The sequence below is a fragment of the Elusimicrobiota bacterium genome (assembly GCA_026388095.1).
Classification (GTDB): domain Bacteria; phylum Elusimicrobiota; class Elusimicrobia; order UBA1565; family UBA9628; genus UBA9628.
In genome coordinates, this window is the sequence record JAPLKL010000029.1 from 1 (window position 1) to 47,844 (window position 47,844).

A 47,844-nucleotide genomic window follows, 5' to 3' on the forward strand; every position below is an offset into this window, starting at 1 on the left:
GAGCTCCCTGATCTTCAGGCGCTCCTGCTCGGCCGGGCCCAGGGCCTCCTCGCTCTTGACGATCTTCACGCCGGCGCGCCCCGCGAGCTTCTCCGCCGCCTCGGTGAAGCTCAGGGACTCCATCTTCATCAGGAAGGCGAACACGTCGCCGCCGGCGCCGCAGCCGAAGCAGTGGAAGGTCTGCCGTTCGGGCGTCACGATGAACGAGGGGGTGCGCTCCTGATGGAACGGGCAGCGGGCCTTGAAGCTGCGCCCCGCACGCGCCAGCTGCGGGACGTAGTCCTTGACCAGCTCGACGATGTCTACGCGGGAGCGGATGCTTTCCAAGGCGTATTCCGGGATCAATGCCATAAATCAACGCTGCCTACCGCCCGGTCAAGGGCCGGCATGCGGTCGGTTCCGAGTCCTCTCGGAGGAACTCGCAGACGTTCAGGTGCTGCGGCGCCGGCGCCGGGCACGGCTCATCTTACGGCGCGCTTCAGCGGCCTTGAGCTTGCGCTTGACGCTGGGGGAGACGTAGTGCTGGCGCCTCTTGATCTCCCGCAGGATGCCGTTGCGCTCGCATTCGCGTTTGAAACGCCGGAGGGCTTCCTCGACGGCCTCACCCTGACGCAGTTTGACGAAAACCATTTAAGAACTCACCTTCCTGGACCTGCATGGTGCCGCGGTACGACTGTATAATAGGGCCAATTCCCTCAAAGTCGTCTCCGCCAGCCGCTTCTGCGTCTCATAATGGTCCACTACGCATCTGAGGGATTTCTCGCGCATCGCGGGACTGTGCCTTTGCCGCATGACGCTTTTGACCTTGCGCACGTTCGCTATTACGTCCAACGGAAGCCTTTCGCTATCGGGACGCACCGCACTCCGCGGGCACGCGTCCTGACAGGTGCCGCAATGGATGCACTGGTCGGCATGAATCCACGCCTTGATATCCTCCCGTATGGAGATGGCCGTCGCCGGGCATTTCTCGACGCAGGTCGTGCAGCCATCGCAGATTTCTTGTTTGATCCAAGGCATGTATTCTCTCCTTTTGTGCCGAAATCCCCCCTCCCATCCCCAGATCCGAAGTCGACTCTCCATCGGCGACAGCGGATGATAGCAGGGCCCGCACCACTGCGGCACGGGCCCCGTTTATCACCTGGTCAGTGCCTATTTCTTCGGCGGCGTCCCCTGATGGGGTTTCTGCGGCGCGGGCTTCTGGTAGCTCGGCTTCGCCTGGGACTGAGGCTTGGCGGCTGTCGCGCCGGCTGGCTGGGCTGGGGTCGCGACCGGCTTCGCTGGGGGCTGAGGCTTGGCGACTGTCGCGCCGGCTGGCTGAGCTGGGGTCGCGACCGGCTTCGCTGGGGACTGAGGCTTGGCGACTGTCGCGCCAGCTGGCTGGGCTGGGGTCGCGACTGGCTGCGTGACACTGGTGACAAGCCTCATGGGCTTGCCGCAGCACACGGGCAACTGGTTCTGGGGCAACGCGAATGTCTTTTTCGGGTGGTCTTTATTCACGGCGCACACGTAGTCTACTGACATTTGGACATCCTCCTTTCGTCATTTGAACGACATTTCTTCTTCTAATGGAGATCCTTCTGCTCGTTTATTGCCCTTCTTCATTTTGGAGTCAGGAACACATGAATGGTGCGGACGACTTTTCCTTCCATGATGATGCTTATAGGGTCTCCCAACTTGATATCGGCGAGCATGACCTCTTTGTGATTGCTCCCCTTGTCCAGTTGGGTCCCGGCGGACAGCGTGATTTTCTTGGTCTTCCCCGTTTCGGTCTTGACCACTATCTCCCGGTTCGTTGCGTCAACCGAACGCACCGTCCCGAACAGCTTGGTCTTCGTTGCTGTTTTCTGCGCCTGCGTGACGCCTGTAGGTCGCTGAATCGACGCAGACTGGGCTTGAGGACCGCCTGGCTGCTCATGTGCGACCGCGGTTTGAATCATCAGACACAAAAGGCCGGCAGCGGCGACCGCGCTTGACTTCGGCATCTCTGGACCTCCTACTTCACGGGATTGCGACTTTTCGCTGAATGCTCTGTTTGTCCGGACAAGCCAGCCGGCTCGGATGGGGTAGGCGGCGACTGCTCAGGCAAAGGGTGGTACTCCACCTCCAACCGATATTCGACATGGCATCCGCAGACTTCGCGTGATCCCGGGTGGAGCGGCTCCGGGCAAGAGACGCTGTTTTCGCTAAGAGACTGCCGGGATTTTGCGGCCTGTTCGATGACTTCTGAGAAATCAAAACAACCCTTGCCGCACCGTCCCGGGCAGTCCATCCTGGACCGGAGTGATTTGCCAGGAACCATAGTCTGGACAGAATCTTCCAGGACCTCGTTGTGGGCGCCAAAGAACTGAAGATGGAGCTTGAGGTCTTTGATGGATGGGAATCTCGCATCCAGCGTATCGCCAGCAATCTCACGATTGCGGGCAGCCTCGGCCCGCTGGACTTTCTCCTCATTCTTGTTCAAATCTCGAAGCTTCCGGCGTTTACGAAAATGTCGTCTAGCCATAACCCTCCTCGGCATGGTCCAACAACAGGGCTTCTCCCGGCGTGCTGGCTGTGCCTTTTGTCACCTGGGGGATATGAACCCCGCGGCCTTCCCAAAAACGGACTAGTCTATTTCCAGAGTTGCCACCATTGCTTCTCCTTCTGGGGAATCGTAATGCATCCCTCGTGCGTCCATAAAGCTTGGGGATTACTCGCGACGGCCGCAGTCTGCGACGGGCCTTGCGTCAGCGCCATCGGCTTGCCGCAACACACCGGCGTCTGGCTCTGCGGCTGCCCATACAACCTTTTGTGGACCTTCGCCACGGCACATACGTACTCCGGCATTTTGGATCCCTCCTTGTTGCTGTTTAGCTCTTCTGCGTCCCTGTCTTTGGCTGATGGGACGTCGACGGCTTGCCTGCCGGCGCGGCCTGAGGCTTGGCGGTTGTTGAGGTCGACGCTTGGACCGCAGCAGGTTTCACCAGACATCGCGCTAGCACCATGGGCTTGCCGCAACATTGCGGAGGCGGAGTCTGCGGCTTCCCGCAGGACTCAATATGGCCCTTATTCACGGCGCACACATATTCCACTGGCATTTTCATTTCTCCTGTTTGCTGAGAGCCCTTCTTGTCCATGATTACAGATGCCTGATTCTTGCGCAAAACCAAAAGATGGGTTATAACCATGTAGCAAACGAATCGAGCCACGGCTTTCCAATAAGGGTCATGCAACTGAAAGACATGCCTTGATGCGACATCCGCATGCAACGCGGCCATGACGGCAAGGGCCGAAATAATGGCCCCCCAGAGACCCCCGACATACCAAGCCACGAGACTGATTGGGGGGATATATAAACATGAAATAGCCAAGTCAGATCCAATGAAGCCGCCAAGGCCCCGGACCGCCGCTATCCAGACAAGTCCCGATAGCAGAACGTAAAATTGGGGTAGTTCATCCATGAAGCTCTTAAGCCGCCGGATCATGGCGCTTTCTCACCCCAAGGCATGCGGCATTTCATGGTTCCCCCAGCACTTGAAGCACCGTGGTGACGTCCGGGGCGGTTCTTAGCAGGTAGATCATCTTGTCGTTGCACATGGTTCTTCTAGCCCATATTGGGATGTCGTATCCTGGTTCGCGCGTGGACCTCAGGAATAATGCGACGACAAAGATGCGGTTCTCAATGTCCCCCTCTGGCTGAAGGCCGTTTCGGGAAATCCCCAGCGCCATCCGTTGCCCCAGGGATTCTCTGAGCCGATGGTGGAGGAAGGCCAAGCCACGATGGTACTCGACTGCGCGAAGATCGATCCCTTTCTTGAGGCTCTCAGCGATCCTTGCGCTTCTCAGGAAGATGTCGCCGGCGCCGTGCAGAGCCCTGGGCACGAGTTCATCAACGGCGTCCCTCAATGTCGCGGACTTGAGCGGCAGGATGATCGAGTTCGGGCTGAATCTCGGGGCCTGCGTTGATTCTGCATGGGAAACCCGGAATCCATCGTCGCGCATCACATCCGACTGGAACCAATTCCCGCATTGACGGCAGCCGAACTCGGTGCCGCTACTGGACAACCGGGCTAGACCCAATACCTTCCCGCAAACCGGGCAAAGATGCTGATCAGCCGGGCTTTTCAGCTCCGCGTCTTGTGAGGAGGTCCGCTTGTCATTCTTGCCGGGAGCGCTCATGGCAGCTCACTTTGAAGCTCTCGGGGGGAGTATCGCCGCCAGCGTGCCCGCGAGCAGTTTGACTTCGCGCGCGGTATAACCCTGGAGATGCGGTTGCAGCTTCGCGACTCGCTCGAGCCTTACCAAAGAAACTTCCTTGATGCCCAACACGCCGCAGACTTCTTTTTTTGTCATGATGACGGTTTGCGCTTTGTCGGACTCCTTGATGCTCGGCGACTGCTTGGCTTCCTTGTCGGCCATCGCGATATCCTCCGATTCGCAGTTTGAACTCACTCTTCCCATTCCCACCTTATCCTCTATCCCACCCGAAAGGCGTGAAGGCGGGTGGATAATCCCCTTCCATAGTCCTGGATAGTTTGCCGGAGCAAGGGATTGCCGGGATGCAGCGCCAGCACCTTGTTCCAATACTCCAAGGCCTTGCTCTCTTGGCCCATGTCCCAAAGCGCTTTCCCTATCTCAACAAGGCTCGCAACGTCCTGGGGATGGGTTTGAAGCCTCTCATCGCACAAAGCGAGAAATCGCCTGATTTTCTCCCGGTGAGTCTCCCGTGCGGGAGTAACGGGCGGCGCGCTGTTCTCCACAACTAATTCGACGGGCATTTCATTCTCTCATGAATTCTGCCTCAACGGTGTGAATCAGCCTCTTGGCCACCTCATGCCTGGGATCGACCTCCAAGATGGAGTGCCAGACTGCCAAGGCGGCTGGATAATCCTGGCATAGCCGGTACGCCATGCCGAGGGTGACTCGCGCTTCCAGGTCCTTGGGATTCGCCCTGATTCGATCCCGGTATTTCTGGGCCATGGAGGACCATGTGGACTGAGACGATTTCTTGTAGGCGTTCATATCGCGTTGCGGACTTCCGGCTTCAGGCCGGGGAATCGCGTCAGCCATGCGCGCCGTTCCTCCCGGAGGTCTCTGACCAATCCGACATAGACGCTCGGAGTGTAATGCCGCGAAGGTGTATATGCCTTCCATAGGGGAATGCCCGGCACCTCTATCGGCACTTCATATTCCCAATTCCGGTCGAGGCGCCAGCCTGCCTGCGGCCTGGATTTTTGACGGACCACGAACGACAGGAGATGGGTGGAAACGTTCTTGGTGATCTTCAGGTTGAAGGCGGCGTCCGTGGTCAAATCCGCCCCTTTGCCGATACTCCCGGTATTGAGGAGGTAGACTTCGGTCCCCGGGCTCGATTTGAGCAGTTCCAGAAGTCTGTTGCCCTCATCTTCTTCCGGCCCGATGACAAGCGGATTGAAACCAACCTGATGTTTGGTGGGGCCTTGGAATCCGGAGTCGCCACCGGCGGCCCCTGCGGATTCGCCGAGCATGAAGTAGGCTGCGGCCTGCTCCGGCGTGAGCCTGGCTAGGGGCGGCATGATCGTCTCGTGACGAGTGATGAGTATCAACTTGTGGACGCGAGCCAGATCGATGGAGTCGCCGGTGTTGGGGATGCGTGAACGTAGAGCCACGGCGCGGCCATCGGCCGAACTCGTGGCTCCCGCGAATCGGATTTTGCCTGCCGGACCGACCGGGACATTCTCGAAAATGGAACTGGGAGAGATGAGCGCATCAAAGAGGCCCGGCTGGTCATCCCGCGTCAATCCATTGGTCCTAACATAGAAATTGTCCTCCGTCCCGTATGCCTTCCCATCGGGAGACCATAGGACGATGTCGTCTTGGAGCACGGTGACGCTTTCCGGAGGAACCAGGCGGTGGTCTTCCATCGTCAAGGTCGTCTTGCCGGTCCCGGGAAGCCCCACGAGGAGCATCCCGCATTCATGGATATTGCTGTCGTCCCTCACCCATATCGTTTTCGAACCCGCATGCAGCCCGAGCCCTCCGAGGCGCTTGACTCTATGCATCGCTTGGCGGAAGAAGGATGTGCGGGCTTCCTCCGCGCAATCGGTGCCGAGGACATAGGAAATCCCGGCCTCGGGATGGACGAGGTTCAGGCGTTCGGGGATGTGGCCGCATTTGGCTTCGCCATCCAGCCAGTCCGGGAAGAAAACCGTCAGAAGATCCGGCGCATAGCGCGGGTCCCGGCGCGATGGATCGGCCGGGAAAAGCAGTTTGGACCACATCCATGCGATTCGCGCAAAGGCGCGCGGGACGAGCAATCGACAATGGAAGGTGTTCCCCGGGGAGGCACCCATGATCCTGTCCATGCTGATCCATTGGATGCTCGGCATTCGCGCCGCCACTCTCTGCAACACTTCATGGAGAAGCTGAGGCGGAAGTTCCCTCTGGGAGCGGCCCAATCTGACTCCCGCTCCAGCCAAATATACGCTGCTGGCGGTCCCACTGGCGCCCATCCGCGTGGAGAAAGCCGGAGCCCCGAAATCCGTCATCCGCGCATCAGCGACGGCGAATGAGCGGAGTTCCGCTTCGGCGGGGTTGTTGAGGGTGCCCAAGTCCGGGAAGGTCTTGGCCCAAGGAAATCCAGCCCACATTCTCGGCATGAGAGTTCCTTTATCCATGCTTCCCTCCGAATGACGGCTTTCCGGAATCGCCCCTATGGTCAGTTCATGTGCCGGGACGCTGCGACGGATCAACTCCAAAATGCATGCCCAACCCGGCGCCGGCCACGATCTCCCTGAAGCGCCTGTGCGCGCTTTCCGGATTGTTGTTCATGCCGTCCACCTCGACGCAAAATAGATCGCTCTTCGAGTTGGCTCTCGTAAGCCCCTTGACGTTCTTGAGTCTCGGGATGAGGCGTCGCTGAACACGCACCCCGAAGTACCTGGATGTGATACGGCGTACTTCCACAATCCCAGGTCCAAAATCGAGGGCCTTGTCCGTCCCGTTGCTCATCGCGGCATTCATGGTGTCGTCTTCTGGCCTGTGGTCGCCGGCATCAGAGGCTGGCCGACTGCCTGATCCGCCGGCGTCGCGGAGGGAGCCGCCGGCCCCTCGGCCTTCTTGCAGCCTGACAGGCCTACCATGATTGCGGCTAACGCCATACCCAATCCCATTGCTTTGTCCATTCGAGCCTCCCTGTTGCTCATATGCTTATATGCCCAGATAGTCATATAAAAGGTCAAAAAAAAGCATCGCCTATACTTGGCCGAGATGAGCCAATACGCCCTGGCTCTCCTTTAATTTCTTCCGCAATATCTCAGCGATGGGTCTCAAGACGTGAAAAATGTCGCTGTCGCGTACAGAGTAAAAAACAGTCGCCTTTTCCTGCCGGGAAGAGACTATCCCTGCCAACCGAAGTATGGACAAATGCTTTGACAGGCCTGACTGCTCGACCCCGATCGCTTTGACCATCTCCCCGACCGAGGCTTCTTTGTTCTTAAGGTACTCGATGATCTGCAGCCGGAGGGGGTGAGCTAAGGACTTCAGGAAGTCCGCCTTAATCTTAAAAACGAGATCTTTGTCAGCCATATGGCAGGTTGCTTATATGACCATTATAGCATATCCTGCAGATTCTTGGCTGCTGCCTCCACAGACCGCGTATGGAGAACCGGGGGCGACAAGATACGAACTTTGTTATCATATCATCGGATGGAGATCTACCTCGACAACGCCGCCACCACCAGGCCCTGCCCGGCCGCGCTGCGGGCCATGGATGACTGCGCCCGCCGCTGCTACGGCAACCCCGCCTCCTGGCATCGCCGCGGCGTGGAGGCGGCCAAGGCCGTGGAGCGGGCCCGCGGCACTTTGGCCCGGGCCCTGGGCTCCCAGCCCGACGAGATCGTCTTCACCTCGGGCGGCACGGAGGCCAACAACCTCGCGCTCAAGGGCGTCGCCTGGACCCTGGGCCGCAGCCGCAGGCAGATCCTGGTCTCGGCCGTGGAGCATCCCAGCGTCAGCGCCGCGGCCAAGGCCCTGGCCCGCTGGGGCTGGACCGTCACCGTTCTGCCGGTGGACGCGAAGGGCTTCGTGGCCCCCTCCCGGGTCGCGGCCGCGCTGACCGCGCGGACGGCCCTGGTCAGCGTCATGCACGCCAACCACGAGATCGGCACCATCGAGCCCGTAGCCGAGATCGGCCGGCTCTGCCGCAAGCGGGGAGTTCTTTTCCACACCGACGCCTGCCAGAGCTTCTGCAAGGAGCCGCTGGACCTGCGGCGTTTGCCGATAGACCTGCTGAGCGTCAACGGCCACAAGGTCCACGGGCCCAAGGGCGTAGGCGCCCTCTACGTGCGCCGCGGCCTGCGCCTGGCCCCGCTCCTCGACGGCGGCGGGCAGGAGGGCGGCCTGCGCTCCGGCACCCTCAACACACCGGCCATCGCGGGCTTCGCGGCCGCGGTCGAGGACTTCCCCGCGGCTGCCCCGGCCGAGATGCGCCGCCTGCGCGACCGGCTGCTGGCGGGCCTGCTCCGGGGCGCTGCCGGCCTGCGGCTCAACGGCCCGGCACAAGGGCGCCTGTGCGGCAACCTGAGCGTCACCTTGCCCGCCACCGAGGTCAAGCCCCTTTTGCAGAGGCTCAGCGCGGCCGGCGTCTTCGCATCGGCCGGAGCGGCCTGCCACTCGGCCCAGACCGCGCCCAGCCCCGTGCTGCGCGCCATCGGGCTCACGCCGCGGCAGGCCGGCCGCACATTGCGCCTGAGCCTGGGCCGCTACACCACCCGCGCCCAGGTCGACGCCGCGGTCCGCATCATCTCGCGCCTCATCGGCCGGCCATGAGCAAGGCCGCCCAGACTGTGGACCTCACCGGAGTGCCCTGCCCGGCCAACGCCGCCCGGGCCCTCATCAGCCTCGAAGGACTCCCCGCCGGGTCGCTCCTGGGCATCCGCCTCGACGACGGCGAGCCCATCGCCAACGTCCCCCCCGCTTTGGCGGAGCAGGGGCATGAGGTCGTCGAGAAGGTCCGGGACGGCGCCGGTTGGCGGCTGCTGGTGCGCAAGGGGGACGCGCCGTGAGCGGGCCCCGGCTCTGCCGCCGCTGCGTGCTGCCCGACGCCCCGCCCGAGATCGCTCTCGACGGCGAGGGCATCTGCAATCTGTGCCGCGAGCATGAGCGGCAGCCCCCGGCCGACCCCCGGGGGCAGCTGCTGGAGAGCGATTTCGTCAGGATCCTCGAGCAGCACCGCGGCAAGCACGAGTTCGACTGCCTGGTCATGTGCAGCGGCGGCAAGGACAGCACCGCCTCTCTCTACTACGCGGTCCGCCGCTACAAGCTCAAGGTCCTGGCCTTCACCTTCGACCACGGCTTCGAGACCGAGGACGCGCTGGCCAACGTGCGCCGGGCCGTGGAGAAGCTCGACGTGCCCTTCCTCACCTACCGCTCCACCTTCATGCACGACATGTTCGGCCGCATCATCAAGACCGGCTCGCCCGCGGTCATCTGCCACGTCTGCGCCATCTGGTACATGCGCCTGACCTACGCGATGGCCGCGCGCTTCGACACGCCGCTCATCATCGCGGGCTGGACCAAGGGCCAGATGACGCGCCAGCCGGTCCTGACCAAATGCGCCTGCAACGCCGCGGGCCCGGAGTATGCCCGCATGGGCAAGGCCACCGCCGATTTCCTGGCCGGGCTGAAGGGCGACCCCAAGTACGGGGACTTCCCGTCCAGCATCGAGAGCGTGGTGGCGGCGGCGGCGAAGAAGCACAAGTGCCTGGTCCTCTCCCCGCACTGGTTCCTGCCTTACGACGTGGAGGAATACGTGGCCCTCATCCAAGGTGAGCTGGGCTGGCAGTATCCCAAGCTCAGCTATCCCGCCAAGACCACCAACTGCGCCCTCAACTTCCTCTCCGTGCACTGGGCGCTCAAGCACTACGGCTACACCCACTACCACGTGGAGATGAGCAAGCTCATACGCGAGGGGCTGCTCACGCGCGCCGAGGCCCTGGAGCAGCTGCGCGCGGACTTCGACCCGGAATTGCTGGAGCGCGTCGCGCGCCAGCTCGGCTGCGGCATCAAGGACCAGGAGGCGGCATGACAAAACTCGTCCTCATCCTGAAGGAATGCGTCCACCTCATCCGGCGGCACAAGCTCTACTTCCTCATGCCCATGCTCATCCTGCTGGCCCTGCTCGGGCTCCTGATCTTCCAGCTCGGGCCCACGGTGGTCATCTCATTCATCTACGCCGGGATATGAGGCGACCGTCCTGACCATGCCCAGCCGGGTCCTCGGCCTCTCAGCCCACTACCACGACGCCGCGGCCTGCCTCATGCAGGAGGGGCGCCTGACGGCCGCGGCCCATGAGGAGCGCTTCACCCGCCGCAAGAGCGACGCGGAGCTCCCCCTGCGCGCGCTCAACTACTGCCTGCAGGAGGGCGGCATAACGGCCCCGGACCTCGACGCCGCGGTCTTCTACGAGAAGCCCTTCCTCAAGTTCGCGCGCGTGCTCATCGGACATCTGCGCTCATTCCCGCGCTCCTACCCCAGCTTCCGGCGCTCCTTGCCGCACTGGCTCCAGGACCGCCTCTCCTTGCCCCTGACGCTCAAGAACGAGCTCGGCTTCAGCGGCCGGACCTATTTCGTCAAGCATCATCTCGCCCACGCGGCCTCGGCCTTCCTGCCCTCCGGCTTCGAGGAAGCGGCCATCCTCACCGCGGACGCGGTCGGGGAATGGGCCACGCTGACCCGAGGCCGGGGCAGCGGCAGCCGCATCCGCGTCGAAAGCGAGATCCGCTTCCCGGACTCTCTGGGCCTGCTCTACACCGCGGTCACGACCTTCCTGGGCTTCGCGGCGCAGGAGGGCGAGGGCACGGTCATGGGCCTGGCCGCCTATGGCAAGCCCGTGCACCTCGACCGCTTCCGGGCCGTGGCCGCGGCCCGGCCGGACGGCAGCTTCACCTTGGACCAGTCCTATTTCGACTTCTACGGCGACGAACGGATGTACACGCCGCGCTTCGTCGAGGCCTTCGGCCAGCCCTACGCGCCCAAGGCGGAGATGGACCAGCGCGCCTGCGACATCGCGGCCAGCCTGCAGGCCCGGACCGAGGAGATCCTGCTGGCCCTGGCGCGCGACCTGCGCCAGCGCACCAAGCTGGACGACCTCTGTCTGGGCGGCGGCGTCTTCCTCAATTGCGTGGCCAACCAGAGGCTGCTGGAGGAGTCCGGGTTCAAGCGCATCTTCGTGCAGCCCGCGGCCGGCGACGCCGGCGGGGCCATGGGCGCCGCGGCTTTCGTGAGCCACTGCCTCTGGGGCCTGCCCCGCACCGGGCCCATGAGCCCCTACCTGGGGCCGGCCTTCCCCGCTTCGCGCTGCCGCCGCGCCCTGGCCGCCGCGGGCTTGTCCTTCCGGGAGCTGCCCGAAGATGAGCTCTGCCGGGAGACGGCCAAGATGCTCACCGAGGGCCTGGTGGTGGGCTGGGTGCAGGGGCGCATGGAAGTGGGCCCGCGCGCTTTGGGCAACCGCACGATCCTGGGCGACCCGCGCAACCCGCAGACGAAGCGTTTCCTCAACGACCGCGTCAAGCACCGGGAGGAGTTCCGGCCCTTCGCCCCGGCCGTGCTCGCGGAGGCGGCCTCCGAATACTTCGAACTGGACGGGCCTTCTCCTTTCATGCTGCTGGCGCCCAGGGTCCGGCCGCAGCGGCGCGCCGCCATCCCAGCCGTGACCCACGAGGACGGCACGGCCCGCGTGCAGACCGTGACCGAGGCGGACAACCCGCGCTTCTACCGCCTCATCCGGGCCTTCCGGGACCTGACCGGCGTGCCCATGGTGGTCAACACCTCCTTCAACCGCCGCGGCGAACCCATCGTGTGCACGCCCGAGGACGCGGTGGCCGCGTTCAAGGACACTCAGATGGACGCTTTGGTCGTAGGCGACTTCGTGGTCCGGCGTGAGGCCCATGCTTGAGAGGCTGAAGGCTTTCCACAGGCGGTTGGCGGCCGCGGTGCAGGCGGTGCTTCTGCCCGCGGGCCTGTTCACGGCCTATTACCTGGGCCTGGGCCTGACCTGGCTTCTGGTCCGGCTGCTCAAGCCGGGCCTGCTGCGCGGCCCGCGGCCCCCGGCCGGAACCTTCTGGGAAGAGGCTCGGGACTACGAGCCGGACGAGACGGATTGCCTGCGCCAATCCTGATGCGTGGGCGGAGGCCCGGCCAGAACACCACGGAGTACTTCCTGCTCTTGTGCTCCATGCTGGTCGTCTTCGGCCTGGTGGGAAGCTTCCTCAAGAGCTACATCCCCAAGCTCATGGACCACGCCTTCGAGCTCATCCTCGACGCGGCGCTCAACCTGGCCCTGCCTTAGGAGAAGAGGCTGCCGGACTCGGTTCTCAAACTGGGGATAATCGTACTTTACATATAATCTGCTTATTTGTAAAGTATGATTATGATAAAAAGACCATTCTGGATAGAGCGCATAAACTCAGCCTGGGAAAAAGCCCCGATAGTATGGCTGTCCGGGGTGCGGCGCTGCGGCAAAACCACGCTGGCCGGCATGTTAGGCGGCACGGAGTCTCTTTTCCTGAACTGCGATCTTCCCGCAACGGAAGAGATGGTAAAAGACCCCGAATTCTTTTTCCGCCACTGCGACAAACCGCTGGTCATCTTTGACGAAATACACCGGCTCAAAGACCCCAGCCGCCTGCTTAAGATAGGAGCCGACATGTTCCACGGCATTAGGATGCTTGCGACAGGCTCCTCAACGCTTGCGGCCGGAAAAAAGTTCAAAGACACGCTGGCCGGCAGGAAGCGCCAAGTCCACCTTGCCCCGGTGCTTCACACCGAACTGGAACTCTTTAATAGAACCCCGTTGCAGAAACGCCTGTTTCACGGCGGCCTCCCCCCCGCCCTGCTGTCGCCTAAAAAAGATCCATCATTCTACCGTGAATGGGCGGATTCGTTCTTTTCACGCGACATACAGAGACTCTTCGGCCTGCGGGACTACACCAAATTCAACCTGCTGTTTGAATACCTGATGCGGCAAAGCGGAGGAATCTTTGAGGCCTCAAAAGCCGCCTCTGCCCTGGGCGTCAGCCGTCCTACGGTGGAGACGCACCTCGCCGCCATGGAAACCACCGGCGCCATGACGATACTGCGTCCATTTTTCGGCGGCGGGCGAAAAGAGCTGGTCAAAGCCCCGAAAATTTATGGATTCGACACCGGCTTCGTAAGCTTTTTCAGAGGCTGGGAGCCTCTGCGCCAGGCCGATTACGGCACACTGTGGGAACACGCCGCGCTGGAATGGTTGGCTGCGCAGAACCCTGACAGCAAATTATCGTATTGGCGTGATACCGCCGGCCGCGAACTGGATTTTGTAATCCCCAGAAGCCGTGACGCCGTAGACGTATTTGAATGCAAATGGAGCCCCGAAGAGTTCTCTCCCGACGCGCTCAAGATATTCCGGTCCGCCTATCCAAAAGGCGAGAACTATCTGCTCTGCCCGGTCACAACACCGTATAAAAAAGGCTTCGGCCGGCTGACACTTACCATAACCGGCGCTCCGGACGCCTTCAGGCGCAGGGTTGGCTAGGCCGAGGATACCCGAAACACCCGCCTAGGCGTTGCCCATCAGGCAATGCCCGGAGGCGAGGCCTGCGGTCGGCGCAGCGCCGCGGCGAGCGCGGCCAGAAGCTCGTCCGGCCTGTCCGACCTGCGCACCACGCAATCGGCCCCGCTCTGCAGCCCCAGCGCCTCCTCGCTCCGGCATGCGCAGAGCATCACCACCGGGATGCGGCACAAGGCGGGCGACGCGCGCAGCCTGCGGCAGAGCTCCGGGTCGCCGTCGAGCAGGAAGCAGTCAGGCGGCTGGCTCTGCGCCAGGACCAGGGCCTCGGCGCCGCTGCCCGCCAAGCGCAGGTTGCGGTAGCCCGCGGCCTCCAGCCAGAGCTTGACCAAGCCCGCCCGGGCCGGCTCGCCGCACACGATGAGGATGCTCTCTTCGGCCATAGCCGCCTCAGATTATATATGATGGGGGCTGCGTCGGAAATCAGGAGGGACATAGCATGGCCTGCAAGAAATCAGACCGCAAGCCCGACCTCAAGAGCGAGCTCGGCGTGCTCGCCGAGCAGATCAGCGACGCCATCAAGAGCGCGGCGCGCAGCCGCGAGGTCTCGGACATCCGCTCCGAGATCAAGGGCAGCGTGCGCTCGGTCAGCGAGCGCGTGGCCAAGGCCGTCAAGACGGCGGCCGAGAGCCAGGCCCTGGAGGACATCAAGGGCCAGACCAAGAAGGTCGTGTCCTTGAGCAAGCAGGAAGGCCTCAAGGCCACCAAGAACCTGCGCCGCAACCTCTGCGCCGGCCTCGACGCCGCGGGCGAGGAGCTGCAGCGCCTCGCCGAGAAGCTCAGAAAGCAGAGCTGAGCGGGCTGGCCGCGATCCGTTCTCCGGGCGGGCGAGGCAGGCGATGCCTGCCTTGCCCGCAACCGCCCCCCGCGCAGCGGGGCGGCAGAACCCGCTCCAGCCAGCCTAGTGCATGAACCCGAGCACGATGAGCACCGCCAGCAGCACGCCGATGAGGCTCTCGCCCGCGATGAAGCCCGAACTCACCGGCACCACGGCCTTGTCCGCGAGCTCCGGATGCTTGCGCTCCAGCAGGAGCGCGATCAACGAGCCCGCGAACATCGAGATGGTGTTGTTGGCCGGCGTGGTGAAGGCCAGGCCCAGCCCGGTCGCCGAAGGGATGTAGGCCCGGTATTTGGGCAGCCACTTCTCCAGGAGCACCAGGACTATGCCCAAGGCCCCGCCGATGAAGAGCGCCCACTGCGCCGTGGGGTGCAAAGTGTGGAAGCCCTTGGCCATGAGCTCGGCCACGCCCTTCCAGGTCTGCGCCCCGGGGGCCGGCCACTTGTCCGTGCCCAGCACATCGGCCGTGGGGATGAGCAGGCGGTAGGCCGGCACCACGAAGCAGGAGCCGGCCATGACCCCGAAGAACTGGGCCCAAAACTGGTGCTTAGGGTCGGCCTTGAGCAGCCAGCCGCACTTGAGGACGGTCAGCATGTCCGCCGCGTGCAGGCCGACGCCGCCGGTCACGTTGGCGGTCATGAGGTTGGTGGTGACGTTGCCGGGGTCGAGCACGCCGAAGGTGATCTGCGTGATCTTGCCCAGGGCCCCCGTAGGAGTGGTGTCCGTCTCGCCGGTGGCGCGGCAGGCCACGATGGCGATGAAGAAGCCCAGCACCACGGAGAGCAGCCCCATCCACCACTTGATGCCGAAGATGAACCACTCCAGGAACATCACGACCGGCGTCAACAAGACCATGCCGATGACGAACCAGAGCATGGGGACCTCGCCGTGCTCGTCGACGACCTGTCCCCGGAAAGCCTTGACCACGCTCTCGACCGCGCGCAGCACCGTCTTCCACTGGAAGGCGAAGGCGGTCAGGCCGCAGGTCAGGATCATGGCCGAGCCGAACCACACGCTCCAGGCCACGATGTACTTGTAGCCCAGCCGGTGGTCGATGACCCCCCCGGCGTAGAGCCAGGGGGCCAGCACGCCGTAATTGATCAGCGCGCCCAGCAGCATGCTCCAGGCCGCGCGGAAGCCCATGATGGCGCCCGCGCCCACCATGATGAGACTGCCTTCGAAGGAGAGCGTGTAGTCCACCAGCGGCCGCCCGGCCAAGGTCACCCCCGGGATCTTCAGCTTCTCGGGCAGGTTCCTCAGCCAGGAGAAGTGAGCGTCGCGCCAGAAGGCGACCACCGCGCCGGCCACCCCGCCCCAGGCCAGGAGGTTGGCCTTGCCCTTGCCGCCCTTGCCCTCGGCGCCGTGCAGGGCGCGCAAAGTCTCGGCCGTGGCGATGCCCGTGGGGAAGCGCAGCTGTTCGATGTTGATCATCTGGGCCTTCATGGGGATGGACATGACCAGCCCCATCATGCCGATGGCCGTGATCCAGAAGAACATCTGCCAGCCGCCCATGCCCATCCTGAAGCTCTCGTTGATCATCATCAAGGCCGGGATGGCGGCGACGGTCCCGCCCCCGGTCATGTAGCCGGCCGCGCTGGCCGTGGACTGCATGATGTTGTTCTCGAGCATGCCGAAGTGCCTGCGCACGAGCTTGAGCCGGAAAAAGACCGCGAAGAGCGCGAAGGCCAGGATGGCCGAAGTGATGGAGACGCCGATGGACCAGCCGGTCTTGAGGGCCACGTAGAGGTTGGACAGGCTCATGAAGCCGCCCAGGAACATGCCCGCGACCACGGCGCGCACGGTCAGTTGCGGCTCGCGCTCCGGATGTCCGGGCGGGGAGTGGGGATGCGGGGGATGCTCGGTCATGGCTTGGCTCCTCCTGAGACGATGAGTGAGACCTCGGCGCTGGGCCGCCGCGCCGAGAGGCTGATGTCCCCGCGATGGCCGCGCACGGCCACGGCCTCCCGGCGCGCCGGCAGCTCGGCGGCGGGCGCCGAAAGGGACAGATAGTAGTCGCCGGCGGAGAGCCCCGAGAACCGGAAGCGCCCGCCGTCGGCCCAGGCCGAGGCCACGAGGCGCTCCGGGCCCAAAGCGTACGGCTCCTCAAGGCCGCGTCGCGCGTAGAGGGCCACGCGCGCCCGGCGCAGGCCGCGGATGCTGCCGCGGATGGCTCCCGGCCGCAAGGCGCCGGCGACCGGAAGCGGCGCGGCCAGGCCGGGGGCGAGGCCCAAGGCCTCGCCCGCCCGGGCGTTCCAAGCCGCGGCCGGCCCCGCCAGGCCCAGGTGCGCATAGGCCTGGGCCAGCAGAAGAGCCGCCCGCCCCCCGATGCGCCAGCGGCGCTCGTCGGCCAAAGAGTCGAGGAGCCCCGCGGACAGCGCGTCAGGCGGCGCCGCGGCCAGATGCCGGGTCAAAATGAACCAGGCCAAGGCATCCCCGCCGCGCTCCGCGGCCCAGAGACTGCTGCGCAGGCGGCCCACATCCTGGCGCCGCGCATAGCCTTCCCAGAGCAGCCGCCGCGCCTGACCGCCCCAGACCGATAGCGGCCGCTGCGCGAGCCAGCCCTCCAGGCGCCGCAGGCTGGGTCCGGAGAGGTCGGCCGTCCCCGCGATCCCCGTCGCGGCGTCATAGACCTCGAAATCGGCTCGCCCCTGCGGCGCGGTCAGGATCAAGACCGTCTCCCGGCCGGAGGGCTCGCGCGGGATGCCCGCGGCCTGGGCCAGGCTTCGGGCGCCCGCGTCGCACCGGGCCGCGGCCCAGACGTGGAGTCCGAGGGCCGGGGCGAGGAAGGCCGCGGCGCAGCCCGCCGAGCGCCACAGTTCCCCCCATCCGCGTCCGGCCGCGGCGCGCCCCAGCGCGAAGAGCGCCGCGCTCAGGAAAAAGACCAGCCAGACCACGCCCAGCGCGGCCAGGATCGGCTCGCGCAGGTCCGCGCCTCCCGGCGCGAACCAGGCGTTGAGGAGGAGGTCGAACCAGACGGCAGAGGCGAAGCGGGCCGCCCAAAGCAGGCCCCCGGCGCCGGCCAGAAGCCCGAGCACCGCGGGTGCAGATTTGAGCCGGTCCCGATTGCGCCGCCAGTCGAGCGCCAGCCATAACCGCCGGGCGACCAAAAAGAAGGCCGCGGCGAGCAAGAGCAGGGCCGCGACCGAGAAAAGCCGGCCGGCCGGCCCCCCCGCCGCGGCCAGGGCCAGGCGGTACAAGGCCCAGCCGGGCCGGCGCGGCACCACGTAGTCCGCGGCGGCGGGCAGGCGGTCCAGGAATGTGAAGGCCCACAGACCCAAAGCGGCGAGGATGGCGGGCGGGGCGGCGTCGGCGAGCGGCCGCTCTGGTCGCATTCCGGCGGTCTCAGCGTCCCTTGCTGCGGCCCTTGATGCGGATGGCCGAAACCAACCCTTCGCCTTTGGGCGGACGGGGAGGCGCGTCGGCCGGCCGCGCCGCCAGCACGACCATGCGCGGACTGTCCAACCCGTAGGGCTCGCCCTCGTAGCCGCCCCAGACATTGAGGAAGGTCAGGCCGGCGCGGTCCAGCAGGCTCTTGACCTCGGTCAGGGTGTAGACCCGCAGGCTGGCATGTGGTCCGATGAGCCGGCCGGTGCCCAGGTCGAAGGAGGCGCGCTCCGGTTCGAAATGGCGCATGAGCCGTTCCTTATTGGGCATGTCGAGCAGGAGCCTCCCGCCGCTCTTCAAGCCCTTGCGGATCCCTTCCAGGACCCTGAGATGGTCGCGGTCGTTGGGCAGATAGCCGAGGGAAGAGTGGAGGTTGACCGCCACGTCGAACTCGCCGCGGTAGGAGATCTGGCGGATGTCGGTATGGAGGAAATGAACGTTGAGCCTCTCCTGGCGGGCCGCGGCGCGGGCCTCGGCCAGCGGCTCCTCCTGGGAATCGATGCCCAGCACGCGATGGCCCCGCCGGGCCAGCTCCAGAGTCTGGCGGCCGGTGCCGCAGGAAAGGTCGAGGACCCGGGAGCGGGGCTCCAGGCTGATGTAACGCTCCACCCCGTCGACCTGGCTCTGGACCTGCTGGGCCGCGCGTGGCTGGCGTTGCACGGTGCCATTCTACCACAAAGGCGGCCGCGTCGGGCCATAGGCCCTTTGGCCTAGACGCCGCTTCCCCTCATGGCCCTGAGGTCTCTCAAGGGCGCGGACTATACTGAATATGAAGGTCGTCGCCCTCCTACCCGGACGCGGATGCAGCAAGGGCGGACGGGATCCCGGGCGGCGCCCTCGCCGAAGAGGACGCCCCTCCAAGGCATTCGACGAGAGTCCGCCTCGTGTCCCAGGGAGGCGGACTCTTATTCCGCCATGAACGGGTGCTGTTTGAGAAGCCTCGCGCGGCTGGAAGCGATGCTATCGAGATAAGGCGATGGCCGGCCGTCGCGGAGGCTGAGGGCTCGGGCGCACTCCCAAGCTTGAGAATACTTCGCCAGGGCTTGCCGCCATCGGCCTTGCCGCTCGAGCAAGACCGCCCAATTGAGCCAAGGCCGGGGATTACGCGGGTCGATTCGTGAGGCTTGCTGAAAGTCCTTGAGAGCGGCGGAAGGCTCCTGAAGCAGGCTCTGCGCTATCCCGCGGTCCGTGAGCAGGTCCGCGTCGGAAAGAAAATGACCGGCCAGGATGTCCAGCAGGAGGAAGGATTCTTTCAAAGCGCCTTGGCTTTGCAGCCGGAGCGCCTCCCGATGGACCAGGTCGGGCGCGCATCTGGCGGCCTCAGCGAAGTTAATGCGGGCTCGCTGCGAGTCTCCCGCGCGCAGATCCAAGAGCCCTAGTTCAACCTCGAGCTTGGCCTCGAATTGCCCGCCTCGTGCCGAGGCCCGCAGGCTCAAAGCCAGGGCCTTTTCGAGCTTCTGCCGGGACAGCGGAGCCTGCCGCTCGGCGCAATGCCACAAGGACAGCCGGGACTCGGGCAAAGCGCAAGGGCGCCAGGACAAAGCGACTTCGCGAGCCAGGCAGGCGACGCTCAAGACATAGAGCGAAGCCAGGGCGGCCAGGGCCGGCCAGAGGACAGTCCGCGGCCGCGGGGCCGGCACGGCAGCGGCCAAGGCTGGAAAGAACCTCTCCGCCAGCGCGGCGATGGGGAGCGCCGCCAGCACGGCCAGCAGGGGCAAGAGCGGGTCGAAATAGCGCGGCTCAAAGGACATGGGCGCATGGATGAGGAAGAAATAACCGCAGAGCAAGGCCAAAGCGCGGGCCCCGGCTTCGGCACGGCAGCGGATGAACCCCATTACCGCCAGCAGGACGAGCGCCCAATGCAGCCCGAGGGCCTGGAGCAGCCGCAGGGCGCACGAGGCCAGATAGCCTGCTGGCGCGGCAGCGATGCCGCGCAGGGCCGAGGAGCGCAGCTCGGCCGGGTCCTCCGACAGGCCCCAACTGAGGGCCAGCCCCCCATCCCCCCCATCGACATGACTGACGACGCCCTGGCTCGCCCGGTAGAGGTTGCGGACCTGGGCTTGGTCCTCGAAAGGGATGAAGCGATGGAATTGATAGGCATTGCGGCCGACCCAGGGCAGCAGGAAGAGATAGGATAGGCCGAGGATCAGCCACAGGGAACCCCGGGCAGGCGCGGCCGTGCCCAGACGGCGCCGGAGCCCCAGAAAGAGCGCGGGAGGGAATAGGAACAGCACCGACCGGCACAAGAGGCTGACCGCGACGGCAAAGCCTAGGAGCCAGGAGCGGGCCGGGGTCGGCCGCCTCGCCCAGCTCATGAGGACGGCGGCGACGAGCAGGAGCACCAGGCCGTAGAAGCCCTCGATATGTTCGCCCTGCGGGCTCCGGATCAGCGCGGGATGAAACGCCACGATCGCGGCGGAACAGAGGCCGGCCAAGGGCGACAGCGCTTCCATGGCCAGCCAACCGGCGAGCGGGATCTCGAGAGATCCCAGAGCCGCCTCGCATCGGGGGCCGCGGGGCCGCGCAGCGGGGATGTAGGTCTCCACGATGGAGAGGAACGCCGGGTAGGCGATGCCCCGGAAGGCCGAGGGCTGGCCGCGCAAGCCATGCACTCCCCATTCCCGCAGACTCAGCCCCGCCTCATAATAGTCCGGGCGGCTGGCAGCCCGGAGCTTGGCCGGCGAATCGATGCGGCCGGCGCTCTGGAAGCGGAGCCAGGCTCCGGCCAGGGAAATGAGGAGAAGCAGCAATGAGAACGATCGCCGCACCGATGGACTATAGCAATTTGCCGCGGCCCGCCCGAGGGGCCCGCCGCAGGCGTGTTTTGCTATCATAGCTTGGGATCCGGACGTGCTCACGACAACATCTTTTCATCGCCACGGGGGCCGGAGCCCCCGCCTTCCAGCGCTCGGGCTCGCCGCGGCGCTGCTCCTGGGTACGCCTCTTCACGGCGAGACCCTGCTGCCGACCTCCAACGTGCGCGTCCAGGTCTCCTCGGCGGGCGTCACGGGCCTGGACTGCCGCAGGCGCGCTTTCCGGATGGAGTTCTCCCGGGACATCGGGCTGAGGTACCGGAGCGTCGCCGGGCAGATGTTCAACAGGAACGTGGACCCTTACACGCTGGTCCGGGGCTTCTTCGCCCTCATCCTGATGGCGCCCCTGGCCGTGCTGGCGCCTCCGGCGGACTTGGTGGCGGCGCCGTGGCGGCGGGAATGCGGTTTCGACCTCTGGGTCCAGGGCCGCCTGCGGGGCTGGGCCGGCAGCTCCGTGGCCGACGCGCCCCTTGGCGCGGAAGGGGCCAGCATGGCGGAGGCGGGGGTCGAGGACATCGTCGCGCCCCGCTATGTCCTGACCCGGGCCACCGCCACCGCCGACGGCGAGGGACGCTTCGCCGTGTCTTTGCCCGGCCGGGTCGGCCCCAGCCCGCAGTTCGAGCTGCGCTGGCTGGTCGACTCTTTGCCCTCGGGCAAGATGTCCTTGCGCAAACGCGGGAGCCGCTTCATCCTCTCCGAGCCGGAGCCGGAGTTCGGCTCCAGCGCGGACACCATGGCGCCGTTGGAGATCCAGCCGGGACGCGAGCGATGAGCCGGGCGGCCCGCGCCTGGGGCCTGTGCCTCATCGCCGCCGGCCTGGGCTGCGCGGGCCCTCGGGCGACCGGCGGCATGCCCCTGGGGGAGCTGGAATCCGCGGCGCAGGCGCGCTTGGACGCCGGAGACCTGCGCGGCGGGGCGGCGCTGCTGCGCGCGGCGGTCGAACGGTCCGAGGCGGAACTGGGACCCGCCCACATGCGCACCCTGTCCTTGATCGGCGAGGAGGCCTCGGCCCGCCGGGGCCTGGGAGAGGTGGCCGAGACCGAGAATATCCTGGCCCGCCTGCAGGCGCGGGATGCGGGGACTTTCGAGTACTTCGTCACCCTCGGGGAGGTCCTGCTGCTCGTGGACCGGCGCGCCGAAGCCGCAGCCGCTCTGAAAAAAGCCGAAGCCTTGGAGCCGCAGGCCGTCGAGGGCTACGACCGCCTGGCCGGCGTCTACAGGAGGATGGGCCTGCTGACGGAGGCGGCGCAGTGCCTGGAGAAGGCCGGGCGGCGCGACCTGGGCGACTACAGCCTGCTGGTGAAGCGCTCCACCAGCCTCTACCTCTTGCGCCGCTATGACGAGGCCAAGAAGGCCGCCCGAGAGGCGCAGGCCCTGTGCCCCACCTGCGCGGAAGCCTACGTCCAGCTCGGCTACGCGGAGCTCGACAGCGGCGACGACGCCGCGGCATTGCGCACGTTCCAGAAAGCGCAGGAATTGGCCCCGGAGGACCCTCGGTCCTACCACCATCTGGCCTATTCATACGCCGTGCGCGGACAGAACGACAAAGCGGCGGCCTTATACATGCGCGCCATCGAGGTCGCGGAGCGCAAATCCCCGCCGGACTATCCGCACCTGCTCCAAGCCATCACCCATCTCTCCGCCGTCTACACCGCCGAGCAGCGCGCCGGCGACCAGCGACGGCAGGGCGACCTCGCCGCCCTCTATGTGCGCAGCCGCGCCATCCTGGAGAAGATCCCCGACGACCCGCGATTCTTGAACCTGGCCGGGATGCTGGCCTTGGCGGTGAACAAGGCTGCCGACGCGGAGGCCTACCATCGCCGAGCGCTCGCCTTGCTGGAGAAACGACCGCAGTCGACGGAGCTGGAAGAGGCGCTGGCCGCCCTGGCGGTGCTGGCGGAGCGGGATGGACGCCACGACGTGGCGCGGGCGCTCTATGAGCGCGCCTTGGCCGTGGGCAAGGGGATCCCCGGCAACCACCAATACCTCCAGACCCTGACCGGGGCGGCGCGCTTCTACCAGTCTCAGCGCCGATTCGAGCCGGCCGAGCGGTGCTTCCAGGAGGCCGAGGCCCTCCTGGGCAAGACCCCCGCGGACCCCCAATTCCGGGAGCTGCTGGCAGCGATGGCGGGCTTCTATCGGGACTGGGGCCGGCCGGCGGCGGCGCGGAGGCTGGAGGAACGCGCCGCGGAGCTCGGAAAGGTTCCTAGCGGGCTGTTGAAGAACCCGCAAGATATCAACAGTCGCATGCCAAGCCAGTGAAGACTATGTCCGGACACAGTCGATTCAGCGGGCTGTAGGCGGCTGCAGTCCGTCTCCGAACTGGCGAGCCGAAGGCTCGCCAGTCGCGCCGAAGGCGCCATCCTCCGCTCGACCTATCAACCCGGTTCTTCCGCCCCGCTTCGCGGGTCGGTTGCGGGCGAGCTATCGCTCGCCCGCTCGCAAGACGGACTTTGTCAGCACCCCGTTAGTCGCCCGCCAGCCGGCGCAGCTTCTTCTCCAGGTCGAAAGCGATGGCCGGCTCCTGCGCGAAGAGATTGCGCCGCTCCCCCGGATCCGTCCTGAGGTCGTAGAGCTCGCGGGCATCGCCGAGCTCGTCGTCGATGAGCTTCCAGCCGCCCGCGGAGCGCAGCGAGCGCCGGCAGGAGCGCAGGAGGAAGTCGGTCTCCGAAAAGGCGTCCAGCGCCAGGGGCTTGCCTTCCAGGAGCGGCTGGAGGCTGACCCCCCGCATCTGCTCCCGCAGCCGCGCGGGGGGCCGGACGCCCATGAGCTCCAGCAAAGTGGGCAGCACGTCGATGAGGCGCACCTGCTCGGAGATGCGCCGCGGGGCCAGGCCCGGGGCCTGGACCATCAGCACCGCGCGGATGACCTCGTCGTACAGGGTCAGGCCGTGGTCGACGCCGCCGTGCTCGTCGAATTCGTCCCCGTGGTCCGAGATGACCGCGACGACGGTCCGCTGCCGGAGCCGCGGCATGGCCCGAAGTCCCTCCAGGAAGGAGCCCAGGCGCGCGTCGGCCCGGGCGATCTTGGCGTCGTAGCCTGCGCGCCAGGACCGCACCTCGTCGGCGGACGCGGGGCCGGCTTCGCCCGCGATGCCCTGGGCGCGGCGCGCCATCCAGGATTCGTCCCGGCGGCCGAACTGGCCGTGCACATCGTAGCCGTGGGCAAACAGGAAGAAACGCTGGTCCTGGTGGCCTTGCAGCCAGTCCAGGGCCTGGGGGAGCGTCGACTCGAAGCCCCCGAAGGTCGCGGAGTCGGAATAGACGTCGAAGCCCCGCGACATGCCCGAACCGCGGCCCAGGCCCGCGCCGCCCGTAAAGGCCGCCGTGGCGTAGCCGGCCTCCTTGAGGACCTGGGCCAAGGTCAGGAACTGGTAGGGCAGCTTGGCGAGCTCCTGTTTCCGCGCGGTGAAGACGGCGTAGCGATTGACCACGCCGTGCTGGTGCGGGTACAAAGACGTGAAGACGGAGAGCATGGAGGGCAGCGTCCAGGGGGCCTGGGATACCGCGTTGGCGAAGACGGCGGCCTGGCCCGCGAAGCGGTCCAGGCGGGGCGTGATGGGCTGGGGATAGCCGAGGGCCCCGACATGGTCCGGCCGCAGCGCGTCGAGGCTGATCAGGACGAGGTTGCGCCGCTCGCGGCCGCTGGCCCACGGCGGCAGAGCCGCGCTGGCGGCCAGCAAGGCCAAGGCCAGGATACTCCGACGCGTCTCGGGCGGCATCCGCGATATGATAGCCTTAAGCAAAAGTATTGTACAATCCTGCTGGACGGCGGAAGGAGGGAGAACCAATGCAACGACAAAGCGTCCTGGTGTGCGGCATGATCGGCCTTCTGGCCTCGTGGGCGGTCAGCGCCGAGCCGCAGAAGCCGGACCAAGCCAAGAAGCCGGCCCCGGCCGCGACGGCGAAGAAACCGGACCAAACCAAGAAGCCCGCCCCGGCCGCCGCGGCGCAGAAGCCGGACCAAGCCAAGAAGCCCGCCGCCCCGCGAAGCCCGTCTTTGCCGCCGCAGGAGCCCGAGAAGACCGTGCTCAACGAGCCGCTCGTCGTCAAAGCGGCCGACTGGACGCTCGCGTCCTTCCTGGACTGGGCCGCGAAGAAGACCACGGCGAACTTCGTGATCCGCGAGGGGCTGGAGCAGCAGAAGGTGAAGACCGTCCTGTCCAAGGGCACGGCGCGGCAGATCCTGCAGAAGACCTTGGGCGACCAAGGCATCGCGCTCTGGCCGGTCGGGCCCCATGACACGTATTTCGTCGCGCGTTTCGGCACCGCCATGCCGAAGGACCCCAGCTCCGGCGTCGCGGACCCCCGCCTGGACAAGTTCGTCACCGTCAGCGTCGACAAATCCCCCTTGGGGGTCTATATGGACTCGGTGGGCAAGCAGGCCGGCATCAAGGTCGGCGCGAGCGGCGACATCATGGCGCTGCGGGTCACCGCCTCTCTGCGCAAGGTCCCGGCCCGGGACGCCCTGTTCGCCTTGGCCCTAATGAAGGGGCTGACCTATCGGCGGGACGCCAAGACCGGCGCCTGCGAGTTCTCGCGGGCCACGCGGGCCAAGTGAGCCGCTGAGCAGGACGCCGTGGGTCAGGCCCTGTAGATAGCGCACCGCCACGTTGTCCCGCTGGAGGGCGCCGGCCTCGTCGAAGAAGAGGCGGGCCTCGCGGTAGCGGCCCTGGCGCCGGAGGGCCTCGCCCGCGTTGAGCAGGACCCGCCACCAGCCCCGGTCTATCGCGCGCGTCAGGTGTCCGAGCCAGACGTCCCGCCTCAAGCGCGCCGCCCACTCCCGGGACTCGGTGCGCAAGGAGAGGACCGCCTCCGGATGCGTCCCGAGGACCGACTCGAAGGTCTGGATGGCCCGCGAGCTCAGCGGCGAGAGAGCCCCGCCGCCCAGGATATCGAAGAGCGCCAGACGCATGGGGTAGGCCGCTCGTTCCGCCGCGACCTTGCGGTCCAGCCGGGCCATGAGCTCCGGGTAGGTGAGCCGGGTCGCGTTCGCCATCCGCCACTGTCCGCCGGGCGCCAAGATGCCTGTCCCGCGGGAGGCGTTGCAGGCGAAGAGGGCGTCGATGATCGCGTCGGCGTAGAGCTCGTAGGCGGGCGGCCAGACATGGCAGTTGTCCTCGAAGAGGTCGAATCCCGGTATGCCGTGCGGGGCGAAGGCGATGAATCGGCGCTCGAGGTCGGCCAGGGGCAGGCCGTACCTTGCGGCCAGGTCCCGGATGCCCTGGTTGCGCGTGGGGGTGCAGGACATCGGGGAGGGATCGCGCTCCAGGGCGCGGGCATAGCGGCTGCGCGCCTGGTCGTAGCGGCCCCGGCGCTCGGCGATGAGCCCCTGGCAGTAGGCCACCAAAGCGCTGCCGGGATAGCGGCTCTCCAGGGCCGTGCCCAGCCCCTGGGCGGCCGCGAGGTTCCCGCGCCGCAGGGCTTCGAGCATGAGGATGAAGTCGTCCTGGAAGGGGACGAGCTTGGACGAGAAATGGTTGTCCCGATAGTTGACCGGCAGGGTGCACAGGACGACGGGCACCCCGCGGCGGGCCGCTTCATCGGCGAACCTTTCGAGGGCTTCGAAATAGTAGCGGTCCAGCCCGGTCAGCAAAACGTCCACCTGAGGGCCCAGCAGGTCGCAGAGCCTGCGGAAGACCGCGCTGTAGGACAACGCGCCTTCATACTTCCATGGATTGACCCGGCGCGTCCCCGGGACCTCGGTGTTGCCCGCGATGAAGACCACGAGGTCGGGAGCGTAGCCCAGGATCTCCCGCCCCATCAGCAGCGTGCGATAGGCGTCGAACATCCCCATGCCGCAATTGATGACCTGGAAATCGGACTGGGGCAGGACCTGCCTCAGCTTGCGGGCGAGGATATCAGGGGGGAAGTTCTGAGCCGTGGAAGAGCCGATGATGAAGACCCGCTTGGTCGACGGCCCTTTCCGCTCGGGGAAGGATTGCGGCCGCAGGCGAGGCCGGACGCTCTCATAGCGGGCTTTCCCATCCCGCACGACCCGCTTGAAGGAGGGGCGGTACATGTCCAGGTAGAGATAGCTGAAATTCCTGTCAGGCTCTAACCTGCGGTCGCCCCGCAGGTACAGGGCCCCCTCCATGATCACGATCGCGGCGCACAGCCCGAGACAGGCCGCCAGGAGCCTCTCCGCGAGCCGCCTCATCGGCCGGCCCCTGCGGGCCCTCTCATTCGAAGTCCTTGGCCTTGGGGACGGCCTCGGGGCCGACGTCCTTGTTGACCACGATCTCGATGACGGGGCTGACCCAGCGGTTGTTGCCCTTGGTGATGACGCAGAGCCGGTAGTACCAGATGCCGCCGTCGACCTTGGCATCCACGTATCTGGTGACCGCGCGATCGCCCGCGGAGAAAAGCTCCCCGTTCTCGGGGTATACGGGGTCGTGCATGGTCGAGGAGCGGACCAGCTTGTAGGCCTTGAAGTCCGCCCGTTTGTACTTCTTCCAGGTCGCTATGACCCGCCCGCCCTCGTACCAGGCCGAAAAGCCTATGGCCCGCACCAAGGTCGGCGGCCTGAAGAGGCGCGGCTGCGGCTGCGCCCGCGCCGGCGCGGCCATGGCGCAGGCCAGGGCCGCGGCCAAAGTCAGTCTCGTCAAGGTCATGGCTCCTCCAGTCCGGCCGGTTTATGATAGCACACGCAGGGGCGGGTCCGATGCCGCAGGTAGTATAATAGGGGCGGGTCTCCCGGACATGAGGATACACCTGGTCATACTGCCCCTGCTCCTGCTGGCCGCGGGTTCCGCGGCCGCGCAAAGGAATCGGGAGCCGCATGGTCACGGAACGCGGCAGGCGCGCCGGGCGGTTCCGGCCCTGCGGCCGAAGCGCCCGGCGTTCGCGCCGAGGCGGTTCGTGGGCCCCCGGCGGGCCCGGACGCAGACCGTCTACATCCGGGTCAACGAAGGCTACACCCCCTCCAGCGCCGCCCAGCCGCAGACCGTCTATTTCCCTATCGACAACGGCTACGCCCCCTACAGCCCCGCCCACCCGGCGCTCATCTCGAACTACGAGACCCTGATCGCGCCCCCGGAGGAGCCGGCGGCCCCGCAGCCGCAGTGCCGTTCCGACGTTGACGCCCCCGGCTATCAGGTCAAGGAGCACCCCGACAGTTTCGCCGTGGTGGTCGGCGTCGAGAACTACTCCAGCCTGCCCAAGGCCGACTTTGCGGCCTGCGACGCCCAGGCCGTGCGCGACCACCTCAAGAGCCTCGGCTATCCCGTGCGCAACACCATGTTCCTCGCCGACAACAAGGCCGTCCGGTCGGGACTGGAGAAATACGTGGACACCTGGCTGCCCAAACAAGTCGGCAAGGACTCCCGGGTCTTCTTCTATTTCTCGGGCCACGGCGCGCCGGACCCCAAGACCGGGCAGACCTACCTGCTGCCCTGGGACGCGGACCCCAAATACCTCGACGAGACCGGCTATCCGATGCAGAAGCTCCTCGCCAAGCTCGATGCCTTGCCCGCCAAGCAAGTCGTGGTGGTGCTCGACGCCTGCTTCTCCGGGGCGGGCGGCCGCTCGGTGCTGGCCGAAGGCACCCGGCCCTTGGTCACCAAGGTGGACCTCGGCCGCGGCTCGGCCAAGCACCTGGTGCTCTTCACGGCCTCGGGCGCCGATGAGATCACGGGCACGGTCCAGTCGCAGGGCCACGGCCTTTTCACCTATTACTTCCTCAAGGGGCTCAACGGCGCCGCGCGGGGGAGCCAGGAAGGAGTGACCGTCCAGGACCTCTACGACTACCTCCGGCCCCAGGTCGAGGACGCCGCCCGCCTCGACAACCGCGACCAGAGCCCTCAGCTCTTCGTGCCGCCCGAAGGCCAGCGCCGGCTCCTCATCAAGGATCTGCGCTAAGAGAAGGCTGGGCTATTTGCGGGGCTTGAGGAGTATCTTGAGCGCCGCCAAGGTGAGGACCTCCGGCTTGCAGGTCCGGCCGGTCTCCAGATAGAGCTTGAGCTTGGCCAAGGCGTCTTCCCAGCCCGTGGCGAAGCACGCATAGGTCTTGTCAGCGGCCACGCGGCGCGGGAAGCCCGCGTGCAGCAAGGTCACCTCGCAGCCTCCCCGTTTGGGCAGGATGAAGAAGCTGCACAGGGGCGGGACGCCGTTGCGGCGCGAGCCCGCGCGCCACATCCAGGCCACCTTGCGCTCGGGCTCGAGATCCACGAAGCAGCCTTCGCGTTCGCCGGAGAAGCTGCGGCAGCCGGGACGCTTGGGCCAGACCATGCGCAGGCGGCCCGCGTTGCGCGCGTCGGTCTCGGCGCCGGTGAGCCACCAGCGGCACAGCTCCCGGGCCGAGGTCAGCACGCGGTAGACCGCGGCGGGCTTGGCCTTGATCCTCACGGACAGGCGCAGATCGCGCGTACGCGACCGGGATCGCGCAGCGGCGGAGGGACGGGGCTTCTCGGCGCTCATGGCAGACTCGGCGGCTCCAGTCAGGATCCTACTTGGCGGGTTTGCTCCGGGACGGCGGCGGGAGCGGCGAGCCCCCGGGGCCGTCCTTGAGCGGCACGAACGAATGCACCAGCTCGTCAAATTGATCCCTATATATCTTCAATTTTTCGAATCGCGTCTTCGGCTCGGCGTCGTAAGCTTGGATAGTGGCCGGATAGGTCAGCACATAGAAGCCTCCGGACATGGGCAGGATGGCATACGCGTGCTTACGAGGATTGATGAGTTTGCCGTCTTGCTCACCGGTGCCCCAGCGCGCCCCGGGCGCCGCCGGCCCCAACGACGACACCACGAAGTACTTGAATTTCCGCCCGTCAATCTCCATGTCTTGGACGGGACGGAACATGATGCGTTCCTTGCCGTAGACCGAATCGAGGATCTGCTTGATGAAATCGTCGGGGCCGCTGTAGAGCTCCGACTGACCGTCGCGCAGGAGATGCGTCGCGTAGCGCGTGTACCAGCGCACGCTGAAGCTTGGCGCTCCCAGATAGAACTCCGGCTCGAACGGGCCGATGAAAGTGAGGTTGGTGAAGTGCGTCCCCTCCGAGTCGTATATCACGCTCCAGGCCCAAGGCACGTCGCACTGGAAGTCCCGGTTCGGGGATGTGTAGAGGGAATGGGAAGGCGGCTTGCAGCCGCTGGCGAGCAGTCCGCAAAGCGCCAAGGTCGCCGCCGCCCAGGTCCGTTTCATAAAGCCCGTTGTGAGTATATCAGGAGAAAATCGCTTTGTCCAGGAAAGGGGACCTTCCCCCCTCAATCCTCGTTCAGGAGCGCCAGGCGCTTGGCCCGCCTCTCCCAGCGGTCCGCCCGGTCCGTGTCCCCAGACTGGCGCCAGGCCGCGGCCAAGCGCAGGCTCAACGCCGCCTCCAGGCCGCGCTCGCCTTGGCGCCGCGCCAAGCGCGCCGCGCTCTGGTAGAGGCGCAGCGCGTCCTCAGCTTGCCCGCGCCGCTGCAGGACGCTGGCGAGCTGGGCCATGAGCTCCGGGTCGCGCCGCCGGGCGATGCGGCCGCGGGCGACGTCCAGAAGCCGGTCGGCCTTCGGGGACATGTGCATGCGGTCGAGGGCGTAGGCCTTCCACAACAGGGGCTGGGCGCTCTCCGGGGACTGCAGGATCCAGGCGTCGAGCTCCGCCAGGACCTTGACCCCGCGCGGCGGCCGAGCCAGCAGCGCGTCCATGTCGTCGGGCCAGAGCTGGTTGGGCGGGACCAGACGCCGGGAGGCGGCCGCGACCAGCCAGCCCGCCGGGCTGGAGCGGCGCAGATAGACCAAAGCCGCGTCGTCGGCGTAGGCCAGCCGCCAGTCCGGGGCCTCGTCGAGCACCCGCGCCGGATAGGCCGCGCGGCGGTTGCGGATGACGACGTAATTGAAGCGATAGGCCTCGGCCAGCTGCCGGAAGCGGGCGGGCCAGCGCTCGGCGTCGTTCATGAACGAGGTCCCGTAGAGGTCGGCGCGGCTGTCCACGAACACGGGCCGGCCCGAAAGGGCCAGGAGCTCGTCGCCGGTCTCCGGCTCGTTGAACATGCGGCCGGTCACCCCGTTGGCCTTGAGGTAGTTGACCGCCCCCTCCAAAGCGGGCCTGCCGTAGCCGGGGACGCGCCCCAAGGGGACATAGACCGTCTGCCAGTGCCAGACGAAGAGCGCGGCGAAGGCCAAGGCCAGGCGCGCCACGCGGCCGGCGGTGTCGCGCAGGGGATGCAGAAAGTGCCCGAGCGCCAGGGCGATGAGCGGGCAGGCGGCCAGGATATAGAGGGGCTGCTGGACCGGAGCGACCAAGGAGAGGACCAGCAGGCCGGCCGCGGACACGGCCAGGAAGAACTCCTGCTGGAGGCAGATCCAGGTCGCGGCGGCGCCGGCCACGACGAAAGCGCTGTAGAGGTTGAGCCACGACGAGGGCGGCCTGACGGCCGGGGCCGTGTCGAGGAAGGTGTGCCTGATGATGGCGAGGCCGTGGGGGTTGAGGGCCAGGCCGGCCAGGGCCGCGGCGAGCAGCGCGCCGAAGCGCAGGCGCTCGCCCCGGCCCGCGTGAATCGTGGTCTTGACCACCTTGATGCCCACCAGCCCCAGGCCGATGAACGCGGAGCTCCCGTTGATGTTGGACCAAAGCAGTTCGACGACGCCGACCTGGGCCACGGTGGCCCAGGTGAAGGGGCGCTTGGGCCGCAGCACGCGGATGAGGAGGGCCAAAAACAGGAAGTCGAAGAGGCCGGGGGCCTCGGTCATGCCCGGCCAGGCCGCCACGGCGCCCAAGCCCAGCACCCCGGCCGCGAGCAAGGGGCTGCCGGGCGAGAGTGGCAGCAGCAAAGCGAAGGCGATGGCGATGACGCTGCATTTGAGCGTGGCCAGGGCCGGCAGGCCGCCGCTGCGGTCCAGGTGCTTGAACAAGACGTCGCAGAGCCAGGAGTCCGTGGACCAGGGCGCTCCGGTGGCGGTATGGGAGAAGGAGTCCGCCTGCGGGACGGCGTGCCGGGCGATTATGTCGGCGCCGGTGCGGATGTGCAGCCAGGTGCCGGGCTCGTGGGCGGAGTAGGCGGCGATGAGGAAGACGAAGAAGAACAAGAGCGCGGCGAGAGGCCCGTGGGGGTGGTGGGCGCTCTCCTGGGGATGGGTCTGGGCTTGGCTCTTCATGGGTCAGATGGCGCAGCCGACGGCCGGGATCGAACCGGCGACCTACCGCTTACAAGGCGGTTGCTCTACCGCTGAGCTACGTCGGCGTCGGGCTTATTATACAAGGATAATCCCGGGACCGCCAGGAGTCGATTCGGCAACATTTTACGTGAGGCGATCCGCGCGATTGACGGGGCGCAGGGAAATATGGATAATTCTGGGCATGGCGAAGATACTGCTCGTCGATGACAACAAACTGATCAGATTGGTGGAATCAGGCATTCTGAACGGGCTTGGCCATGAGGTCGCCACGGCTGAGGACGGCACTAGCGCCGTCCTCGCGTTCAGACAGCAGAAGCCCGACCTGGTGATCCTGGACTACCAGATGCCGGGAGCCTCGGGGACGGAGGTCCTGCGAGAGCTGCGGAGCCTCGATCAAGGCGCTAACGTCCCGGTCATTTTCCTGAGCGGGACTTCCAGTCTCCAGATCATGTCCAACGCGACCGAGGATCTGCCGCTTTCATGCTTCCTAGAAAAGCCGGTGAATTCGGCCAAGCTCAAGGAGGCCATCGACGGGCTGCTTTCCCCGCAGCCCCAAACGCCAACCGACCCTCCTGCCGCGCCGGTCATCCCGCCCCAAGCGCAGATTGAGCCGTGTCCAGCTTGCCGGGCCGAGAACCCGGCCGGAGCCAGGTTCTGCCTGAGTTGCGGCAAACCCATAGGCGCCTCGAAATGTCCCAAATGCCAGACGCAACTGCCCGCGGTCGCCAAGTTCTGCTTCTCCTGCGGGGAAAAGCTGGCCGGGTAGAGCCGGTTGCTGCCTGGACGCGGATTGCGCCTATCCCTTATGGGACTTTAGGCCCACCTTGCCCAGGCCCTAGGGCCCAGGCTCAGGCCGGGCCCCGGGGCCCCTGACTTTCTGGGTCCAGCGACCTAAGCTATGGCGTGGCAAGAACAGGAGGGCACGCGACGTCCCGCACGGAGTTTCTCCTCGCGGCCGCGCTGGCCCTCCTCCTGCCGGCGCACCTGGGCGCGAAGAGTCTCGAGTCTTTAGCCTCCCAGGAATTCCCCCAGTCGTTCGGCGCCGCCTTGCAATCCGCCCAGCTCCCGGAGGTCCCGTCGGCCGGCCCGGGAGCCCCGGTCGAGGCCGCCAAGCTCAGCCTCGGCAACGGCCTCAACGTCTATTTCGTCAACGTCTTCCAGGGCGACGCCGAGTTCATCGAGCTGCCCAACGGCAAGACCGCGCTCATCGACGCGGGCCCCGCTCCCGACCCCAACTCCCAGTACACCACCCCCATCGTCGCCAGTTTCCTGACCCAGCACGGCGTCAAGAAGATCGACTACCTCGTGCTGACCCACCCGCACGCGGACCATTACGGCGGCATGCCCTACGTCTTCGACAACCTGCAGGTGGACAACTTCTACGACACCGGGGTGGACAACACCGCGGCCAAGGGCGACGAGCTCGTGCGCCAGAAGGCCGCCCAGGAGCCGGGCTGCAGCGTGACCCGCCCGGCCGAAGGCGACAGCCTCAGCTGGGCCCCCGGAGTGCAGGTCCAGGTCCTCAACACCTGCCCCAGCTCGGCCAAGGCCTCCGACTTCGGGCCCGATGCCGGGAGCTTCCCCAACGACTGCTCCATCGTGCTGAGGATCGCCTACCAGGGCTCCTCCGTGCTGTTGACGGGCGACGCCGGCACGGGCGTCGAAGCCCGGCTCGTCAAGACCTACGGCGATGGGCTCAAGTCCGATATTCTCAAGGTGGGCCATCACGGCAGCGCGTACTCCACCAGCGCGGCCTTCCTCGCGGCGGTGCAGCCGAAGGCGGCCTACATCGAGGTCGGCCGGAACACCTTCGGGCACCCGACCCAGTCGACTTTGGACCGCCTGCAGGCCGCGGGCGTGGCCGTCCACCGCACCGACCGCGACGGCACGCAGGAAGTCGCTCTCGGCGGAGCCTCCCAGCAGGAAGCTCCCGCCGTCGCGATGCACCCCTGACCGAGCGGCAGGCCACCAAGCCCCCCCGCGCTTAGGACCATTGTCAGCCGCATCCTGGCCCATAGGACCCAATGCCGATCCCTTCGGAGGCGGTATAATCAGACTCAGCTAATCTTGGAGGCCAGCAGCCATGATGAACCGCGCCCTTTTCATAGCCGTGCTCGCCGCGAATCTCCCCTCCGGAGCCGCGGCAGCGCAGGTCGTGCGCACGGCCGCCCCAGCGGCCACGGCCTCTCCCATCATGCCCGTGCTCCCGGGAGCCGGCGGCCTCTCCGCCACAGGCTTGTCTTTGTCCCTCCAGTCGGCGGACCTGCGCCTGGCGGCCCCCTCCCTCCAGGCCGTGCCGATTTTGGCCCCCGCGGTGCAGGCAGCCCCGGCGCTCTCCGCTTTGCCCAGCGCCGCGCCGCTCGCCGCGTCCATCGTGCCCGCTTCCCTCATAGCCCAGCCCGGCGAGAGCCTGACCCCGGCGCAGGCCGTGGCCGCGCAGTCCCAGCGCCTGGAGACCTTCACCCAGGCCGCCGCCCCGATCCTGGCCAAGACCCAGGACGCCAAGTCCGGCGCGGAAACCTCCAAGGACGCGGCGGCCCAACTGCTCGATCCCTCTTTCAAGGCGCCCGCCGATGACGCCGCGACCCCGGTCACGGCCCCTGCCGGGCCGGCCAAGGCCGCTCCGGTCAAGCTGCGCGGCGCGCCCCTCCTCAAGAACGTCGCCTTCTCCCCCGAGGTCTCGGCCCAGCACCAGAGCCTGCTCATCGAGACCCTGACCCGCCGCAAGGCCGGCTGGACCCGCGGCCTGGCCGCCATGGGCGTCAAGCTCGACGGCCCCACGGCGCCGGTCATCACCGTGCGCGCGGCGCGCGACATCGCCAAAGGCGCCAAGGTCGAATACACCTTCGATTGGATGCAGAGCGAGACGCACGTGGGTTCGTTCAAGGCCTATGTGACCGTGAAGAACCTCAACCCGGAACTGCGCCGCGGCGTGGCCCCTGAACCGGCGAAAGAAAAGCAGATCCGCATGCGCTTCAAGAAGACGGTCCTCGCCGACGTCGGCGGCATCAAAGTGGAATCCCAGGTCACTCCCACTGACATCGAAGCCTACCTCGAATCCAAGGGCCTGCGCCTGCTCTCCAAGGGCTGGGACGGCTATTACACGGTCTCGGTCACGGGCCAGGACCAGGCCGACGCGGTCGCCGACGCGCTCTCCGGCAAAGGCATCGTGCTCTACGCCACGCCCATGACCTTCACGGTCCCGGAAGCCAACCAGGTCCAGATCGCCTTCAAGGAATCCACGGTGCGCCCCGTCGGTGGCCTCGACGTCGAGACCTCGGTCAGCGAGACCGAGATCGGCGAGTTTTTGAGCGCCCACGGGCTGCGCGTGCTCTCCGTGGACCGCGACGGCCTCTACACGGTCGGCGCCGAAGGCCTCGCTTCGGCGGCCGCCGCGCAGTTCTTGCAAAAGCAGCGGGCCGTTTTCTATGCCAAGCCCGTCCAGTTCGACCCGCCCGCGGCCAGCATGCTCATCATCGAGTTTTACAAGTCCTACGTGCTCTCCATCGGCGGACTCAATATCGAGAACTCGGTCAGCGAGGACGATATCTCCAACCTCCTGCAGGACCACGGCCTCATGCTGGTCAAGATCCTCAACAACGGCGCCTACAAGGTGGCCCGGGTCTCCGACGCCACGCCCGGCAAGGACCTGGTCGCGGCCGTCTCCGCGCAGCCCATCGTGAAGCAAGCCATGGCCCTGGGCGGGGTCACGGACGAGCAGATCCGATCCGCGGCCAAGGGCGTGGAGTCCTACAAGGGCCGGCCCTGGTCCTCAACCGAGTACAACATGGCCTACGGCACCACCTACTGGGGCCTGGAGGAGCGCGGCGCCACGCCGGAGCAACTCAAGCTCTTCGAGAAGCTCTGCGACGAGGCGCCGGTGCGCGCCGGCGGCTTCAACCCCTGGTCCGGCGACTAAGAAATACTCAGATGGAGTATTCCGCCAGCGGAGGCGGCCGCGCTTTTCTTCACTGCCTTCGTCGATCTTCGTTGATCTAAAGCCGGCTTTGCAGGCCGTTGCAGGCGGCGACCTGACGAACAAAAAGTACTAGTTCTATAACGATTTTTTGTAGTTTACTTCCAGCGCTGGAGGTAGACTACAGAAAACTGATTATTATTTCAGCATAATCCATTCTCCAAGTCGCTATTATTTCATAAGGTGCCCCGGAGAATCCAAAAGGAGACCAGCGAGACGATGGTCCATTTTGAAAGGTTTGCGTCCGAGCGAAGGGAGGACGCAAACCCCAGCGCCGACACTCTGGTCGGCGCCGTTCTGTTGTTCAACCCCGGGAATTCAGGCCAAGACTCTCGCAAGCCCGACGGCCCTACTTCTTGGGAGCCGGGAACGAGCGGCCCTCTTCCTGGCCGGACTGAGGCGTCGAGAAATGGGAGTGCTGGAGCAGCCATTTCCCATTCTTTTGGACGAGGACCGAGGTCAGCCGGCCTTCCATCTTCACCTCGCCGGTCTCGGTCTGGGCGATGTACTCCAGGCCATGGGCGGCCCAGGCGACCCGGCCGGAATGGCCGAAGCCCAGGAGCGTAAGCTTGACCGAGATGCTCTTCGCCTGCGCGAAGTCGCGCGCCAAGGACTTCTGGAACTGCTCGCGGCTCGAGACCTGCTCGTCCTTGCCGGTGCCGTAGCCGAAATAGTCCGGCGCGGTCATGGTCAGGAGCTTGGCGGCGTCTTTGGCCGCATAGGCTTGCCAGTAGGCGTCGATGGCGGCCAGGGCCGGTGCCTTGGCCCCGGCGCTCCCGGCCGCCGCAACGGCGACCGTGGCGGCCGCCAGGGCCGCTGCCAGCAGTGCGATTCTCTTCATCTTCATATCAATCCTCCCTCCGGGATGAGCGGGTTCCGGGATCCCATGCCAATGGCCCGCCTACTCTATCAGATTTGCGGCGGCCCGGATGAGGTATCATATCGCCATGAACAGGACATCGCTTCTTCTGGCCGCGCTCATCCCGCTGCTGCCCTGCCCCGGAGGAGCCGCAAGCGCCCCCCCAGCCTCGCCCCAGCGAGCCGCCAAGGAATTGCAGGCGGTCCTTAGCCGGCTCGACCGCGACCTGGCCGCGGCCGCGCGGAGCCTCGCCAAGGAAGGCCTGACCGGAGCCGGAGCCCGGAAAGTGCTCACGGGCCTGTGCCTGGCCAACCCGGAGGTGGTGGACTGCGCGGCCGTAGACCCCGCGGGCCGGATGGTCACGGTCGCGCCGGCCCAGTACGCCTCTTACGAGGGAGCAGACATCAGCAAGCAGGAGCAGGTCGCGCGGCTGCACGCCACCCGCAAGCCGGTCTTGAGCCAAATCTTCCGCTCCGTCGAGGGGTACGACGCCCTCGACCTCGAGCGGCCGGTCCTGGGGCGGGACGGCCGACTGCTGGGCTCGGCCAGCATGCTCATCAAGCCCGAGGTCCTGCTGGGCGGACTGCTCGGGCCTTTGAGCGCAAGCGGGGAGTTGGCGGTCAAGGTCCTGCAGGACGACGGCCGGGTCCTCTATGCTTCAAGCAAGCCGATCGGCAAGGAGGCGCGGAAGGCCGCGGTGGGTTTGCACGGCACCCGCTGGCGGCTGGTGGTCGGCCCCCCCTCCCCCTAGGCGGGCTTGCTCCCGGAGGTCCAGCGGGCGATCCGGTCGAAGTACAGGAAGAAGACCGGGGTCACGTAGAGCGTCAGGAACTGGGAGAAGAACAGCCCTCCCACCACGGCCACGCCCATGGGCATGCGCGACTCGCCGCCCGCGCCGAAGCCCAAAGCGATGGGCAAGGTGCCCAGCAGCGCCGCCAAGGTCGTCATCATGATGGGCCGGAAGCGCTCCTTGCAGGCCTCGTAGATGGCCTCCTCCGGAGGCAGGTTCTTGCCGCGCTGGAGCTCCAGGGCCGTGTCCACCATCATGATGCCGTTCTTCTTCACCAGGCCCACCAGCATGATGACTCCCACGAAGGCGTACATGTCGAGCTCCATGCGGAAGACCCACAAAGAGAACAGGGCCCCGAACCCGGCCAAGGGCAGGGCTGAGAGGATGGTGACCGGGTGCCAGTAGTTCTCGTAGAGGACCCCCAGGACCACGTAGATGATGAAGATGGTCACGACCATGAGGAAGCCCAAGGTCGACATGGATTTGGAGAACTCCTTGGCCGAGCCGGAGAAGTCCGTGCTGATGGTCGAGGGCAGGATCTCGGCCTCGAGCTTCTTGACCGCGGCCATGGCTTGGCCGATGGAGGTGCCCGGCTTGAGGTTGAAAGAGATGGTCGCGGCCGGGATCTGACCCTGGTGGTTCACGGCCACGGGCGAGACCGTGGCCTCGATGCGCGAGATGGTGGAGAGCGGCACCAGGTCCCCGGTCTTCGAGCGCAGGTAGATCCGGCCTATGGCGGCCGGGTCCTGCATGAATTGGGGGTCCAGCTCCAGGATGACGTAGTACTCGTTGCTCTCGCCGTAGATGGTCGAGACGTAGCGCGAGCCGAAGGCCGAGTAGAAGGTGTCCTGGAGGGCCTGCAAAGAGACGCCCAAGGAGGAGGCCTTGTCCCGGTCCACATGGATGCGCAGCTTGGGCCGGCGCAGCTGCAGGTCCGAGCTCACGTCGGTCAGGCCGGGCACGGCGCGCATCTTGTCCACCATGACCGGGGTGACCCGGTAGAGGTCGTCGAGGTTGGAGCTCTGCAGCACGTACTGCCACTGGGCGTTGGTGGACTTGCCGCCCACGGTGATGGGCGGAGGGTTGTTGAGGAAGGCCATCAGGCCCGGCACGGCGTTCAAGGGAGCGCGGTAGGAGGCCAGGATCTGGTCGATGCTGCGCTTGCGCTCGGAGGAGGGCTTGAAGCCCGCGAACACGAAGCCCGTGTTCATCGGGTTCATGCCGGCCACGGAGATGAGGTCCATCAGGTCCGGGTCCGGGGCGAGGATGGCGTTGACCTTCTTCTGATACCCGACCATCTGGGCGAACGAGGTCTTGTCGTCCGCCTGCGTGTACACGGTGAAGTAGTCCTGGTCCTGGCTGGGGATGAAGCCCTTGGGCAGGACCTTGAAGAGGATCCCCGTGCCGGCCAGGACGCCGACGGTCAGCCACAAAGAGAGGCTCTTGCGGCCCAGCGCGAGCTTGAGCGTGCGCGCGTAGCCCCCGTTCATGGCCAGCAGCCCTTGCTCCACGAGCCGGAAGAGCCGGTTGGGCTCCTTCTTCTTCTCGCCCTTGCCCATGCCCTTGAGCATCACGCTGCACATCATGGGCGTCAGCGTGATGGATAGGAACCCGGAGACGAGTATCGCCGCCGCGATGCTGACCGCGAACTCGCGGAACAGGCGGCCCACCAGCCCGCCCATGAACAGCAGGGGCACGAAGACCACGACCAAGGAAAGGGTCATGGAGATGATGGTGAAGCCGATCTCCTTGGAGCCCTGCAAGGTGGCGGTCATGCCGTCCTCGCCCAGCTCCATGTGCCGGATGACGTTCTCCAGCATGACGATGGCGTCGTCCACCACGAAGCCCACCGAGAGGACCAGGGCCATCATGGAGAGGTTGTTGAGCGAGAAGCCCAGGACCTTCATGACCGCGAAGGTGGCCACCAAAGCCAGCGGGATGGTCACGCTCGGGATGATGGTGGGGCGGAACTCCCGGATGAAGAGGAAGACGACGAAGATGACCAAGGTGATGGTCAGCAGCAAGGTCAGCTGCACGTCCTTGATGGACTCCTCGATGAAGCGGGACTGGTCGAAGACCTCGTAGATGCCCACCGACGCTGGGATGAGCTGGCGGATCTTGGGGAAGGCCTCCCGGATCTCCTGGACCACCTTGACCGTGTTCGTGCCCGGCTGGCGCGTGACCGCCACGATGACCGCGTCCTGGCTCTTGCCGCCTTTCACGAACCAAGCCGTGGACTTGTTGGTCTGCACGTCGTCTAAAGCCTGGCCCAGGTCCTTGACGCGGACCGGGTAGCCGTTCTGGTACTTGACGATGAGGTTGCCGTACTCCTCGGCCTTGAAGAGCTGGCCGGGGATCTCCAAGGTGTAGGACTGCTGGAGCCCGTCGATCTGGCCGGAGGGCAGGTTCACGTTGCCCCCGCGGATGGCGTCGGCGACCTCGGAGAGCGCGATGTTGCGGCCGGTCAAGGTCGCGGGGTTGACCTGGATGCGCACCGCGAACTTCTTGGAGCCGTAGATGTTGACCTGGCCGACCCCGCTCAGGGCGGAGAGGTAGCGCGAGACCGTGGTCTCCGCGTACTCGTTGACCGTGGAGATGGGCAAGGTGTCCGAGGCCAGGGCGAAGTATATGACCGGCTGGTCCGCGGGGTTGACCTTCAGGTAGGTGGGAGGCGTGGGCAGGTTGGTGGGCAAAAAGCCCTGCGCCGCGGCGATGGCCGTGTTGACGTCCATGGCGGCCGCGTCCGCGTCGCGGTCCAAAGAGAACTGCAGGACGATCTGGGTGCTGCCCTGCATGTTCTTGCTGCTCATGGCGTCGAGCCCGGCGATGCTGGAGAACTGCTTCTCCAGCGGAGTGGCCACGGAGGAGGCCATGACCTCGGGGCTGGCCCCGGGCAGGCTGGCGTTGACCACGATGATGGGGAAGTCCACGGTGGGCAGGTCGCTGATGGGCAGGAGCTTGTAGCTCACCAGCCCGAAGAAGAGGATGGAGACCATGACCAGGACGGTCATGACCGGCCGGCGGATCCAGATCTCGGAGAGGTTCATGCGGGCCCCCGGGGAACTATTGGGTCTTGGCCACGACCTTGGCGCCCTCGGTGAGGCGCATCTGGCCGTCGGTCACCACGGTCTCGCCCGCGGCGAGCCCCTGGGCGATGACGGACTCGTCGCCCACGGTGCGGTCCAAAGTCACCTTGCGCATCTCGGCCGTGCCGTCGTTGCGCACCACGAAGACGTAGGGCCCCGCCTGCCCGCTCTGCACCACGGGGGCCGGGACCACCACCGCGTCCTTCTGGGTGTCCAGGGTCAAGGTGATGTTGGAGAACTCGCCCGGCCAGAAGCTCTGGTCCAGATTCGGCATCTCGCCCTTCATCAGGATCATGCCCGAGGCCGGGTCCACGGCGTTGTCGATGAACGCGAGCTTGCCTTCCTGGGGCTTGTTGCCCGGCCCCTGCTCCAAAGACACGACCTTGAGCGGGCCCTTGGCCATGGCCTGGCGGATGGAGGAGAGGTTCTTCTCCGCGACCGAGAACCTGACGTAGATGGGCTGCAGCTGGTTGATGGACACCAGCTTGGTGTCGCTCTTCTTGACCCCGGCGCCCTCATGGACCTGGAGCGCGCCGGTCTTGCCCGATATGGACGCGCGCACCTGGGTGTACTGGAGGTCGAGCTGGGCCGCCGCCACCTGGGCCCGGTCGCCGTCCATGTCCGCGAGCAGCTTGTCGAGCTCGGTCTTGTGGGTCTCGTACTCCTCCTGGGACGCGGCTCCGCCCTCCACGAGCTTCTTGTAGCGCGCCTCCTCGGACTTGAGGAACGCGAGCTTCTTCTCGTCGCCGTCCAGGTCGGCCTGCATCTTCTGGAGCTTCTGCTTGTAAGGCGCCGGGTCTATGACCATGAGCAGATCGCCCTGCTTGACCATGTCCCCTTCCTTGAAGTTGACCTTGAGGAGCTGGCCGTCCACCTGCGCCGTCACCTGCACCATGCGGATGGGCTCCGCGGTGCCGGGCGCCTCTATGGCCACGGGCATCTCCTTCTTCTGGACCTGGGCCGTCACCACCGGAACCGGCGCGTCACCTCCGGTCTTGGGCTTCTTCTTGCAGCCGCCCAGAGAGGCGCCGGCAAGGCTGAGAACGGTCGCGCACAGCAGGATATTCTTCATCATCGCATCCCCATGGTCTTTTCGATGTTGGCCCGCGCGACCTTGTAGTCGTGCAGGGCCGAGATGAGGCTCAAGCGCGCGTTGCTGTAGAGCACGGCCGCGTCGGTCACCTCCACGGGCGTGCCGGAGCCGGAGGAATAATTGAGCTCCGCGATGTCCCGGTTCTCCTTGGCGTCTTCGACGCCCATAGTCGCGGTCGCGATGGCCTTCTCCGCCTCCTGCAAAGAGAGGAAGGCCTTGCGGGCATCCAGCCCGATCTGCAGCTTGAGGCTCTCCACCTGGGTCTCGGTCTGGCGCAGGAGGCCCTTGGCCTCGGAGACCTTGCCGACCTTCCGGAAGCCCGTGAAGAGGTCCGCGGTGAGGTTGACGCCCGCGTTCCAGCCGTGCGTGATGGGCGAACGGCTGCCCGCGAACTGGTAGCCCGCGCTCGCGTAGAAGTCCGGGAAGAGGTCCCCGCGCGCGGCGGACAGGCTCTTGCGGGCCGACTCCACCTGCGCCGAGAGGGCCTTGAGGTCCTGCCGGTCCGAGAAGCTCCGAGCCAGGATGGCGTCGAGGTTGGTCTCGTACTTCTCGAAGTCGAGGTTGTCCACGATGTCGAAGACGGGCGCGTTGGCGAAGTTCATGGCCGTGGCCAGCACCGCCTGCGCCACCTGCAGGTCCCGGTCGGCGCGCAGGGCATCGAGCTCTGCGTTGCTCAGGTCCGTCTCCGCCTTGGTCACGTAGTACTTGGGCCGCACTCCCGCGTCAAAGCGCGTCTTGGCCACGGAGAGGTGCTGTTTGTACTGCTCGACCATCTCCGCGCGCAGGTCGCGCGCGCGCTTGGCCTGCAGCAAGTCGTAGTAGGCCTGCTTGACCTCGGCGGCGATCTGGACCGCCAGGGAGTCGCGCTGGGACCGGGCCGCGTCGCGCAGGAAGCGGGTCGCCTTGATCGAGGCGTAGCGCTTGCCGAAGTCGAAGAGGAGCTGGCTGACCGACGCGCCGGCGGTCTTATAATAGAAGTCGTTGATGGTCTGGCTGCGGAAAGGGTCGTCGTAGTTGATCTTGTCGGCCTCGTACTTCTGGTAGCCGGCCGTGGCGTTGACCGAAGGCAGGTAGGCGGAACGGGACTGGACTAGGCGCGCCTCGGCGGCGTCCGCGGCATAGCCCAAGCCGCGCAGGTCCGGGTCCTGGGCCAGGGCCAGGTCGATGCAGCGTCCGAGGTCGAGGACCTCGCCCGCCCGCGGCGCCGACGCCGCGGGCGGCTCCGCGGCCCAAGCCGCGACGGTCAGAAATAGGATCGGAAAGATTCCTGTTGGCGTCACCCGGGACCTCCTCGCTGATATCGGATTGCTGGGTCCGTAAATGACCGAATGCCAAAGGACTATAGCCTTTTCCGGCCGGGGCTGGCAATCCGCCAGGCTCAGAGCGCGGGGCGGGGGAACCTGATCATCGGGTGCAGGGCGAAGCGCCGGTCTTCATGTAGCGCTCGCGGAACTCGGTCTGCACCGAGACGGCCTCGCCTTCCATGCCGTCGTCGAACTGCTCGATGGGGATCTTCCTGTACATGACCTGGACGTAATGGACCAGCTCGTGGGCGATAGAGTCGTCCACGAAACGTCCCACGCGCTGGTAATATTGCGCCTCGTTCAAGACGTAGATCTCGTTGCGCGCGGCCACGTACACGTTGAGGTACATGTCCGGCCGCATCTGCCACTGCGGCTCCACCGCGTCCTGGAATTGCTTGAGGGGGGTCTTGTCCTGCAGGTAGAGCGGGGGCATGGCGGCGTCGGAACGGGGCGCGACTTTCATGATGGCCAGCACTCCCTCGAAGATGCACTGCAGGTCGTGCTTGGGCTGCACGTAGCTCTTGATGGGATTGGCCTTGACCGCGGCGCTGAGCTCCTGCGCAGCCGAGGCGAGGTCGGGCAGCTGCTGGGCCGAGACGGGCGCTGCAAGAGCCAGCAGCAGCAAGGCGAGCTTGGTCTTCATGCCCAAAGTATAGCGGCGGGAGACCTTACGCGGCAGTAGCCATAGGCCCAGGTGCGGCTGGGTCCAAGGGCCTGCCGTGCGGCCCGGGCTCCTCCTCCGCCAGGGGCAGAACGAACGAGAAGCGGGAGCCCTTCCCCGGTTCGCTGGCCACCTCCAGGCGGCTGCCGTGGGCCTCGACGATGCTGGCGCACAGCGTCAGCCCGAGCCCGAAGCCCTTGGCCGCCTTGCGGCCCTCCTCCGTGCGATAGTAGCCGGAGAAGATCTTCTGCTGGTCCTCGGCCGAGATGCCGATGCCCGTGTCCTCGCAGTAGACCCGCGCCCCCCCCGGCTCTGCGACGACGCCGAACGCGATGCGGCCCTGCTCCGGGGTGTACTTGATGGCGTTGGAGAGCAGGTTGGTGACGACCATGGCGAGCGTCTCGGGGTCGGCCCGCACGCAGAGCGGTTGGTCCGGGAATTCCTGGCGTATCTCGATGCCCCTGCGCTGGGCCAGCAGCGCCAGGCTCTCCAGCGCCTGCTTCACCAACGGGCGGATATGCATCGGCCGGGGCCGCACCTGGAACTTCCCCGCCTCGATGCGTCCCATGTCCAGCAGGTTCTTGACCGCCAGGGTCAGCAGGCGCACGGTGCTGTTGAGGATGGTGTAGTACTCCCCGCGCTGCGGCCCATCGGACTCCTTAGGCTCGGATTCCTGGAGCAGCAGCACGAAGCCGCCCAAGGTGGCCAGGGCGTTGTTGAACTCATGGCTGACCATGGACACCAACTGCGCCTTGAGCTGGGCCAGTTCGTGCTCCTTCTCGTATTGCCCGTTGACGCGGTCGGTGAGCCCCTTCATGGTGGCCAGCAGGCCCCGTATCTCCGGGCCCGCGTGCGGCGAGCCCAGGTCCCAGGGGCGGCCCAAGGCCCACTGCGCGGCATAGCGGTGCAGGCTCTCCAGGGGGCCCACCACGTAGCGCCAGAGGAAGAAGGTCATCAGGCCGCAGGCGAGCAGTCCGGTGAGCAGGATCAGGGCCAGGTTGACGCGCGAGGCCGCGCCGACCGCCTCGCGCCTGCGCTCGAGCTCGGCCACGTTGGCGTCCTTCATCCGGACCAGCAGGGCCGTCATCGCGTCGAAGTCCGGGTGGCGGCCGATGAGCCTTTGCGCCTCGCCTGGGGAGAGGCGCCCCGCGCGCCGCCGGCTGATCCATTGGTTCTGCTGGGATAGGTAGTCGGCGAACTGCCGGTGCAGCTGCTGGAGGATATCCCCCTCCAAGCCCTCGCTGCGCAGGCCCGCCAGCACGCCCTCGGTCTGGCGGACCCGCTCCAGAGCGTCCTGCCGCTTGTCCAGCCAGCGCGCCTGGCCGGTGAGCAGGTAGCGGTCGGTCCACTGGTCGAGCTGGCGCAGCCCGTCGCGCAGCCGGGGCAGGCGCGCCAGCACGGCCAGGTCGTGCTGGAAGGATTCCTCCAGCCTCCCGTGGGCCCGGCTCTGTATCCAGTAAGCGCCGCCCACCCCCAAAGCGTATAGCCAGAGGAAAGCCATGACGGCCAGTACTTGGCTGCGCAGGGTCAAGGCTTTCATGGGCGCTCACGTCCCGCGCGGCCTCCGGATATCACCCGGGCGCGCGCCTCCAGGGGCTTGGCCTCGGCCTCCCGGTTCAAGCGGCGCAGGAGGCTGGCGTAGCTCTCCAGCGTCGGGACCAGGCGCCGGCTGGACCGGCCGAAGGCTTTCTCGGTCCAGGCCACGGCCTTGCGGTAGAGCGGCTCGGCTTCGCGGTAGCGCTCCTGCGCCTCATAGAAAAGCGCCAGATCGTCGAGGGCTCTGTCCAGTTCCCGGCTGTGGCGCTTCTCCAAGATGGACAGGGCGCGCAGGTACAGCGGCTCGGCCTGGGCGTAGCGGCCCTGGCTCTGGTAGAGCAGGGCCAGATCGTCGAGCCGGGAGGCGACCAAGGGATGCTCCTGGCCCAAAGAGCTCTCGGTCAGAGCCAGCGCCCGCAGGTAGGCCCGCTCGGCGGCGGCGTCGCGCCCCTGCGACTGGTAGAGCAAAGCCAGGTCGTTGAGGCGCGCCGCCAGGTCCATCCTGCGGCCGCGGGCCTCCAGGACCCGCAGGCTTTGCTGATACAGGCGCTGCGCCTCGGCGGAATTCCCTCGCAGGTTATAGATGTCCGCGAGATAGAGCGTGTCGGCCGCCGCCCGCAGACTCTGCGCCCCATAGGTCTTCTCGGTGATGGCCAGGGCCCGGCGCAGGAGAGGCTCGGCCTGGGCGTATTTCCCCTGCGCGAAATAGAGGTCGCCCAGGTCGTTGAGGCTCTCGGCCAGGCGCGGATCCTCGGGGCCGAAGCTCTCCGCCGACAGGCGGGCGGCCTCCAGGGCCTCCTCGGATTCCGCGTAGCGTCCGTGGTGCAAGGCCCGGTCGCCCTGGGCCAGGCGCTCGCGCCAAGCCTCGGCCGCCGGGTTGGGACCGGACTCGGCGCAGGCCCCGCAAAGCAACGCGAGCCCGACTAGCAGGACCGCCGGCCGCCAGGACGAGGGGTCGCCCACCATGATCACATTCTACTAGTTCCGTTAAGCTGATTTGAGGTCAAATCCTCGTAGGCCTTCAGTCCCAGACCCGGCTCCGCCTTGAGACCCTTCCTTTTCCAATGGATACCGTCCATCCTATCAGTGATGAACGGTTTCATTCGCGCGCTCGCGTTCTGGCTGCTCCTGCCGCAGGCGGCTTTCGCCGGCGTGGTAGTCGAGCTGCCAAAAGTAGCGCTGCCGATCGGCCAGAACGCGGCCGGCGCCGCGCTCCAGGTCCAGGCCCCGCGCTCCAGCCTCTCTTTGACGCCGTCCTGGCTCGCGGCCGCCAAGCCCGCGCCAATCCTCTCCCCCGTCCCGGTCGTGGTTCAGGCCCCGGCCATCCAAGTCCTGGCGCCCGGCCAGCCGATCCTCGACCAGGCCGGCGCGTCCATCTCAGAAGCCGCCCCCCAGGCCAAGCCGCAGCCCGCTGCCGAGACGGACAAGGCGCTCGGCGCAGGCCTTTTCGACGGCCAAGCCCTGCGCGTGGACAGCCTTGACGCGGTCCTGGACCCCGGCGCGGGCTCGGCCATCGCGGCCACGCCGCGCGGAGCGCGGGTGCGCCTGGAGGCGGGGAAGAAGCTGCGCCTCGTCATCGAGGGCGAGGGCCGCAAGGACGTTTTCTTGGTCCGGCGGGACAGCGCCGGACTGAGCATACGCAAGAGCGGCGCCCTGCGCGGCCGCCGCGTGCCTGAAAAAGGCTTTTATATCTTCCGCGGCCCGACGGCTCATGATGGGGCCGACCGCTTCACGATTCCGGACCGGTCCTTGCCCGAGGCGCGCATGCAGGCCGCGGTCTCGGTCGAGGACGGCTGGGTTTTGATCCAGGACGCGGGCGCCATCACCTTGCACAAGGACGGCTCGGTGCGCATCGAGGGGGCGCGGCCCGAGGGCTCCTTCCCCATCCAGAAAGCTTTGAGCGCTTCGGGGCACGTCTTCTCCCAGGGCGCCATCCGCTACTTGGACGAGACCGTGGCCGTGGACTGGGACCGCGACGCGGCCTTGCGCGGCTTCTACGAGCGGGTCAAGGCGAGCCTGGCCGCGCGCCGCGTGGGCGGCGACGAGCTTGCGGCTTTATCGGGGGTCTTCGCCGCGGTGGCCCGCGAGGTCAAGTACGACGAGGCCGCGGTCACGGCGCGCCTTTCGCGCCTGGGCGGCAAGCGGGGCGTCCTGCTGGGCGAGCTTATGGGCCTCTCCGGCGAGGATTCCTGCCCGGCGGTGGGCGTGTGCCGGCACATGGCTTTGCTTCTGGGCTCGGTTCTGGAGCGGCTCATCCAGGAAGGTCAGCCCGGCTTGAGCAGCGGACAGGTCTACTATGTGGGCGGCAAAGGGCATGCCTGGGCCGTGTATCGCGACGCGGACGGGGGCTATCACGTGCTCGACGCGGCCCAGCGCCATGACGAGGTCCCGCTGCAGGCCCGCACCTCCTATTCCGGAACGGACCTCGACTCCAAGGGCGAGTTCTCATACGCAGACGACATGACGCCCGAGATGAAGCGCGATTGGCAGAAGAGCCTGCCCTCGAAGTGGAGCGAGGCGGCCGACAGCCTCTCCGGCCTGGTCCAGGACGCTGCCTCCCGCCTGCGCCGACTTCTGCCCGACCGCGGTCGCGACGAGGCCATCCGCCGCCGCCTGGCTGCGATCAGCGCCATGGGGCGCGAAGACCGGACCCCTTAGCCGGCCGAATAATTTCGGGACACGATACTTAATTCAGGGAGATAAGTATTGAGCCTCTCGTAAAAAGTCCCGGCCGCATGGGCTTGGGTTCATAAACCGGCCGCGCGACTCGCAGAGTCGCGCGGAACCGACGGCCGAAGGCCGGCGGAAATGCATCTGGGGCGGACCTCGTGTTTGCCGGCC

At 66.4% G+C, this 47,844-nt stretch carries 45 protein-coding genes and 1 tRNA gene; 18 read left to right on the top strand and 28 right to left on the bottom strand.

Annotation, left to right across the window (positions count from 1 at the left end):
• From NTY77_06960 to NTY77_07000, 9 genes are all read right to left on the bottom strand, one after another.
• Positions 1 to 327, bottom strand: a 327-nt coding sequence (locus tag NTY77_06960) for a CHC2 zinc finger domain-containing protein (GenBank protein ID MCX5795213.1), incomplete at its 3' end; no start/stop codon positions are given.
• 102 nt (positions 328 to 429) lie between these two features.
• Positions 430 to 630 carry a 30S ribosomal protein S21 gene (rpsU, locus tag NTY77_06965; protein MCX5795214.1) on the bottom strand — a complete coding sequence of 67 codons (201 nt, stop codon included), beginning with the start codon at positions 628 to 630 and terminating at the stop codon, positions 430 to 432.
• Positions 631 to 1,598: 968 nt separating this feature from the next.
• Complete coding sequence (locus NTY77_06970; GenBank protein MCX5795215.1) at positions 1,599 to 1,982, bottom strand: hypothetical protein; 384 nt, start codon at positions 1,980 to 1,982, stop codon at positions 1,599 to 1,601.
• 11 nt (positions 1,983 to 1,993) lie between these two features.
• The gene (locus NTY77_06975; GenBank protein MCX5795216.1) at positions 1,994 to 2,461 is read right to left on the bottom strand and encodes a hypothetical protein; all 468 of its coding nucleotides are present in this window, start codon (positions 2,459 to 2,461) and stop codon (positions 1,994 to 1,996) included.
• Positions 2,462 to 3,495: 1,034 nt separating this feature from the next.
• On the bottom strand, positions 3,496 to 4,158 hold the full coding sequence (locus tag NTY77_06980; GenBank protein MCX5795217.1) for a hypothetical protein: 663 nt from the start codon (positions 4,156 to 4,158) through the stop codon (positions 3,496 to 3,498).
• Between the two features lie 6 nt (positions 4,159 to 4,164).
• Entirely contained in the window at positions 4,165 to 4,398 is a 234-nt protein-coding gene (locus tag NTY77_06985) for a hypothetical protein (protein ID MCX5795218.1), read from the bottom strand.
• Between the two features lie 599 nt (positions 4,399 to 4,997).
• Positions 4,998 to 6,608 carry a phosphoenolpyruvate carboxykinase gene (locus tag NTY77_06990; GenBank protein ID MCX5795219.1) on the bottom strand — a complete coding sequence of 537 codons (1,611 nt, stop codon included), beginning with the start codon at positions 6,606 to 6,608 and terminating at the stop codon, positions 4,998 to 5,000.
• A 73-nt stretch (positions 6,609 to 6,681) separates the two neighbouring features.
• Complete coding sequence (locus NTY77_06995) at positions 6,682 to 6,981, bottom strand: hypothetical protein (GenBank protein ID MCX5795220.1); 300 nt, start codon at positions 6,979 to 6,981, stop codon at positions 6,682 to 6,684.
• Positions 6,982 to 7,212: 231 nt separating this feature from the next.
• On the bottom strand, positions 7,213 to 7,545 hold the full coding sequence (locus tag NTY77_07000; GenBank protein ID MCX5795221.1) for a metalloregulator ArsR/SmtB family transcription factor: 333 nt from the start codon (positions 7,543 to 7,545) through the stop codon (positions 7,213 to 7,215).
• Positions 7,546 to 7,665: 120 nt separating this feature from the next.
• On the opposite strand from NTY77_07000, the gene NTY77_07005 reads away from it, so the two are divergent.
• The 8 genes from NTY77_07005 to NTY77_07040 all read left to right on the top strand — a co-directional run bounded on the left by NTY77_07005 (position 7,666) and on the right by NTY77_07040 (position 13,531).
• Positions 7,666 to 8,787, top strand: a complete 1,122-nt coding sequence (locus tag NTY77_07005; protein ID MCX5795222.1) for a cysteine desulfurase family protein — start codon at positions 7,666 to 7,668, stop codon at positions 8,785 to 8,787.
• Complete coding sequence (locus tag NTY77_07010) at positions 8,784 to 9,023, top strand: sulfurtransferase TusA family protein (GenBank protein ID MCX5795223.1); 240 nt, start codon at positions 8,784 to 8,786, stop codon at positions 9,021 to 9,023. Before NTY77_07005 ends, NTY77_07010 begins: the two co-directional genes overlap by 4 nt.
• Positions 9,020 to 10,045, top strand: a complete 1,026-nt coding sequence (locus NTY77_07015) for a 7-cyano-7-deazaguanine synthase (protein MCX5795224.1) — start codon at positions 9,020 to 9,022, stop codon at positions 10,043 to 10,045. Before NTY77_07010 ends, NTY77_07015 begins: the two co-directional genes overlap by 4 nt.
• Positions 10,042 to 10,203, top strand: a complete 162-nt coding sequence (locus NTY77_07020) for a DUF5989 family protein (protein ID MCX5795225.1) — start codon at positions 10,042 to 10,044, stop codon at positions 10,201 to 10,203. The genes NTY77_07015 and NTY77_07020 overlap by 4 nt, the downstream gene beginning before the upstream one ends.
• Positions 10,204 to 10,219: 16 nt before the next feature.
• Entirely contained in the window at positions 10,220 to 11,914 is a 1,695-nt protein-coding gene (locus NTY77_07025; GenBank protein MCX5795226.1) for a hypothetical protein, read from the top strand.
• Entirely contained in the window at positions 11,907 to 12,137 is a 231-nt protein-coding gene (locus tag NTY77_07030; protein MCX5795227.1) for a hypothetical protein, read from the top strand. The genes NTY77_07025 and NTY77_07030 overlap by 8 nt, the downstream gene beginning before the upstream one ends.
• The gene (locus NTY77_07035; GenBank protein ID MCX5795228.1) at positions 12,137 to 12,307 is read left to right on the top strand and encodes a hypothetical protein; all 171 of its coding nucleotides are present in this window, start codon (positions 12,137 to 12,139) and stop codon (positions 12,305 to 12,307) included. The genes NTY77_07030 and NTY77_07035 overlap by 1 nt, the downstream gene beginning before the upstream one ends.
• Before the next feature lie 75 nt (positions 12,308 to 12,382).
• Complete coding sequence (locus NTY77_07040) at positions 12,383 to 13,531, top strand: AAA family ATPase (GenBank protein ID MCX5795229.1); 1,149 nt, start codon at positions 12,383 to 12,385, stop codon at positions 13,529 to 13,531.
• 38 nt (positions 13,532 to 13,569) lie between these two features.
• Here the strand turns inward: NTY77_07040 and NTY77_07045 are convergent, their stop codons facing one another.
• Positions 13,570 to 13,947, bottom strand: coding sequence for a hypothetical protein (locus NTY77_07045; GenBank protein ID MCX5795230.1), 378 nt, complete (start codon positions 13,945 to 13,947; stop codon positions 13,570 to 13,572).
• A 56-nt stretch (positions 13,948 to 14,003) separates the two neighbouring features.
• Here NTY77_07045 and NTY77_07050 point away from each other — a divergent pair, with 56 nt between their 5' ends.
• Positions 14,004 to 14,360 carry a hypothetical protein gene (locus NTY77_07050; protein MCX5795231.1) on the top strand — a complete coding sequence of 119 codons (357 nt, stop codon included), beginning with the start codon at positions 14,004 to 14,006 and terminating at the stop codon, positions 14,358 to 14,360.
• A 105-nt stretch (positions 14,361 to 14,465) separates the two neighbouring features.
• Here the strand turns inward: NTY77_07050 and NTY77_07055 are convergent, their stop codons facing one another.
• The 4 genes from NTY77_07055 to NTY77_07070 all read right to left on the bottom strand — a co-directional run bounded on the left by NTY77_07055 (position 14,466) and on the right by NTY77_07070 (position 20,554).
• Positions 14,466 to 16,268 carry an OPT/YSL family transporter gene (locus NTY77_07055; protein ID MCX5795232.1) on the bottom strand — a complete coding sequence of 601 codons (1,803 nt, stop codon included), beginning with the start codon at positions 16,266 to 16,268 and terminating at the stop codon, positions 14,466 to 14,468.
• Positions 16,265 to 17,734 carry a hypothetical protein gene (locus tag NTY77_07060; GenBank protein ID MCX5795233.1) on the bottom strand — a complete coding sequence of 490 codons (1,470 nt, stop codon included), beginning with the start codon at positions 17,732 to 17,734 and terminating at the stop codon, positions 16,265 to 16,267. The genes NTY77_07055 and NTY77_07060 overlap by 4 nt, the downstream gene beginning before the upstream one ends.
• A 10-nt stretch (positions 17,735 to 17,744) precedes the next feature.
• The gene (locus NTY77_07065) at positions 17,745 to 18,446 is read right to left on the bottom strand and encodes a class I SAM-dependent methyltransferase (protein ID MCX5795234.1); all 702 of its coding nucleotides are present in this window, start codon (positions 18,444 to 18,446) and stop codon (positions 17,745 to 17,747) included.
• Between the two features lie 245 nt (positions 18,447 to 18,691).
• Entirely contained in the window at positions 18,692 to 20,554 is a 1,863-nt protein-coding gene (locus NTY77_07070) for a tetratricopeptide repeat protein (protein ID MCX5795235.1), read from the bottom strand.
• A gap of 82 nt (positions 20,555 to 20,636) precedes the next feature.
• On the opposite strand from NTY77_07070, the gene NTY77_07075 reads away from it, so the two are divergent.
• Together NTY77_07075 and NTY77_07080 are read left to right on the top strand one after the other, a co-directional pair.
• Complete coding sequence (locus NTY77_07075) at positions 20,637 to 21,371, top strand: hypothetical protein (protein ID MCX5795236.1); 735 nt, start codon at positions 20,637 to 20,639, stop codon at positions 21,369 to 21,371.
• A complete protein-coding gene (locus NTY77_07080; protein ID MCX5795237.1) occupies positions 21,368 to 22,861 on the top strand; it encodes a tetratricopeptide repeat protein in 1,494 nt (497 codons plus the stop codon). The genes NTY77_07075 and NTY77_07080 overlap by 4 nt, the downstream gene beginning before the upstream one ends.
• A 205-nt stretch (positions 22,862 to 23,066) precedes the next feature.
• Here NTY77_07080 and NTY77_07085 read toward each other — a convergent pair whose 3' ends face one another.
• Positions 23,067 to 24,320 carry a sulfatase gene (locus NTY77_07085; protein ID MCX5795238.1) on the bottom strand — a complete coding sequence of 418 codons (1,254 nt, stop codon included), beginning with the start codon at positions 24,318 to 24,320 and terminating at the stop codon, positions 23,067 to 23,069.
• Between the two features lie 68 nt (positions 24,321 to 24,388).
• Here NTY77_07085 and NTY77_07090 point away from each other — a divergent pair, with 68 nt between their 5' ends.
• Positions 24,389 to 25,159, top strand: a complete 771-nt coding sequence (locus tag NTY77_07090; GenBank protein ID MCX5795239.1) for a hypothetical protein — start codon at positions 24,389 to 24,391, stop codon at positions 25,157 to 25,159.
• On the opposite strand, the gene NTY77_07095 is transcribed toward NTY77_07090, so the two are convergent.
• Together NTY77_07095 and NTY77_07100 are read right to left on the bottom strand one after the other, a co-directional pair.
• Entirely contained in the window at positions 25,082 to 26,758 is a 1,677-nt protein-coding gene (locus NTY77_07095; GenBank protein ID MCX5795240.1) for a hypothetical protein, read from the bottom strand. The two genes, NTY77_07090 and NTY77_07095, sit on opposite strands and share 78 nt — an antisense overlap.
• 22 nt (positions 26,759 to 26,780) lie before the next feature.
• A complete protein-coding gene (locus tag NTY77_07100) occupies positions 26,781 to 27,212 on the bottom strand; it encodes a hypothetical protein (GenBank protein MCX5795241.1) in 432 nt (143 codons plus the stop codon).
• An 88-nt stretch (positions 27,213 to 27,300) separates the two neighbouring features.
• Here NTY77_07100 and NTY77_07105 point away from each other — a divergent pair, with 88 nt between their 5' ends.
• A complete protein-coding gene (locus NTY77_07105; GenBank protein ID MCX5795242.1) occupies positions 27,301 to 28,458 on the top strand; it encodes a caspase family protein in 1,158 nt (385 codons plus the stop codon).
• A gap of 12 nt (positions 28,459 to 28,470) precedes the next feature.
• Here NTY77_07105 and NTY77_07110 read toward each other — a convergent pair whose 3' ends face one another.
• The 4 genes from NTY77_07110 to NTY77_07125 form a co-directional block, all read right to left on the bottom strand.
• Entirely contained in the window at positions 28,471 to 29,016 is a 546-nt protein-coding gene (locus tag NTY77_07110; protein MCX5795243.1) for an SRPBCC domain-containing protein, read from the bottom strand.
• Between the two features lie 28 nt (positions 29,017 to 29,044).
• Positions 29,045 to 29,743 (bottom strand): hypothetical protein, encoded by a 699-nt coding sequence (locus NTY77_07115; protein MCX5795244.1) that lies wholly within the window; start codon positions 29,741 to 29,743, stop codon positions 29,045 to 29,047.
• A gap of 62 nt (positions 29,744 to 29,805) precedes the next feature.
• Entirely contained in the window at positions 29,806 to 31,677 is a 1,872-nt protein-coding gene (locus tag NTY77_07120) for a tetratricopeptide repeat protein (GenBank protein MCX5795245.1), read from the bottom strand.
• Positions 31,678 to 31,691: 14 nt separating this feature from the next.
• Positions 31,692 to 31,763, bottom strand: a tRNA-Thr gene (locus tag NTY77_07125).
• 116 nt (positions 31,764 to 31,879) lie between these two features.
• On the opposite strand from NTY77_07125, the gene NTY77_07130 reads away from it, so the two are divergent.
• From NTY77_07130 to NTY77_07140, 3 genes are all read left to right on the top strand, one after another.
• A complete protein-coding gene (locus NTY77_07130) occupies positions 31,880 to 32,464 on the top strand; it encodes a response regulator (protein MCX5795246.1) in 585 nt (194 codons plus the stop codon).
• Positions 32,465 to 32,601: 137 nt separating this feature from the next.
• The gene (locus tag NTY77_07135) at positions 32,602 to 33,651 is read left to right on the top strand and encodes a ComEC/Rec2 family competence protein (GenBank protein MCX5795247.1); all 1,050 of its coding nucleotides are present in this window, start codon (positions 32,602 to 32,604) and stop codon (positions 33,649 to 33,651) included.
• Between the two features lie 133 nt (positions 33,652 to 33,784).
• A complete protein-coding gene (locus tag NTY77_07140; GenBank protein MCX5795248.1) occupies positions 33,785 to 35,617 on the top strand; it encodes a hypothetical protein in 1,833 nt (610 codons plus the stop codon).
• Between the two features lie 406 nt (positions 35,618 to 36,023).
• Here NTY77_07140 and NTY77_07145 read toward each other — a convergent pair whose 3' ends face one another.
• On the bottom strand, positions 36,024 to 36,521 hold the full coding sequence (locus NTY77_07145) for a nuclear transport factor 2 family protein (GenBank protein ID MCX5795249.1): 498 nt from the start codon (positions 36,519 to 36,521) through the stop codon (positions 36,024 to 36,026).
• Positions 36,522 to 36,621: 100 nt separating this feature from the next.
• Between NTY77_07145 and NTY77_07150 the strand changes: the two genes are divergently transcribed.
• Positions 36,622 to 37,284, top strand: a complete 663-nt coding sequence (locus tag NTY77_07150) for a PDC sensor domain-containing protein (protein ID MCX5795250.1) — start codon at positions 36,622 to 36,624, stop codon at positions 37,282 to 37,284.
• Here the strand turns inward: NTY77_07150 and NTY77_07155 are convergent.
• The 6 genes from NTY77_07155 to NTY77_07180 form a co-directional block, all read right to left on the bottom strand.
• Positions 37,281 to 40,370, bottom strand: a complete 3,090-nt coding sequence (locus NTY77_07155; protein ID MCX5795251.1) for an efflux RND transporter permease subunit — start codon at positions 40,368 to 40,370, stop codon at positions 37,281 to 37,283. The two genes, NTY77_07150 and NTY77_07155, sit on opposite strands and share 4 nt — an antisense overlap.
• A 16-nt stretch (positions 40,371 to 40,386) precedes the next feature.
• Positions 40,387 to 41,481: an efflux RND transporter periplasmic adaptor subunit gene (locus tag NTY77_07160; protein ID MCX5795252.1), complete on the bottom strand. Its 1,095-nt coding sequence runs from the start codon at positions 41,479 to 41,481 to the stop codon at positions 40,387 to 40,389.
• Complete coding sequence (locus tag NTY77_07165) at positions 41,481 to 42,782, bottom strand: TolC family protein (GenBank protein MCX5795253.1); 1,302 nt, start codon at positions 42,780 to 42,782, stop codon at positions 41,481 to 41,483. The genes NTY77_07160 and NTY77_07165 overlap by 1 nt, the downstream gene beginning before the upstream one ends.
• 124 nt (positions 42,783 to 42,906) lie before the next feature.
• The gene (locus NTY77_07170) at positions 42,907 to 43,449 is read right to left on the bottom strand and encodes a hypothetical protein (protein ID MCX5795254.1); all 543 of its coding nucleotides are present in this window, start codon (positions 43,447 to 43,449) and stop codon (positions 42,907 to 42,909) included.
• Between the two features lie 25 nt (positions 43,450 to 43,474).
• Positions 43,475 to 45,007, bottom strand: coding sequence for an ATP-binding protein (locus NTY77_07175; protein ID MCX5795255.1), 1,533 nt, complete (start codon positions 45,005 to 45,007; stop codon positions 43,475 to 43,477).
• A complete protein-coding gene (locus tag NTY77_07180; protein MCX5795256.1) occupies positions 45,004 to 45,969 on the bottom strand; it encodes a tetratricopeptide repeat protein in 966 nt (321 codons plus the stop codon). Before NTY77_07180 ends, NTY77_07175 begins: the two co-directional genes overlap by 4 nt.
• A 123-nt stretch (positions 45,970 to 46,092) precedes the next feature.
• Here NTY77_07180 and NTY77_07185 point away from each other — a divergent pair, with 123 nt between their 5' ends.
• On the top strand, positions 46,093 to 47,661 hold the full coding sequence (locus NTY77_07185) for a hypothetical protein (GenBank protein MCX5795257.1): 1,569 nt from the start codon (positions 46,093 to 46,095) through the stop codon (positions 47,659 to 47,661).
• Positions 47,662 to 47,844 lie beyond the last annotated feature (183 nt).

Coding starts and splice junctions, on each gene's coding strand:
- rpsU (MCX5795214.1), bottom strand. CDS start 630: ATGGTTTTCGTCAAACTGCGTCAGGGTGAGGCCGTCGAGGAAGCCCTC.
- NTY77_06970 (MCX5795215.1), bottom strand. CDS start 1,982: ATGCCGAAGTCAAGCGCGGTCGCCGCTGCCGGCCTTTTGTGTCTGATG.
- NTY77_06980 (MCX5795217.1), bottom strand. CDS start 4,158: ATGAGCGCTCCCGGCAAGAATGACAAGCGGACCTCCTCACAAGACGCG.
- NTY77_06985 (MCX5795218.1), bottom strand. CDS start 4,398: ATGGCCGACAAGGAAGCCAAGCAGTCGCCGAGCATCAAGGAGTCCGAC.
- NTY77_06990 (MCX5795219.1), bottom strand. CDS start 6,608: ATGTGGGCTGGATTTCCTTGGGCCAAGACCTTCCCGGACTTGGGCACC.
- NTY77_06995 (MCX5795220.1), bottom strand. CDS start 6,981: ATGAATGCCGCGATGAGCAACGGGACGGACAAGGCCCTCGATTTTGGA.
- NTY77_07000 (MCX5795221.1), bottom strand. CDS start 7,545: ATGGCTGACAAAGATCTCGTTTTTAAGATTAAGGCGGACTTCCTGAAG.
- NTY77_07005 (MCX5795222.1), top strand. CDS start 7,666: ATGGAGATCTACCTCGACAACGCCGCCACCACCAGGCCCTGCCCGGCC.
- NTY77_07010 (MCX5795223.1), top strand. CDS start 8,784: ATGAGCAAGGCCGCCCAGACTGTGGACCTCACCGGAGTGCCCTGCCCG.
- NTY77_07020 (MCX5795225.1), top strand. CDS start 10,042: ATGACAAAACTCGTCCTCATCCTGAAGGAATGCGTCCACCTCATCCGG.
- NTY77_07025 (MCX5795226.1), top strand. CDS start 10,220: ATGCCCAGCCGGGTCCTCGGCCTCTCAGCCCACTACCACGACGCCGCG.
- NTY77_07030 (MCX5795227.1), top strand. CDS start 11,907: ATGCTTGAGAGGCTGAAGGCTTTCCACAGGCGGTTGGCGGCCGCGGTG.
- NTY77_07035 (MCX5795228.1), top strand. CDS start 12,137: ATGCGTGGGCGGAGGCCCGGCCAGAACACCACGGAGTACTTCCTGCTC.
- NTY77_07040 (MCX5795229.1), top strand. CDS start 12,383: ATGATTATGATAAAAAGACCATTCTGGATAGAGCGCATAAACTCAGCC.
- NTY77_07045 (MCX5795230.1), bottom strand. CDS start 13,947: ATGGCCGAAGAGAGCATCCTCATCGTGTGCGGCGAGCCGGCCCGGGCG.
- NTY77_07050 (MCX5795231.1), top strand. CDS start 14,004: ATGGCCTGCAAGAAATCAGACCGCAAGCCCGACCTCAAGAGCGAGCTC.
- NTY77_07055 (MCX5795232.1), bottom strand. CDS start 16,268: ATGACCGAGCATCCCCCGCATCCCCACTCCCCGCCCGGACATCCGGAG.
- NTY77_07060 (MCX5795233.1), bottom strand. CDS start 17,734: ATGCGACCAGAGCGGCCGCTCGCCGACGCCGCCCCGCCCGCCATCCTC.
- NTY77_07080 (MCX5795237.1), top strand. CDS start 21,368: ATGAGCCGGGCGGCCCGCGCCTGGGGCCTGTGCCTCATCGCCGCCGGC.
- NTY77_07085 (MCX5795238.1), bottom strand. CDS start 24,320: ATGCCGCCCGAGACGCGTCGGAGTATCCTGGCCTTGGCCTTGCTGGCC.
- NTY77_07090 (MCX5795239.1), top strand. CDS start 24,389: ATGCAACGACAAAGCGTCCTGGTGTGCGGCATGATCGGCCTTCTGGCC.
- NTY77_07095 (MCX5795240.1), bottom strand. CDS start 26,758: ATGAGGCGGCTCGCGGAGAGGCTCCTGGCGGCCTGTCTCGGGCTGTGC.
- NTY77_07100 (MCX5795241.1), bottom strand. CDS start 27,212: ATGACCTTGACGAGACTGACTTTGGCCGCGGCCCTGGCCTGCGCCATG.
- NTY77_07105 (MCX5795242.1), top strand. CDS start 27,301: ATGAGGATACACCTGGTCATACTGCCCCTGCTCCTGCTGGCCGCGGGT.
- NTY77_07110 (MCX5795243.1), bottom strand. CDS start 29,016: ATGAGCGCCGAGAAGCCCCGTCCCTCCGCCGCTGCGCGATCCCGGTCG.
- NTY77_07115 (MCX5795244.1), bottom strand. CDS start 29,743: ATGAAACGGACCTGGGCGGCGGCGACCTTGGCGCTTTGCGGACTGCTC.
- NTY77_07120 (MCX5795245.1), bottom strand. CDS start 31,677: ATGAAGAGCCAAGCCCAGACCCATCCCCAGGAGAGCGCCCACCACCCC.
- NTY77_07130 (MCX5795246.1), top strand. CDS start 31,880: ATGGCGAAGATACTGCTCGTCGATGACAACAAACTGATCAGATTGGTG.
- NTY77_07140 (MCX5795248.1), top strand. CDS start 33,785: ATGAACCGCGCCCTTTTCATAGCCGTGCTCGCCGCGAATCTCCCCTCC.
- NTY77_07145 (MCX5795249.1), bottom strand. CDS start 36,521: ATGAAGATGAAGAGAATCGCACTGCTGGCAGCGGCCCTGGCGGCCGCC.
- NTY77_07150 (MCX5795250.1), top strand. CDS start 36,622: ATGAACAGGACATCGCTTCTTCTGGCCGCGCTCATCCCGCTGCTGCCC.
- NTY77_07155 (MCX5795251.1), bottom strand. CDS start 40,370: ATGAACCTCTCCGAGATCTGGATCCGCCGGCCGGTCATGACCGTCCTG.
- NTY77_07160 (MCX5795252.1), bottom strand. CDS start 41,481: ATGAAGAATATCCTGCTGTGCGCGACCGTTCTCAGCCTTGCCGGCGCC.
- NTY77_07170 (MCX5795254.1), bottom strand. CDS start 43,449: ATGAAGACCAAGCTCGCCTTGCTGCTGCTGGCTCTTGCAGCGCCCGTC.
- NTY77_07175 (MCX5795255.1), bottom strand. CDS start 45,007: ATGAAAGCCTTGACCCTGCGCAGCCAAGTACTGGCCGTCATGGCTTTC.
- NTY77_07180 (MCX5795256.1), bottom strand. CDS start 45,969: ATGGTGGGCGACCCCTCGTCCTGGCGGCCGGCGGTCCTGCTAGTCGGG.
- NTY77_07185 (MCX5795257.1), top strand. CDS start 46,093: ATGAACGGTTTCATTCGCGCGCTCGCGTTCTGGCTGCTCCTGCCGCAG.